The organism is Nocardia sp. NPDC003693 (assembly GCF_053981095.1).
The window spans coordinates 1-57,671 of sequence record NZ_JBSFNO010000029.1; the positions used below are offsets into that span (position 1 = coordinate 1).

The following is a 57,671-nucleotide window of genomic DNA, read 5'->3' on the forward strand; positions in this document are numbered from 1 at the left end:
TGGTCGAGGGCATCAACTGGATGGGTATCCCCACCGATCTCACCTGGCACGAGCGGCCGATGCTGGAGCCGATGACTTCGAAGTCGGAAGAACCCTTACTTACCCGACCACCTCGGCCGAGAAGATCGTGACGGCCTCGGCCGGCACATCCTGGTGCCCGGCCTTGGAACCGGTACGCACGCCCTCGATCGCGTCCACGGCGGCGATACCGTCGACGACCTTGCCGAACACGGTGTAGCCGAAGCCATCCTGGCCCGGGTAGTTCAGGAAGTCGTTGTTGTTGGAGTTGATGAAGAACTGCGCGCTCGCCGAATGCGGATCCATGGTGCGCGCCATGGCGACGGTGTACTTGTCGTTCTTGAGACCGTTGTTAGCCTCGTTCTCCACCTTGTTCGGCGCAGGCTTCTGCTGCATGTCGGCGGTCATGCCGCCGCCCTGGATCATGAAGCCGCGGATCACGCGATGGAACACGGTATCGGTGTAGTGGCCCGCCTTGACGTAGTCGACGAAGTTCGCGACGGTCTTCGGCGCCTTGGCCTCGTCGAGTTCCAGGGTGATATCCCCGGCGGAGGTCTTCAGGAGCACTGTGGTCATGGCCACCATCGTATGGGAGCCCCGAAACACCCGGCCGCCCGGCATCGAAACCTCCACGCCGAACCACGCAAACCGCTGTCCCACAACAGGATCGAACCTTCACCGACTCCGAGGGCGTACCGAACCCGCGACGCTCGGATCCGCAGCGTGCAGGTCCTGCCGACCCTGCCGCGCCCCCTGATCGGGGCGAAAGAGGGTGAGCGACTGTGGTCGTGACGTTGCCGCGCAGGTGAGTTCGGGAAAGAGATATCAGCAGAAAAGATGTTCAGATGCGCATATTTCCATCGTCTGATTTCCACACCGATCCCACCGAGACCCTCAGGCCTCGTAGAGCTCGAGCGGCAGATCGTCCGGATCGAAGAAGAACGCGAACCGCTTGCCCGTGTACTCGTCGACCCGCTCCTCCTCCACCCGCACTCCCCTGTCCGCCAGCTCGGCCAGCGCCTCCCCCACGCTCGGCACCACGAACGCCAGGTGCCGCAGGCCGGCCGCCTCCGGCCGGGACGGCCGCGGCGGCGGATCCGGGAATGAGAACAACTCGATCTGCCCACCGTCCGGCAACTCCAGATCGAGCTTGTACGAACGCCTTTCCGCCCGGTAGTGCTCGGCCAGCACCCGCAACCCCAGCACTCCCACGTAGAAGTCCTTGGACCTCGCGTAATCGGTGGCGATCACCGCCACATGATGGATTCGACGCAGCTCCACACCCCCAAGCTATCCCACCCCTCCCCCCGCTCGACCGCGCCGCGCGCCGGCCCTCTTTGTAAGAGCTGTCTTTTTTCCTTATGGCCACCTCCAGACCGCGACTTTTCCCAACATTCGGCAACACATGCGTAGATGCGCATATTTCCATGTAGGCATCTTAGAGATTCCTGTTTCTCCTGACGCGAAGGACGCTATGCGGTCCGTCGCGAGGCTTCAGACCAGACCCAGATGTCTTGTTACAGAACATAACTGGGGTGGTCCGGGAGGCGACGGACCACCCCGCTCCCCTGCCTCACCCCCGACGAACGGCACACGGACTCATCGGACTCCCCCGACGTTCGGCGTGTCGGATCAGTCCGCGGTCACGGCTATGCGCTCGCGGAGCAGGGTCGCGGTGGCCGCGTCGGCCGGGAAGAAGGCCTCGATCGCCAGTTCGGCGACGGTCACGTTCATAGGGGTGCCGAATACCGTTGTGACACTGATGAAAGCGAGTTCGTGCTCGCCCAGGCGCAGGCGCAGGGGTACGACTGCCTGATCGGGTTCGGGGAGGCCGGGGGCCTCTTCACCGCCCGGGTACGCGCGCAATTCGGCCAGCAGAGCGGTCAATTCGGGTGCGCCGCTGACGTCGATCTGGCGTTGCAGGCGCTCGAAGAGGTGCCCGCGCCATTCGGCGAGGTTGATGATGCGCGGTGCGAGACCGCCGGGGTGCAGGCTCAGGCGCAGGGCGTTGACCGGGCCGGTGAGCAGGCTGGGGTCGACGCCCTCGAGGAACAGGGCGATTCCGGCGTTGGCGTCGACCATGTTCCAGCCGGCGTCCACCGCGAGGGCCGGGTGCGGTTCGTGGCCCGCGAGGATCTGGCGGACGGCGGTGCGTACGGGAGCCATGGCGGGCGCGTCGAGTTCCGGTTCGGTGTAGACCGGGGCGTAGCCGGCCGCGAGGAGCATGCGGTTGCGTTCGCGCAGCGGGATCTCGAGTTCCTCCGACAGGTGCAGGATCATCTGCCGGCTGGGGGTGGAGCGGCCGGTCTCGATGAAGCTCAGGTGCCGGGTGGAGGTCTCCGCGCGCCCGGCGAGCTCGAGCTGGCTGAGCCTGCGGGTGACGCGCCAATGCCGGAGGAGGTCACCGGCGGTGTGAGTACGCATGTCCAGATCGTACGAATTCGTGGTCGCCACAACCATTACCCGCCGGGTAATGGGGAGAGACCGCCACCCGCGCGGGTTACAGGGTCTTGATCACGCGGGCCGGGTTGCCCGCGGCGAAGACCTTCGGCGGGAGGTCGCGGGTGACGACGCTGCCCGCGCCGACGACCGTGTCGGCGCCGATCGTCACGCCGGGGCAGACGATGACTCCCCCGCCGAGCCAGACGTTGTCGCCGATGGTGATGGGTGCGGCGGTCTCCCAGCGTTGACGGCGGAGTTCGTGATCGGTGACGGGGTGCAGGGCGGTCAGGAGCTGGGCCCGGGGGCCGATGGACACGTCGTTGCCGATGGTGACGGGTGCGCAGTCCATGACGATGGCGTCGTAGTTGAGGAAGCTGTTGTCGCCCAGGCGGATCAGGTGTCCGTAGTCGCATTGGAAGCGGGGCATGATCCAGGATCCCTCGCCGATCGCGCCGAGCAGGTCGGTGAGGATGGTGCGGCGCCGGTCGTCCTCCCCCGCGCGGGTGGCGTTGAAGCTGTAGAGCAGTTCTTGGCAACGGCGGCGCTCGGCGACCAGTTCGGGGTCGTTGTCGCGATAGAGCTCGCCGCGCAGCATGCGGTCCTTGTGTTCTCCCACTCCGCCCATAGTGCTCGAGTGCGGGGATGCGGGCACGGGGATGTGGGCTGTGCGACACAGCTTTCCGGCGTGGTGGCCGGTCGGGTCGCCGGCGATCACGAACGCCGGGGCATGTCCCCGGGCGTGCTCGGGGCGCGGTTGTGCGACCGAGACGCTCGGGTTCGGCCGGGCGCGGGCGTCTCGGCGGTACGGTCGAGTTCGGCAGTGCTGTTCCCGACCGATACCGGCGAAGGTGGCAGACATGGCAGTGGCGAGCACCGTTCAGGAGTACATCGCGCAGTTCCCGCCCGAGGTGCGGGAGGTGCTGGAGACGATCCGGGCGACGGTGCACGAGGCGGTGCCGGGCGGGACCGATGCCATCAGCTATCAGATTCCGGCGGTGAAGCTGGACGGCAAGGTCGTGGTGTTCTACGGCGGCTGGGCCGAGCATGTGAGCGTGTACCCGGTTCCCGAAGGGGACGCGGCGTTCGAGGGGGCCATCGCGCCGTATCGGGCGGGTAAGGGGACGTTGAAGTTCCCGCTGAGCGAGCCGATTCCGTACGAGTTGATCGGGCAGGTGGCCGCGCGGCTCGCGGAGCGGCGCGGCACCGCCTGATCGGTCCGGTCAGTTGCGGGCGGACGAGCGGGAGAGGTTCCAGCCCTGCCAGGAATCGTCCTCGAGGTCGGCGCGCACGGCGCGCTCGATCTTGGCGCGGTCCGCGGCGGGCAGGGGTGCGAGGGCGGGCAGGATGTCCGGCGAGAGGTCGGCGAGGTAGTAGTCGTCCAGACGTTTGCCGTGCTCGAGGGCGCGATCGACATTGCGTTCGGCAACCAGCAGTTCCGGGTTGACGACCGCGAGTGCGAGCAGGGTCGCCGCGGCGGCGCCGATCGCGGCGCGCGGCACCCACTGGCGGCGCAGTTTCACCAGTGACGCGAGCACCATCAGGTAGACCAGGCCGATCCAGAGTTCGAACACCTCGACCAGCAGGCGCATGATCGTGAATCCGTAGGCCTCCTGGTACACCCACATGCGGTGCAGGGCCGAGGCGACGATCACCAGGGTCAGCACGCTGACCGCGCCGACGGCCAGGCGCAGCCACAGGCGGTCGGCGGCCGATTCCTGTGCGGCGGTGCGCTGTACGACCGCGATGACCGCGAGGGTGAGCAGGCTGACGATGGACAGCTGCCAGAATCCGCTGCGCGCATATTCGGCGTAGGTGAGTCCGCCGTTGCTCATCACGTAGGAGTCGCCGCCGAACATGGCCGCCAGGCGGGAGACCAGGAAGAGTGCGAAGAGCAGGGTGAGCGCGCCGATGGGCAGGCCCCATTCCATGCGGGTGAAGCGCCGGGGCTGGTGGCCCGGGGCGCGGTGTATGCCGAAGAAGGTCGAGAACGCGCCCTCGGGGGCGTCGGCGGCGACCGGGGGCGGCCCGGCCAGCAGGTAGAGCGCGCCCGCCGCGCAGGCCGCGACGACGAGGAACACGAAGATCCAGCGCACGAGTTCGTCGACCGCCAGCGCGGGCAACAGGTCCTCGACGAAACGGGCGAACACCGCGTCCGCGCCCGCGAGCAGCGGCACGAACACCAGCAGCAGCGCGACGGTCACCAGCAGCGACCACCACATCCGCTGCGAGGAGGAGGCAGTACGCCCGCGCACCGCGCGCATGCCCCGGTACACCCACGGCACCGACCCGACCGCCTGCATGGGCACCGCGCACAGGTCGTACACGGCCCCGTAGATCGAGCGCCGCGACACAACCGCCAACGACGCGGACACCGCGGCTCCGATCAGGCACAGCACGAACAGCCACTCCGCCGCCCGCACCGCACCGACCCCGAGCAACCCGATGGCGAGCGCGACCCACCAGATCCGCCCGAGCGTGACCGATCGCCGCGATCCGGCCGCCCCGAAGATCCGGGTCCACGCGGTGTCCGGCTCGTCGGGCGATTCATGTTGCGCGTCAATGGCATTCGTGGCGTCAGAGATGTCCGGGCCGACCGAAGCGGGTCGATCTCCGGTTCCAAGCTCTGCGGCGGTGGAAGAGTCTTCCTCACTGCCCGGCGCGATTACGGACTCACGAGTGGTCGTCCGGGTGTCCGCTGCGGTCGATTCGGCGGAAGTCTCGGAACCCGCAGAGGTTGCGTCAACGGTTTGCGTTGCAGCGGATTGCGTATCGGTTGTAGGGCCGGAGACTCCGGAACGGGCGGCATCGTGCCCCTCGGTCGCGGAGTCCTCGGTGGCCGACTCCTGGGTGTCCGCGCGGCGGCGGGCGGTCGCGTCCACGGTGTAGACCGCGCCGGCGGTGGCCAGGCCGGCGAGGAGCCAGCCGACGCCGGGGCGGTCGAGGGGGATCAGGACCGCGCCGGCGAGGCCGCTCACGGCGATCGCGGGCAGGGTGCCGCGGGCCATCGGAATCCGGCTGGACTTGGGGGGAACGCGGACCGGCATGGCGGTGTACGCGACGGGGCGCATGGGATCGAGACCGGTCACGGCCCCGTTGCCGGGGGTCAGTGCGAGGTTCGTCATCCAGTGCGGTTGTGCCGGAGCCGCGTTGCCCGTGGCCGGGGGTGCTCCCCAGGCCACGGGCCCGGCGACCGGTGCTCCGGGTTCGGGGCGGGCCCAGGGCTCCGGCACGCGGACGTCGCCGCCTGATCCGGCGGGCGGCACGGACCCCTCGACCGTGCTGCCCGCCAGGTTGGTGACGCTTCCCGCCGCGGACTCCGGCCCGGCCGGGGTGGCGTTCGCGAGAACCGGTGTCGCCACTCCCTCGGGTGCGGAGGAGGCCGGGCTTCCCTGCGCCTGGGCATCGAGCGTGTGCGCCGTTTCGGCGGAGGTAGCGCCCGGGGATTCAGCGAGCAAGGTTCGCGAATCGGCCGGGGTACTCGCGCCCTGAGTCGCGGCCTCGGCCAAAACATTTTGCGCGCCAAGCGAACCGGTCTCGGCGACAAGGGCGGGGGTCGTGGCGCGAGACTCCGGGGACACGGTGGTCTCGGAGTCTCGCGCCTGTTCCGACCGTGCTTCCCTGGTAACTGCCTCCCCCGCGCTCGGCTCGCCGGGCTCGTTCGCCGCGGCCCGAGTCGCGGAAGCAGCTGTCGTACCTGTGGAATCGGCGGGTGGGACGGTGGTGCCCGTGGCGGGGGTACCGCTCAGCGACTCCCCGGCGCTGAGGGTGTCCGGCGTGGGCTCGGGTTTCGAGTGTGGGGGCTCGCCGGGATGGGCGGGGGTGTCGGACATCGGACCTCCTGTGGATGTGTTGGGTGGTCCCGGTATTCGAGGCCGGGTCGGTGGGTGGGTGGTTTGTGGTGGTGGCGTGCAGGTGTGGCGGGGTGGCTCGATGCCCGGGCGGGTGATCGAGGCGGGGACGGGGATCGTCAGTCGGGGAGGGTCAGGCGGATGCGGGAGCCGGGGGCGGCCACGGCGATCGTGCCGCCGTGCAGGTCGACTATCCAGCGGGCGATCGCCAGGCCGAGGCCGGTGCCGCCGCTGGTGGTGCGGCCGCCGCGGGTGAAGCGTTCGAACACGCGGGGGCGTTCGGCGGGCGGGATGCCGGGGCCGTCGTCGGCCACCTCGATCACGGTGTGCCCGCGCAGGGTGTGGGCCTCGAGGCGGACCTCGCCGCGGGCGGGGCCGTGCCGGGTGGCGTTGTCGGCGAGGTTGAGCAGGACCTGGTGCAGGCGGGCGCGGTCGGCGCGGACCAGCAGGCCGGGGGTGGCGGCGATCGTGAAGCGCACGGGGCGGTCCACGGCGGCGGCCATGACCTCGGCTTCGGCCACGACTTCGGTCAGCAGTGGCTCGAGCGGGAACTGTTCGCGGTCCAGGGCGACCGCGCCGGCTTCGATGCTGGACAGCGCGAGGAGCTCGGACACCAGCAGGCTCAGGCGCTCGGTCTGGGCGAGCGCGGTACGCAGGGTCGCCGGGTCGGGTTCGGCGACCCCGTCGACGAGGTTCTCGAGCACGGCGCCCAGGGCGGTGATGGGGGTGCGCAGTTCGTGGGAGACGTTGGCGATGAACTCGCGGCGCTGCTGGTCGGCGGCGGCGAGGTCGGCGGCCATGGAGTTGAACGCGGCGGCGAGTTGACCGACCTCGTCGCGGGAGGTGGCGCGGACCCGGCGTGAATAGTCGCCCTGGGCCATGTGTTTGGCGGCGGCGGTCATCTCGCGCAGCGGCATGGTCATGCCGTGCGCCAGGATCTGCGAGGTGGCCAGGGCGAGCAGGACGGCCGCGGCGGTGGTGCGCGGGGGCAGCCAGCCGATGCGCAGGGCGAAGAAGCCGAACGCGACCGCGCCCGAGCCGACCATGAGGATGGCGAGCTTGGCCTTGATCGAGCGGACCCGGTCCAGCGGGCGCGGCAGTCGCGCGGCGACCTGTCGGGCCGCTTCCCGTAATCGTTCCCCGCGTTCGCTCACGTGTCCCCCCGCCGATAGCGCGCAGGCGTCGGGTGGGCGCACACCCGATGCCGCGCGGAGCTCCCCCTCCGCGCACCCCCTATCGAACCATCCCGGCGTTCGGGGCACTCGTGCAGTGCCGCGGCCACTCTCGCGGCCCACTCCCCCGCGCTCATCGCGCCTCGAGCGCGTAGCCGACCCCGTGGACGGTGCGGATGAGATCGGGGCCGAGTTTGCGGCGCAGGGCCTTGATGTGACTGTCCACCGCGCGGGTGCCCGACGCGTCGGCCCAGCCCCAGACCTCCGAGAGCAGGCGTTCGCGGGCCAGGACCGTGCGCGGTCGCCGGGCCAGGTGCACGAGCAGCTCGAATTCCAGTGGGGTGAGCTGGGTTTCGGTGTCGGCGCGCCAGACTCGACGCTGGTCGAGGTCGATGCGCAGGTCCCCGACGACAATCGCCGCCCCGGGTGCGGCGGTGCGTTCGACGCGGCGCAGCAGCGCGTGGATCCGGGCGGTGAGCACGCGCATGGAGAACGGTTTGGTGAGGTAGTCGTCCGCGCCGACGCCGAGTCCGACGAGCATGTCGGTCTCGTCGGTGCGGGCGGTGAGCATGAGCACCGGCAGCGGGCGGCGCGCCTGGATGCGCCGGCACACCTCGAGTCCGTCGAAGCCGGGCAGCATCACGTCCAGGACCACCAGGTCCGGGTCGAGGGTTTCGGCGGCGGTGACCGCGGCGGGCCCGTCGTGCGCGAGGTCGACGCTGAACCCTTCCGCGCGCAGGCGTGCGGCGATGGATTCGGCGATGGTGGGTTCGTCCTCCACCACCAGAATGCGCCGGGCGGTGCGCTGCTGGGTCGCTTCCATGGTGTGACCCTATGCAGTGGGCGTGGAGATGGTTCGCCCCGCGTGTGGAGATGTTGTGGAGACGCCGGTCACCGCACCTGCGCGCCGGTCAGGGCGGGGTCGGCCCTACTATGGGCGGGTGCGCTCACCGACGGATCACACCGCGCCCCTGCGCGGCGCCGCCGTCGGGGCGACCTCGGGGGCGGTCGCGATCTTCGCGCACGCTCTCGGCGGCGGCGCCTCGATGCCGGCCGGGTCCGCGATGGCGCTGCTGCTGGCGGCCTGCGGGTTGATCGGCGTCGTGGTCGCGGCCGTGCGGCCCGCGCACGTGCTGGCCTCGACCATGGGCATGCTCGCGGTCGGGCAGGCGGTCGGGCATGTCGCGCTGTCGATGTCGCCGGATCATCATCACCACGGCGCGACGCCGCTCATGCTGGCCGCGCACCTGGTGGCCGTTCCGGTGGGCGCGCTGCTCATCGGGGCCGCCGAGGTCGGTGTGCGCCGGGCGGTTACCAGTGTGCGGCGGTTCATGGTCGCCCTGGACGGTGTGCTCGCGCCGGCGGCGCTGCCCGCGCGCGCGTTCGTGGCCGACGAGCGGGCGGTGGTTCGCCGCCTGCTGGTGAGTCCGGGTATCGGGCGGCGCGGGCCGCCGACGGCGGGGTTCTCTCCCTTCGTTCCGGCGTAACCCCACGCTCTCGGCTCGCATCGCGCCCGCGATGGCCGGTTGCACCTCGTTGCACCCTGCTGCGCGCGTCGTCGGTATCGGCTCGGCTTCTCCGCCGTGTTCGCGTTGCCGCGCAGGTTCGGCATCCCGCCGCGCTCCCATTCTCGAGCGTGCGAGCAGGAGGCCGCGCGGGGCGTGTCCGGCGGTCGAAACGTGCTCGCACGCCCGATAATTCGACTCGCACACCAGGTCTCGACCCGCACACCGGGGCACTCTCGCGCCGCGCTGTCCGTGCACCGGTTGTCCCTCGTGCACGGCGGCCCGCTCGCGGCGCCGGCGTCTCGCCCGGAACGAATTCCGCATCCCCCCTCATTCGATCGGAGTTTCTCGTGTCCCACGCACTGCTCGCCCGTACCCCGCGTACCGTCCGCCGTCTCGGCCTGCTCGCGGCGGTGTCCGCGCTGGCGATCTTCCCCGCCGCCTGTTCCAGCGATTCGGCCTCCTCGTCCACCGGCAAGGCCGCCGACGAGATCAGCTACGACGATCAGTGGATCAAGGCCGCCGACAGCGGCATGTCCGCGGCGTTCGGCATTCTCACCAACGCCGGTGACGCCCCGGTCAATCTGGTCGCCGCGTCCAGCCCGGTATCCGCGCGCGTGGAGATCCACGAGGTCGTGGCCGCGGCGGGCGGGGACAAGACCATGCGGCCCAAGGAAGGCGGGATCACCATTCCCGCGCACGGGTCGGTCACCCTCAAGCCCGGCTCGGATCATCTGATGTTCATGGATCTGAAGCAGCCGCTGCGCACCGGGTCCGAAACGCCCATCACGCTGATCTTCGCCGACGGCTCCACCACCACGGTGTCGGCGCAGGTGCGCGATTTCGCGGGCGGCAACGAGAACTACAGCGGCGGCGAGCACGCCGCGCCCGGCGCGCAGAACCCCGCCCACGGTGGCTGAGCCCGCGCTACCGCATCCGAGCCGGGTCACGCGCCGGCGGCTGCTGGGCGGCGGCGCGGCCGTCGCCGGGGCCGCCGGTGCGGCCGGAATAGGCTGGGGCGCTTCGACTCTCACCCATCGTGAGCACGATCGGGATCCGGCCCTGGAGACGATCGAGTTCTACGGCCCGCATCAGGCCGGGATCGCGACCGATCCGCAGGACCAGGTGGCGTTCCTGGGTTTCGACCTGGCCCCGGGCACCGATCGCGAGGACGTGATCGGTGTGCTGAAGATCTGGACCGACGACGCGGCCCGCCTCACCCGGGGCCGGCCCGCGCTCGCGGACACCGAACCCGAACTGGCGGCCCGGCCCGCGAAACTGACGATCACCGTCGGATTCGGGCCGGAACTGTTCACGATCGCCGGGCTGGCGGCCGAGCGCCCGGGCTGGCTGGCCCCGCTGCCCGCGTACGGCATCGACAAACTCGATCCCGCGTACACGGGCGCGCATCTGCTGCTGCAGGTGTGCTCGAACGAGGCGACCACGGTCTCGCACGCGGTGCGGGTGCTGTCCAAACACGTGAAGTCCCTGGTCACCGTGAAATGGGTGCAGCGCGGGTTCCGTAACGCCTCCCGGGGCCAGACCATGCGGAACCTGCTCGGCCAGGTCGACGGCACGGTCAACATCGCGCCCGGGACCCTGGATTTCGACACCCTGGTGTGGGACGACGGGGCGAGCACGCCGTGGCTGGCGGGCGGCACCTCCATGGTGTTGCGCCGCATCGCCATGAACCTGGACAGCTGGGACGAGATGGACGCCGAGGCGCGGGCGATCACCCTGGGCCGGCGTGACTCCGACGGCGCGCCGCTGGGCGGCACCAAGGAATCCGACGACCCGGATTTCGAGGCCGTGGACGAATTCGGGATCACCCTCATCCCGCCGTCCTCGCATATCGCGCGCGCGCACCACACCACCGAGCGGGAGCGGTTCCTGCGCCGGGGCTTCAACTACGACGACACCCCCGCTCCCGGGCAGCTCTCCAACTCCGGATTACTGTTCACCGCTTTCCAGCGCGACATCGGCGCCCAGTACCTACCGGTACAGCAGCGCCTGGCCGACTTCGACGCCCTCAACCGGTGGACCACGCCGGTCGGGTCCGCGGTCTTCGCTATCCCCCCGGGCGTGCCCGAGCCCGGGGGCTACCTGGGGCAAACCCTGTTCGAGGGTCCACGCGGCCTGGGTCGCTGAAACCCGCCCGGCCCTGGCGGATTCGCCGCCGAGGGCCGGGCATCGATCATCCGGGGCCGGACCACACGAGGGGTGGTCCGGCCCCGGTACGTTCACCCCTGGAGTGTGCGATGTCTCGCGTCTCCGGCAGCCGGGCGGGTGCCCGCCTGCGGGGCGGCGGGTACGGCGTTCGACAGCCTGTTCGCGCGCCGCGGGCCTCACGGTGGGGTGCGCCGCCACCGTGGACCCCTCGACTGTCGACAGAACGATTCGTGGGCGTCGTCGCACAGCGGACGGAGGGCGCCGGCATGATGTGGATCCACTCGTTCTGTCCGACGGGCCGGTGGATCGCGCGTCGGCGGGTGGTCGCGGCCGGCATGCGTCCCGCACCTAGGGTGAGCGCATGACCGTCCTGCGCTCCGTGCTGTTGTTCGCGCTGGCCGCCGTCGCCGAGATCGGCGGGGCGTGGCTGATCTGGCAGGGTGTGCGCGAGCATCGCGGGTGGGCGTGGATGGGGGCCGGGGTGGTGGCCCTGGGGATCTACGGATTCGTGGCCACCCTGCAACCGGACGCGAACTTCGGGCGGATCCTGGCCGCCTACGGCGGGGTGTTCGTCGCCGGGTCACTGCTGTGGGCGATGGCCCTGGACGGATTCCGGCCCGACCGCTGGGATGTGACGGGCGCGCTGGTGTGCCTGATCGGGGTCACGATCATCATGTACGCGCCGCGCGGAGCGTGAATACGGCTGCCGCACAACGGGATCGGCGGTCACTCCGGACTCGGTGACAGGGTTCGCACGGAACGGCCGCCTACTCCGCGCGCCGGTCCAGCAGCCCCGCGACGATCTCGCGGGCGGTCGCGATCGCGGTCTCCTCGCCCATGCGGGCGGCGGTGTTGGCCGAGCTGATCAACGCGTCGAGCTGGAACGCCACCGCGTGCGGGGTGCCGCTCGCGGCGAATCCCGCCTCCTGGGCGCGCGTGATCTCGCGTTCGAGGACGGCGAACCATTCCGCGCGGGTGGCCGCCAGGGCGTCGTGCACCGGGCCGGGGCGGCTGTCGAATTCGGCCATGCCCGCGACCTGGAAGCAGCCGCCGGGCAGCACCGGGGTGTCGATGTAGTCGAACCAGCACCGCATGTACGCGCGCAGCCGGTCGATGCCGCGCGGTTCCGCGCGGGCGGGCAGGACCACGTGCTCGATGAAGACCTCCCGAGCCGCGGCCACCGCGGCCAGCTGGAGTTTCTCCTTGGTGCCGAACAGGGTCGCCACCCCGCTCTTGCTGACCCCGAGGTCACCGGCGAGCCTGCCCAGGCTCAGTCCGGTGAGCCCTTCCACCGAGGCGACGTCGGCGGCGTGGCGGGCGATGCCGGCGCGGGCCCGGGCGCCCTTGAGGAGGCGCTGGTCGGAGATCGGGGCGGGGATGTGCTGTTCAGCGGTCTGCACGGGGTCGGCCATCCCTTCATGGTGTCACTTCGACTTGCCAAAGCACACGATCGGTCGTACTTTTCAACAATACGAACGATCGTACGTACAGTTTAGGTTCCCGGACGGCCCCGCGACACCCCGGGACACCGCACACGTCGCGACACCCGCCGCCACCGAGCAACGTCACAGTGACGATGACCCGTATACCCCAGGAGCACACCGACCATGACCACCAACGACATTCGCACCCCACACCCCGCCACCCGCGACATCCACACCGCCGCACTCGATCTCGACGCCCTCGGCCCCCACCCCGCCACCGAGGCCGAGGACCCGCTGCTGCTATCCGACGCCGAAGCCCGAAACCTGTTCGCGGACATACCGTGGCGACGCCTGGCGGTCGTGGGCGACTCGATCGCCGCGGGCATCGGCGACCCCCGCCCCGGCTACGCGAGCGTGCCCTGGGCCGACCGCCTGGCCCGCTGGCTCCTGGCCGCGCACCCCGAATCGGACTACCTCAACACCGGCCGCATGGGCGCCACCCTGCCCGAGATCCGCGCCGAACAGCGTTCCCGCGTCACCGATTTCCGCCCCGACCTGATCCTGGTCACCGGCGGCGGCAACGATCTGTTCCAGCGCGGGGCGCGCATGGACACCGTCGAACGCGACCTCGACGACCTGTGCGCCGAACTCGCCGCCACCGGCGCGCGCCTGTCCCTGTTCACCCTCGCCGACGCCTTCACCGGCAAACTCCGGCCCCTGCGCCCCCTGTTCGCGGACTACGCCGACACGGTCCGCCGGGTCGCGCGCCGGCACGACGCCATCCTCACCGAGTTCTGGGACCATCCGGCCCGCCTGCGCCCGGACTGGCTGAGCGCGGACCACATTCACCTGACCATGGCCGGGCAGGCGGTGGTCGCCGCCGAACTCGCGCGCGCCCTCGCCACCGCGGCAACCCCGGCGCGCGTGCCGGATTCGGGCGCGCAGGGGTCGTGACCCCGCGCGCGGGTCAGTGCCAGAGCGCGGCGACGAAGACGTTCACGATGGCCAGCCCGCCGGCCGCGTGGGTCATCCACACCACCGCCCTACCGCGCTTGGCATCGGCCCGGCCCATCTCGGCGAACGCCGCGACCAGAACGGCCACAACGAGTTTGACCCCGATCTTGGCCATGTCGAGGTCCTTACCCAGCGAGTCGATCGACTCGGCCAGGCCCACCAGCACGATGCCGCTGATCACCTGGGCACGCGCACCCCACACCATGAGCTCGGAGACCCGGGGCTGACCGGCGGCGTATCCGCCGACCACGGCCGCCATACCGAGCAGATGGGACACGACCACCAGGTTGTAGACGAAGTCCATGACCAGACACGGTAGTTGATCTCGCGCGCCTCCGACGGGCGGTAGTAATAAATAGTCGCGAGTCCCGCGCGCCGTGGTGTTTCGCGCCGCGGCCGCTCGGGTAGTCCTCTCCTAATGGCCCTCGGTGTTCCCGCATTGGAGGGCTCTCCCCTTGTGGGGCCGCGACGCCGAGACCGGCGGCGACGCGCGGAAAACGGTGCAGGCAAGGACATTGCGGGCAGTGAACGGCTAGGAGAGATCAGGTGGCGGTTGTACTCGTGCTGCGGGCTCGCGGACTGGGTGATCTGCTCACCGCGGTCCCGGCGCTGCGCGCGCTGCGCCGGGCCAGGCCCCAGGATCACATCGCACTGGCCGCACCGCACCGCCTCAAACCGATCATCGATCTCATCGCCGCGGTCGACGAACTCGTGCCCATCGCGGGCCCCTCGGCCGTGCGCTGGGACGGCGAGGCGCCGGCCCTCGCGGTGAACCTGCACGGCTGCGGCACCGAAGGGCTCGCCGAGCTGCTGCGCACCAACCCCGACCGTGTCCTGACCTATCGCAATCCCTACTTCCCCGAACTCACCGGACCCGACTGGGATCCCGACATGCACGACGTCGACCGCTGGTGCCACCTGCTCGAATCCGAGGGCATCGCCGCGGACCGCCGCAATCTGGGCCTGGTCCCGCCCGTGGCCACCACCAGCCATCGCGACTGCGTCGTGGTGCACGTCGGGGCGGGCGCACCCGCGCGGCGCTGGCCGCCGGACCGCTTCGCCGCGGTCGTGTGCCACCTGCTCGTTCAGGGCCGCGATGTCGTACTCACCGGCGACGAGACCGAACGCGACATCGCCCTCGGGGTCGCCGCGCGCGCCGGGCTGCCCGTGTCCAAGGTGCTGGCCGGGGAACAGAACCTCATCGAACTGGCCGCCACCGTCGCCGAATCCGCCCTGGTGGTCGCCGGGGACACCGGGGTCGCGCACCTGGCGACCGCGTTCGGCACCCGCACGGTGCTGCTGTTCGGGCCGACCCCGCCCAGCCGCAGCGGGCCGCCGCCGCATCTGCTGGGCAGGCACGCGGTGCTGTGGGCCGGGCAGGTCGGCGACCCGGCCGCCCAGACACCCGACCCCGGTCTGCTGAAGATCGACGTGCCCGAGGTGATCAACGCCGTGGACAAGCAGCTGCGCAAGCGGCCGTGGCCGGGCACCGGGCTGGATCGGCGCGGGCAGCAGGCGTACCGCCGGGTCGGCTGAGCCGGACCTGTCCCCCCTCCCGTACGGGCGGGAACCCTCACATATCGGCCAGATCGGCCCGCGCGGAGGACAGCGCGGCCGAGTAGGCGGCGATGGCGCTGGGCCAGAACTGTTCGAGATAGTCACGGCAGTCCGCCAGCCCCCGTGGGTCCAGCGAGTACAGCCTGCGGTTGCCCGCGGGTTGCGACATCACCAGGCGAGCTTCCCGCAACACCTTCAAATGCTGCGATACCGCGGAACTGCTGACGCCGACGGCCGCCGCGAGCTCCCCGACCGACCGCGCTCCGGACGGCAAAGCCTCGAAGATCGCACGGCGCGTGGGGTCCGCGAGAGCGGTCATGACTCGGACTCCGTTAGCGGGCACTTACACAGGTTGCCCGCAGGGCAGGGTCGAGGTCAATACACCCGAAATACCCTTTCACCAATGTCATAACGAAATTACCTCCATGTCGTTATGTAGTCGTGACATTCGAACTGGGATTTTGTACCGATGTGACGGTAGGCACAGCATTTCTGACCCGGTCATAACCTCGGTTACGTTCGATGCATGCCCGTAACCGTTCCGTTATCCAAAGCCCTCAAGGCCGGCAAGTACCGGACGGCCGCAACTCGTGCAGTGGCCGTTACCGCCGTCGTCGGCTCCGCCCTGGGAGTTGTCGCCGCCGCCGACCAGGACACCGCCGTCGCCTCCGCGAGCCAACTCTCCGCTAACGCCTCCACCGTACTGGCCGACTCCGCGCCGGGCCTGGTCTCCGCCGACATCCCCGGCGTGCAGAAGGCCAACTTCACCGCGTTCACCCCGTGGGAAGCGCAGATGCCGCAGAACGTGCCGCCGGAGGTCACCGACTTCCTGAACAACCTCGGTATCCAGCAGCAGCAGGAGCAGAACCGCCCGCGCACCGTGCGCCCGGTCGCCGGCCCGCTCACCTCCGGCTTCGGCCAGCGCTGGGGCGCCGCGCACAACGGCATCGACTTCGGCGACGGTTTCGGCGCCCCGATCAAGGCCGTCACCGACGGCACCGTGATCGAGGCCGGCCCGGCCTCGGGCTTCGGCCTGTGGGTCCGCATCCAGCAGGACGACGGCACCATCGGCGTCTACGGCCACATGCAGGACATCCTGGTCGCCCCCGGCCAGCAGGTCCGCGCCGGTGACGACATCGCCACCGTCGGCAGCCGCGGCTACTCCACCGGCCCGCACCTGCACTACGAGGTGCACAACTCCCCCGGCGCCCCGATCGACCCCATGCCCTGGCTCGCCGCCCGCGGCATCGACGTCGGCGCACCGGTCGACTGAGACCCGCACGGCTCCACCTGAATACGCACGACCGCCGACACCGGCTCGGGAATCGATGAGGGGTTCCCGCGCCGGTGTCGTCGTATGTCCCAGGCGCCGACCATGATTCGGGCACCGCGATCCCCGTCCGGCCATCGTGCGCGGTTCGCACGACCGCCGGTACCCGATGACACCGCGGCCCGGACGGGTCAGCCCCAGGTCGCGGTCCCGGGATCGACGCCGTGCGCGCGGGCGTTGGCGTCGATGATCGCGCGCAGCCAGCTCGCCAGCCCCGGGGCCAGCCCGTCGTAGAAGGCCCGGTAACCGGGCTCCTCCACATAGGTGCGGCCCAGACACACCTGCATCGCGTGCGAGCAGTCGAAATACGCCGCCATCGAGACCCGGTGGCGTTCGGCCAGCGCGTCGGCCTCGGGGCTGCCCGGGACCGTGCCCGCGCGGCAGGCGGCCGCCAGCGCGGCGTGCAGCTCGTCCAGGGCCGCCGCGATCACCCGCCACTGGTCCGGGGTGCGATCGGCCGCGCGTTCGGCGTACTGCGCCCACTGGGCCGTCTCACCCCAGCGCTGCCCGGCCCGCGCGACATGGCCCGGCTCCCACTCGGGGCCGAAGATCTCCCGCTGTTGCGCGTGCGAGAGCAGCAGGCCCGATTCCCGCGCCCGGATCAAGCGGTCCAGGGCCGCGCCCATCGCCTCGAGTTCGGTGACACGTTCGCCGATCTGATCGCGCTGACGGCGCAGCACCTCCAGCGCGCCGGCGCCGGGCGCGTCCAGCATCGGCCCGATATCGGTCAGCGGCACCCCCAGCTCCCGGTAGATCAGTACCCGGTGCGCGCGGGACACATCGGCGGCCGTGTAGAGCCGGTAGCCCGCCGCCGAACGCTCGGACGGGCACACCAGGCCGATGGAGTCCCAGTGGTGCAGCGCCCGCACGGTGACCCCCAGCCGGGCGGCCACCGCGCCGACGGTCAGCTCATCGGGCAGCGGGTACATCGGGCCCGTCGATTCCCATCGCTCGCAGGTGTTCGGCTTCGGCACTGTCGGGATCGTACGGACGCGCCCCGGTCATGATGACGCGGGCGCCCTCGGGTGTGCGGACCTCGAGCTCCACCGAGTTCCACGGCATCGCCCGCGGCCCGCTCACACACCCGGGCACGAGCCCGTCGCACGCGGCCGCGATCTCCTCGAGCTGGCTCAGCACGCACGAGAAGCTGACCGTCATCATCGAGGGCCCCGCCGCACCCGGTACGAGCAGGACGTCCTGGAACGCCCAGCGCCGCAGATGCGTGATCTGCCCGGGCACGGTGAACAGATCGAAGAACCCGAGCCCGCGCACCCAGAAATCGACCGAGGCCGCCAGGTCCACGACCGGGATCGTGACGAACATGGGCATGCCGTACAGACCGCGGAACAGCGCGGGCGGCACCGCGTCCGGGCCGGGGACGGGAACGGGACTGATATCGAAAGCGGGAAAGGTGTCGCTCATAGGGCCAGCCTGCGACCTCACGCCGCGTGAGGGTCAAGCCGGCACTCGCGGCGCCGGGTCCGCGCGGCGGTGTCGCGTACCGGGATTCGAGATAGCAGCCCGACGACTCGAACCGGATCCTCGGGGTCGACCCCTAGGCCCACGGCCCGTAGCGCTCCGATCGCGGTGTCCCCGCATGGTTTTCACGACCGGCGCGAACCCCTACCGCGGTACTACGTGCCGACCCCACCGCCGGGTGAGGTGCGGTGCGGCCCCGCGCTCCTAGCGTCAGCGACATGACCACCGCGCTCGCCCCGGCCGCTCGCCGGTTCCATCGGCCCCTGCTGTTCACCACCGCCGCCATGACCGTGCTGGCCCTGTTCTGCCTGTGCGCCATGGCAATCGACGACCGGCAACTGCTCGGGGAGTCGGTGTGGCTCAAACCGCTCAAGTTCGCGTTCGCGTTCGCGCTCTACACCGGCACCCTGACCTGGCTCCTGGCCTTCGAGCATCGCGGGCAGCGCCTGACCTGGTGGATGGGCACGATCTTCGCCGTGACCGCTGTCGTCGACGTCGGTTTCATCGTCACCCAGGCCGCGCGCGGCACCTTCAGCCATTTCAGCAACGAGGACGACGCCTGGAACAACATCGGGCAGATGGTGTTCGCTTCCGGCGTGCCGGGCCTGTTCGCCGCCAATCTGGTTATCGCGCTCGTGCTTTCGTGGCAGCGGGTCACCGACCGGCCCACCTCGCGGGCGATCCACCTGGGCCTGGCCCTGGCCGTGGCGGGTATGGCGCTGGGCTATCTCATGGGCTTCACCGGTAAACAGCAGGCCACCGACGCCTACGGCAACCCGATCCCCTTGGCCGCCGGGCACACCGTCATCACCGGCGCCGAGCAGCCGGTCCTGCGCGACGGGGTCGACACCATGCCGATCACGCACTGGAGCACCAACGGCGGCGATCTGCGCATCCCGCACTTCATCGGACTGCACGGCATCCAACTGCTGATCGTGCTCGCGGTCGTGCTGGCGAAACTGGCCCCGCGGATCCCGTGGCTGCGCCGCGAACGCGCGCGCGCCGATCTCCTCGGCGTCGTGGCCCTGGGGTACGCCGGTCTGCTGGGTGTGTTGACTTGGCAGGCGCTGCGCGGTCAGCCCCTGCTCGATCCCGATGCCGCGACCGCCACCGCGCTGGGTGTGGTCGCGGCGGTCACCGCGGCGGGTATCGGACTGGTTCATCTCGTACACGGCCGCGCGGCGGCCGATCCGGTCGTGCTCAGCGCAGGCGTTCCGCGTCCCGCGTCAACCGCACCAATGTCTCGGTGAGATCGGCCAGTTCGCGATGATCGGCCCCCTCCTGCACCGCGGTCGCCACGTCCTCCGCGGCACAGCGCGCGGCGAACCAGCGATCGGACAGGTCGGCGACCTCCTGGGCGGAGAGCACCACCGAGTCCTCGGGAATACCGGTGCCCTTCACACTGTTTCGATGCTCGTAGGCACGCTGGCGACAGGATTGCCGGCAATAGCGCCGACGGCGGCCGATCTCCGAATCGGCGATCTCCCTCCCACACCATTGGCAGGGCATGCGGTGGCGCAACATGGTCCGGAACATTAACGGTTCCGGGCCCCGACCGGGCGGTGGGCACGCCGAACGAAAGCAGTACCGCCGGACCGGTAGAATGGACGGGTTCTCTCCACGGGAACCGAAGGTCACGTCGAAGCGTTGAGCGGAGACGAGACACTACGTAGAACGTTGCCGCTAGGCGAGAAGGGACCGCACTCATGGCAGATCGCGTACTCCGGGGCAGTCGACTCGGAGCGGTGAGCTACGAGACCGACCGCGACCACGACCTCGCGCCGCGTCGGATGGCGAAGTACCGGACCGAGAACGGCGAGGAATTCGACGTGCCGTTCGCGGACGACGCCGAGATCCCCCCGACCTGGCTGTGCCGTAACGGCCAGGAGGGCATTCTGCTCGAGGGCACCACGGTCGAGCCCAAGAAGGTCAAGCCGCCGCGCACCCACTGGGACATGCTGCTGGAGCGTCGCAGCAAGGAAGAGCTCGAGGAGCTGCTGCAGGAGCGGATGGATCTGATCAAGAGCCGCCGCCGCGCGTAGCCGAGACAGCTCGGGCGCCGAACGACAGAGCCCCCCAACCCGAATCGGGTGGGGGGCTCTTCGCTGTGTCCGGGCCGGGTGGGCGGCCCGGGCACAGTGGCCGGGAACCGCTCTCAGTGACTGGCGACCTTGCGGTACTGCAGCAGCGACATCGGCACCGCGACCGCGAGGATCGCCAGCGAGCACAGGATCGCGTACTCGACGCAATGGTCGGCCGGCCAGCCGTCGGCGGGCACGAAGGTGGGCGGGGCGCCGTTGTCGAAGAGCTTGCGCCCGGCCGCGGCGACCGCGGTGATGGGATTCCATTCCGCGATCACGCGCAGCGGCCCGGGCAGGCTCTCCCCGGAGATGAACGCCGAGGAGATGAACGTCAGCGGGAACAGCCAGATCAGGCCCGCACTCTGGGCGACCTCCACGCTCGGCGACAGCAGCCCGGTGAGCGCGCCCACCCACGACATGGCGAACGCGAACAGCAGGATCACCCCGAAGGCCAGCACGGCGTCCAGGATGCCGCCGTTGATGCGCCAGCCGACCGCGTACCCGCAGCCCACCATGACCGAGAGCGCCAGGATGTTGACCACCAGGTCCGAGAGCGTGCGGCCCATGAGCACCGCCAGCCGCGACATGGGCAGGGTGCGCATGCGGTCGATGATGCCCTTGTGCAGGTCGTTGGCCAGGCCGACGGTGGTGAAGGCGGCGTTGAAAGCGACCGTCTGGGTGAAGATTCCGGCCAGCAGGAATTCGCGGTACTGCCCGCCGCCCAGCGACGCGCCGAACACGTAGGCGAACAGGAACACGAACATCAGCGGCTGGATGGTGGCGGTCACCAGCAGGGTGGGCACGCGCAGGATGGTCAGCAGATTGCGGTAGGCGACGATGGCGCTGTCGCGAAAGACGCGGGGCAGGGCCATGAATGACTCGGATGCGGTACCGGGGGCGCGGTCCCGCGCGGGCGCGTCCGCGGGGGGCGCGGGGGCGTCGTTCAGGGCGGTCACGACAGGATCTCCTCTTGCACGGTGTCGAGGGAGCGGACGGGTGCTTTGCGTTCGGCGGATTTGCCGGTGAGAGAAAGGAATACGTCGTCCAGGCTGGGACGGTGCACGGCCGCGTCGACGACGCAGATGCCCGCGTCGTCGAGCCGGCGCAGCGCCTCGACCATGGTGCGGGTGCCGTCGCCGACCACGATGGTGACCGCGTCGGCGTCGTAGCCGGGTTCGCCGACCCCGACCCCCGAGAGCACCTTCATCGCCGGTTTGGGGTCCTGCCCGGGTGCGAGGGTGACCGTGAGCCGGTCACCGCCGATGGAGGTCTTGAGCTCGTCGGCCGACCCGCGGGCGATGACCCGCCCGCGGTCGATGACGGTGATGCGGTCGGCGAGCAGGTCGGCTTCCTCCAGGTACTGGGTGGTGAGCAGCACGGTGGTGCCGTCGTCGACGAGGTCGCCGATGACGCGCCACATGTCGAGCCGTCCACGCGGGTCGAGCCCGGTGGTGGGCTCGTCCAGGACCACCACCGGGGGCCGGCGCACCAGGGCGCCGGCCAGATCGAGCCGGCGGGCCATACCGCCGGAGTAGGTGCCCGCCAGCCGCCCGGCCGCGTGGTCGAGGCCGAGGGCGGTGAGCAGTTCGGTGGCGCGGTCCCCGGCCTGTTTCTGGCTCATGCCGTACAGGCGGGCGACCATGCGCAGGTTCTCGAAGCCGGTGAGGTTGGCGTCCACGGCCGCGTACTGCCCGGACAGGCCGAGCCGGGTGCGGGCGCGGGCCGGGTCCTCGAGGACGTCGACCCCGGTGACGCGCACCGACCCCTTGCTGGGGCGGAGCAGCGTGGTGACGATGCGGACCGTGGTGGTCTTGCCCGCCCCGTTGGGGCCGAGCAGGCCCATCACGGTGCCGGACGGGATCTCGAGATCGATGCCGTCCAGCACCCGGACCTTGCCGTAGTACTTGACCAGTCCGTTGACTTCCACTGCCAGGCTCATCGGGCTTCCTCCCGCTCGGTGCGAGAGTGACTCGCCGCCAGGTGTTCTCGCAGCACCGGTCCGATGGCGGCGAGGGCTTCGGGCGTGGTCATGCCCGCGTGCCGGCAGCGCACGAGGTGATCGTGCACGGTGCCGGTGGCGTACGGTTCCCAGCTCGCGGCGTTGCGGGCGGGGTCCGCACGGTTGATCTCGTCGTCGGCGGCGGTGAAGAACAGAACGTCGCCGTCGAAGACGCCGGGCCGGAACGCGTGGGCCAGTTCCGCGCCGTTGGCGTATCCGGTGTAGAGCCGTTCGAGATGATCGACGGTGAGCGCCGCGAACGGGCCCGGCCGGTTGCGCAGCAGTTCCGCCGCTTCGGGCAGGGTCAGGCGCGGGTCGATATCGGTGTCGCCGAGCAGGTCGCTGCCGAATTCGCCGATGATGTCCGCGACGCTGGGAACCGCGTCGGCGAGCCAGCGCTCGGACAGCTGGTAGCTGTCCATCATGCCCAGCAGTGCGACGCGGTCGCCCAGCTCCTGCAGCTGGACGCCGACCTCGTGGGCGAGCAGCCCGCCCAGCGACCAGCCCAGGATGTGGTACGGACCGTACGGCTGCACCGATTTGATCTGCGCCACATAGTATTTCGCGGCTTCCTCGATGCTCGAGTGCTGCAGCCGGGCGTGTTCGGGGTCGCGGGACACGTGCGGGGCCTGCAGACCGTAGACGGGCCGGTCCCCCGGGATGTGCGCGAGCAGTCCGGCGAAGCACCAGGCCAGGCCGATGGCCGGGTGCAGGCAGAACAGCGGCGGCAGCGCCGAATCGGTGATCGGGCGCAGCGGCAGCACCGGGCGCAGGGCCGCGGCCAGCGCCGCCCCGGTGTCACCGTCGGCGTCGGCGAGCCGGCGCGCGATGGCGGCCGGGCTCGATTCGCCGAACATGGCCTGCACCGGCAGCTCGATACCGCCCGCTCGCAGCTGCGCGACCACCTTGGTCGCGAGCAGCGAGTTGCCGCCGAGTTCGAAGAAGCCGTCGTCCGCGCCGACCCGCTCGATCCCGAGCACTTCGGCGAAGGCCGCGCACAGGGCCGCCTCGGTCGGGGTGCTCGGCGCCCGGTAGCCCTCGCCGGCGGTGAACACCGGCTCGGGCAGCGCCTTGCGGTCGAGCTTGCCGACCGGGGACAGCGGGACCCGGTCGAGCAGCATGATCGACTGCGGGACCATGTAGTTGGGTACCAGCTCGGCCACGTGCGCGAGCAGTTCGGCCACCGCGGGCGCGGTGCCCGCGCGCGGCTTGACGTACGCCACCAGCGCGGTGACGCCCGCCGGGGTGCGATGCCCGATCGTGGTGGTGAACTCGACCGCGGGGTGCTTGGCCATGGCCGCGTCGATCTCGCCGAGTTCGATGCGGAAGCCGCGGATCTTGACCTGGTGGTCGGTGCGGCCCACGTACTCCAGATCCCTTGCGCGCCCGGCGTTCTCGGTCCACCGCACCAGGTCGCCGGTGCGGTACATGCGTTCGCCGGGCTTGCCGAACGGGTTGGCGACGAAGCGCTGGGCGGTGAGCCCGGGCCGGTTCAGGTAGCCGCGGGCCAGCGCGGCGCCCGCGAGCTGGAGCTCACCGGTCACCCCGCCCGGCACCGGGTGCAGGCGCCCGTCCAGGACGGTGGCCTGCACGCCGCGGATGGGACCGCCGATGGTGATGGGCCCGCCCGGTGTCATGGGCTGGGAGATCACGGTGACGATGGTGGTCTCGGTGGGCCCGTACACGTTGTAGAGCTTGCGGCCCGGCGCCCAGCGGGTGACCAGGTCCGGGGGCAGCGCCTCGCCGCCGACCAGGACGTGGCGCAGCGCGGTGATGCCGGCCGGGTCGACGGTGCCCAGCGCCGAGGTGGTGATGAAGGCGTGGGTGATGCCCTCCTCGGCGAACACCGCGCCCAGCTCGTCGCCGCCGACCACCCCGGGCGGGGTGATGACCAGGGTCGCGGCTCCGCCGAGCGCGAAGAGCAGATCGAGCATGGCGGCGTCGAAACTCGGTGTGGCGAAGTGCAGTACGCGGCAGCCGGGGCCGACCTCGAAGCGCTGGGCGGTCTCGGCGGCGAAGTTGGACAGGCCGCCGTGGGTGACGACGACGCCCTTGGGCACGCCGGTGGAACCCGAGGTGTAGATGACGTAGGCCGGGTTCTCCATGCGCAGCGGGGTGATGCGTTCGCGGTCCTGGATCGGGGTGTCGGCCGCGGCCAGGACGCGGCGGCGGAAGGACGGGGCGTCCAGCACGGTCCAGTTCGCACCGTCGGGCATGTGCTCGCGATGTTTGGACAGGGTGATGCCGATGCCCGCGCCGGAGTCGGACAGCATGTGGCTGATGCGCTGCGCCGGGTAGGTGGGGTCGACCGGGACGAACGCGGCGCCGGCCTTGGCGATGGCCAGCATGACCGCGACCGATTCGGCCGAGCGCGGAATGCCCATGGCCACCAGGGTTTCCGGGCCGACGCCGTAGCCGATGAGCACCCGGGCGAGCCGGTTGGTCCAGCGGTCCAGGGCGTCGTAGGAGATCTGGGTGCCGCCCGCCCGCACCGCCACGGCCTGGCGGTTGCGGTTCGCGGCGGCCTCGAACACCGCCGGGAAGGTCACGGGCGCACCGGCTTCGGCGCCGCGTACCGGGGCGAGCGCGGTCCATTCGGCCGGGTCCAGGAGTTCGAGATCGCCGACCGCGGTGGCGGGGCCGGCCGCGGCCGCGCCCAGCAGGCGCGCGAAACGGTCGGCCAGGCGCTGGGCGGTGGCGTGCTCGAACAGGTCCGCGGCGTAGTCGACCGAGACGGTGATGCCGTCGGGTTCGCGGGCCGGGGTCCAGGATTCGGTGAGGGTGAACTGCAGATCGAATTTGGCGATGCCGGGATCGGCGTCGGCGGCCTCGATGCGCAGGCCGGGCAGTTCCAGGACCCGGACGGGCTGGTTCTGCACCGAGAGCATGACCTGGAACATGGGGTGGTGCGCCTGCGAGCGCACCGGGTTGAGCACCTCGACGAGCCGCTCGAACGGCACGTCGGCGTGGGCGAAGGCTTCCAGGTCGGTGTCGCGGACCGCGCGCAGCAGGTCGCCGAAGGCGGCGCCGGAGTCGATGCGGGTGCGCAGCACCAGGGTGCCGACGAACATGCCGATCATGCGGTCCAGGGCCGGATGCCCGCGCCCGGCGATGGGTGTGCCGACGGTGATGTCGTCCCCGGCGGTGACCCGGTGCAGCAGGGCGACCAGCGCGGCGTGCAGCACCATGAACATGGTGACGCCGTGCTCGGCGGCCAGGGCCTGCAGTTCGCGGTGGGTGAAGGCGTCCAGGGTGCACTCGACGGTGCCGCCGCGGTAGCTGGGCACCGGCGGGCGCGGCCGGTCGGCCGGGACCGTGAGCAGTTCCGGGATCCCGGCCAGGGCGCCGCGCCAGTAGTCGAGCTGGCGGCTGATGACCGAGTCGGGCTCGGTCTCGGCGCCCAGTACGTCCTGCTGCCACAGCGTGTAATCGGCGTACTGGATGGGCAGTTCGGGCCAGTCGGGTTCGCGGCCGCCCGCGTAGGAGCGGTAGGCGGCGGCGACGTCGGCGGCCAGCGGCTGCAGGGACCAGCCGTCCATGGCGATGTGGTGCACCACCAGGACCAGCACGTGTTCGGCGACGACGCTCTCGGTTCCGGTCAGGCGCAGCAGGGCCGCGCGCACCGGCACCGTGGTGGCCAGCTCGAACCCGGCGGCGGCCACGCGGCGCACCTCGGCGGTCACCTCGCCCGCGGCGACGGTGCGCAGCGGCAGCGCGATGGCCGCGGCGGCCGCGTCCAGCACGTGCTGGCGGGGTTCGCCGTCGAGTTCGGGGAAGACCGTGCGCAGGGTTTCGTGCCTGCGCTGGACCGCGTGCAGCGCCGCGTGCAGGGCCTGCACGTCGAGTTCACCGCTCAGGCGCAGGGCGACCGGGACGTTGTACGCGCCCAGTGCCTGCCCGCTCGCGTTGAACTTCTCGAGGAACCACAGCCGGCGCTGGGCGGCCGAGAGCGGTATCGCCTCGGGCCGCGGCCGCCGTTGCGGTTCGGGCCGCAGTTCGGTGGTGGCCGGTCCGCTGTCCAGGGCGAGGGCGAGTCCGGCCACGGTGGGCGCGGTGAACAGGGCGCGCACCTCGAGCCGGACACCGGTGGCCGCGGCCAGGCGGGCCACCAATTGGGTTGCCAGCAGCGAGTTTCCGCCGACCTCGAAGAAGCTGTCGTCGGCGCCGAGCCGGTCGGCGCCCACCAGTTCGCCCATGATGGCCGCGACCAGGATCTCGGTCTCGGTCTCGGGCTCGCGGGAGAGCGCGGCGACCACGGCCTGCGGTTCGGGCAGGCCGGCGCGGTCGAGCTTGCCGACCGGGGTCAGCGGGATGCGCTCGAGCACGGTGATGGAGCCGGGGACCATGTGGGCGGGCAGGCGTTCGGCGCAGTGCGCGCGCAGCGCGTCGAGTTCGACCGCGGCGCCCGGCTGGGCGGGCAGGACGAACGAGACGATGCGCGCGGTGCCCGCCAGCTCGCGAACCTCGGTGTGCGCGAAGTGGATCGCGGGGTGGGCGGTGAGCACGGCGTCGATCTCGCCGAGTTCGATGCGGAAACCGCGCACTTTGACCTGGTGGTCGCTGCGGCCCAGGTAGAACAGTTCGCCGGCGGCGGTCCAGCGCACGACGTCGCCGGTGCGGTACATGCGCCCGCCCTCGGGACCGTACGGGTCCGCGACGAACCGGGCGGCGGTGAGCCCGAGCCGGTCCAGATAGCCGCGGGCGACGCCCTGGCCGCCGACGTACAGCTCGCCGGGCACCCCGATCGGGACCGGCCGCAGGCGTTCGTCCAGGACCAGGGCTCGCGCGCCGCGCACCACGGTGCCGATGGTGACCGGTTCCCCGGGCCGCATGGGCCCGGCGATGCTGATGACCACGGTGGCCTCGGTGGGCCCGTAGCCGTTGAACATCAGGCGGCCGGGTGCCCAGCGGGACACCAGTTCCGGGCCGCAGGCCTCGCCGCCGACGGCGATGGCGCGCAGGCTCGGCAGCTCCCAGGCGTCGCGGTCGATGGTGGCCAGGGCGGCGGGGGTCAGGAAGGTGTGGCTGATCTCCTCGCGTTCCATGAGGGCGGCGAGTTCGTCGCCGCCGTAGACCTCCGGCGGCACGATGACCATGGTCGCGCCGGCGCCGATGGTGAGCAGCAGGTCGAAGATGGCGGCGTCGAAGCTCGGCGAGGAGAAGTGCATGGTGCGCGATTCGCGCTCGACCCGCATACGGTCGCGGATCTCGTCGCCGAAGTTGGACAGGCCGCCGTGGGTCACGGCCACGCCCTTGGGTTTTCCGGTCGAGCCCGATGTGTAGATGACGTAGGCCAGATCGGCGGTCCACAGGGTGTCGACGCGGTCGGCGTCGGTGATCGGGCCGTCGTCCAGGACCTCGAGTTCGTCCAGGAGTTCGGGGTCGTCGAGCAGCAACCATTCCATGGCGTGCTCGCCGGCGGCGGTGTAGAGCCGGTCGGCGTGTTCGATCATGCTGATGCCGACGGCGCAGCCGGAGTCGGTGAGCATGTGCCGCACCCGGTCCGCCGGGTAGTTGGGATCGACCGGGACGAAGGCCGCGCCGGATTTGGCCACGGCCAGCACCGACAGCACCGATTCCACCGACCGGGTCAGCCCGAGCGCGACCCGGTCCCCCGGGCCGAGCCCGCGCCGGATGAGCGCGCGCGCCAGGCGATTCGAGTACACGTCGGATTCGAGGTAGCTCAGCGCGGTGTCGCCGAACTGCACGAAATCGCGATCGGGGTTCAGGTGCGCGGTGGCGGCGAAGTAGGCCGCCAGGCTGCACTGGGGTTCGGGGGCCGGACCCCAGGCGGGGGTGAACAGTTCGCGTTCGGTGTCGGTGCGGGCGTCGATGTCGCGGATCCGCACGCGCGGGTCGGCCGCGACAGCGGTGAAGATCCGGTTCAGCCGCTCGGCCAGGGTCAGTACCGTCGCCTGGTCGAAAAGCTCGGCGGCGTACAGGAATTCGAAGACACGCTGGTCGGGCTCCGTGCCGGGCAGGACCCGCAGTTCGAGGTCGAACTTGGCCAGTGCGATGTCGAGTTCGTCGGCCTGCAGGGCTAATCCGGGCAGGCGCAGGACCGGGACCGGGGTGTCCTGCACGGTGAGTGCCACCTGCAGGACGGGCCGGACGCCGCCGGTTCCGAGTTCCTCGACGACCCGTTCGAACGGCACCTCGGCGTTGGCCATGGCGGCGAGTTCGGTGTCGCGGTCGGCCTGCAGCAGTTCGGCGAAGCCGCGATCGGGGTCCACGTCCGAGCGCAGGATCAGGGTGTTGACGAACATGCCGACGAGCTCGTCCAGGCGGGTGTCCCCGCGCCCGGCGACCGGGGTGCCGATCACGATGTCGCGACCGCCGGTGACGGTGCGCAGCAGGACCGCGAGGCTGGTGCGCAGCACCATGAACACGCTGACCCCGTGTGCGCGAGCCACGTCGGCGATGCGCCGCTGCAGATCCTGGCCGACCTCGAAGCGCACCGTGCCGGCGCGCTGGGTGGGCGCGGCCGGGCGGGGCCGGTCGTAGGGCAGCGGCATCTCCTCGGGCAGATCCGCGAGGGCGGTGCGCCAGTACGCGAGCTGGATCGCCGCGGCGCTCTCGGGATCGGACTCCTGGCCGAGGCAGGCGCGCTGCCAGAGGCTGAAGTCCGCGTACTGCACCGGCAGTGGCGTCCAGGCCGGGGCGGCCCCGCCGTGCCGCGCGGTGTAGGCGATGGCGAGGTCCTGGGTGAGGGGGCCCAGGGACCAGCCGTCGGCGGCGATGTGGTGCAGCACGATGCCGAGCAGGTGCCGGCGATTGCCGGTGCGCAGCAACGTCATTCGCAGCGGGATCTCGCGGGTCAGGTCGAAGCCGCGGCGGGCCAGCTCGCGCAGGGTGTGCTGGGCGCCGGTCTCGTCGGTTTCGATGGGGTCCAGTGCGGGCAGGCAGTGCGCGGTCTCGAGCAGGCGCTGGAAGGCGCCCTGTTCGTCCTCGGGGAAGATCGTGCGCAGCACCTCGTGCCGCTCCACCAGGTCGGTGAGGGCGGCGCGCAGCGCTTCGACGTTCGGATCGCCGTCGATTCGCAGCACGAACGCGATGTTGTAGGCACTGGATTCGGGGGAAAATCTGTTCAGGAACCACAGTCGCTGCTGCGGCAGGGACAGTGGTACGCGCTCCGGGCGCGGGGTGTGCACCGCCAGCGCCGCTTTCCGCGTCCGGGGCGCTTCCTGCACGCGGGCCGCGACCCCGGCCACGGTGGGGGCCTCGAAGATCGCGCGGACCGGCAGTTCCACCCCGAACTCGTGGTGCAGGGCGGCGGTGAGCCGGGTGGCGAGCAGGGAGTTGCCGCCGATGTCGAAGAAGTTGTCCTCCGCGCCGTGCACCGGTGCGCCCAGGACCGCGCCGAAGACCTGCGCGACCTGCTGCTCGGTGTCGGTGCCGGGGGCGCGCGAGGGCGCGATGGCCGCGAAATCCGGTGCGGGCAGGGCCTTTCGGTCGAGCTTGCCCGACTGGGTGACCGGCACCGTGTCCAGGACGGTGAGCGCCGCGGGCACCATGTAGCCGGGCAGGCGCCCGCGCGCGGTGGCCAGTACGGCCGCCGGATCGAGGTCGCCGTCGGCGGTGAGGTAGGCGACCAGGCGCGGGATGCCGCGCTCGTCGTTGTGAACGACGGTGAGCGCGAACGTGATTCCGGGGTGCGCGCGCAGGACGTGGTCGATCTCGCGCAGTTCGATGCGGAAGCCGCGGATCTTGATCTGGTCGTCGGCGCGGCCCAGGAAGCGCAGCTGCCCGGTGGTGTCGGCGACCACGAGATCGCCGGTGCGGTACATGCGTTCACCGCGCCGGCCGTGCGGGTTGGCCGGGAAGGACTGGGCGGTGAGGCCGTGCCTGCCCAGGTAGCCGCGCGCGAGGCCGGGGCCGGACAGGTACAGCTCGCCCGCGACGCCCGGCGGGACCGGGTGCAGGCGGGGGTCGAGCACGAACAGCCGCATACCGCGCACCGGCAGGCCGATGGGCACCGGTTGCCCGGCGACCATGGGTCCGGTGGCGGTGGCGGCGACCGTGGCCTCGGACGGGCCGTACATGTTGTGCATGCGGCGCTGCGGCAGATCCGCCGGGCGCGCGGCCGGATCGGTCCAGACGCGGACCAGGTCCTCGGGGCAGGCTTCGCCGCCGACGATGACCGCGTCGAGTTCGGGCAGGGTGTCCGCGGGGACGGTGGCCAGGGCGGCGGGGGTGACGAAGGCGTGCGTGATGCGTTCGGCGCGCAGCAGATTCGCGAGTTCGGCGCCGCCGTAGATGCCCGCGGGGGCGACTACGACGGTGGCGCCGGCCGCGAAGCCCAGCAGCAGTTCGAGTACCGAGGCGTCGAAGCTCGGTGAGGAGAAGTGCAGGGTGCGGGCGGTGTCGGTGACCTTGAACAGGTGCATCTGCTCGTGGGCGAGCGAGGCGAGGCCGGCGTTGGTGACGACCACGGCCTTGGGCTTGCCGGTGGTGCCGGAGGTGTAGATCAGGTAGGCCGGGCCCGCGGTGCGCAGCGGGTGGTGCCGGTCGGCGTCGGTGACGGGGGTGATGGGGAACCGGGCGCATTCGGCGGTCAGCTCGTCCGAGCCCAGCAGCAGCCAGTCGACGTAGGTCTTGCGGTGCCGTCCGCGCTTGGCGGGCCAGGTGGGCATGCCGGCGTGGTGGTCGGCGTCGGTGATGCCGAGCATGGCCCCGGAGTCCGACAGCATGTGCGCGATGCGGTCGGCCGGGTAGTCGGGGTCGATGGGCACGTACGCGGCGCCGGTCTTGGCGACCGACCACACCGCGAGGATGCTGTCCAGGCTGCGGGGCAGCGCGATCGCCACCACCACCTCGGGGCCGGCGCCGTGTTCGATGAGCACGCGGGCGAGGCGGTTGGAGCGTTCGTCGAGATCGCGATAGGTGGTGTCGCGGTGCTGGAATCGGACCGCGACGTTGTCGGGCACGCGCTCGGCGGTGTCGGTGAGCAGGCGGGCCAGGGTGGTGCCGGGTTCGCCCGGCGCGCCCACGATGGGGACGAGCTTCGCGGTTTCGCGGGCGTCCAGCAGCGGCAGGTCGCCGACGGGCACGCTGGGGTCGGCGACGGCCGCGGCCAGCACCGCGCCGAAGCGCCGGGCGATGGCCTCCACCGTGGCGTGGTCGAAAACGTCGGCGGCGTAGCCGAATTCGGCGGTGAGCCCGGCGTCCTCGGCGCTCGCGCCCAGGGGTTCGTGCACGGTGAGCTGCAGGTCGAACTTGGCGACGTCGACCTGGATGGGCAGGACGGCGGCGCTGAGCCCGGGCAGGTCGAAGCTCAGTTCCGGGGTGCTGTCGTAGGAGAGCATGACCTGGAACAGCGGGTGGCGGGCCGCGGAGCGTTCGGGGTTGACCACGTCCACGAGCCGTTCGAAGGGCACGTCGGCGTTGGCGAACGCGTTGAGGTCGGTGTCGCGGACCTCGGTGAGCATGCGGTCGAATCCGGCGGCCGGATCGACGCGGGTGCGCAGCACGAGGGTGTTGACGAACATGCCGACGAGTTCGTCCAGCGCCGGGTCGCTGCGGCCCGCGATGGGGGTGCCGATGGCGATGTCGGTGGTGTTGCACAGGCGCGCGAGCACCGTCGCCAGCGCCGCGTGCAGCACCATGAAGGTGCTGACGCCGCGGTCGGCCGCGACCGCGGCCAGCGCCTTGCGGGTGGCGGCGGAAATGGTGAATTCCACGCTGCCGCCGTCGGTGGAGCGCCGGCGCGGGCGCGGGCGGTCCAGCGGCAGGTCCAGCTGATCGGGCAGGTCGGCGAGCGCGGCGCGCCAGTAGGCCAGTTGCTTGGACAGCGCGCTGGCCGGGTCGGCCTCGTCGCCGAGCAGTTCGCGCTGCCAGAGCGCGAAGTCGGCGTACTGCACCGGCAGGGGCGTCCAGTCGGGGGCCGAACCGGCGGTGCGGGCGGCGACCGCGCTCATGATGTCGCGGGTCAGCGGGGCGATGGACCAGCCGTCGCCGCTGATGTGGTGCAGCACCATGAGGAAGACGTGCTTGTCCGGGCCGGTGGCGTAGAGCGCCACCCGCACCGGGGCCTGGCTGCGCAGATCGAAGCCGTAGCCGGCGAATTCACCGGCGAGGCGGACCACGTCGCCGGCGGCGGCGTCGACGGGGTCGAGGGTGAGCGGGATCTCGGCGGCGGGGTGCACGACCTGGCCGGGACCGTCGGGGGTGTCGGGGAAGGTGGTGCGCAGGCTCTCGTGCCGTTCGAGCACGTCGAGCAGGCCGGCGCGCAGGGCCGAGATGTCCAGGGGCCCGGTCAGTTCCACCGCGAGCGGCATGTTGTAGGCGGCGGCGTGCTCGGCGAAGCGGTTGAGGATCCACAGCCGCTGCTGTGCCAGGGACAGCGGAATGTGTTCGGGCCGTTCACCGGCGGCGAGGATGGGTGAGGCGCTCTCGGCCTGCGGGGCGTCCAGGCGCGCGGCCAGGGCGGTGACCGTGGCGTATTCGAACAGATCGCGGATGGTCAGGGCGGTGCCCAGGGCGGCGTTGACCCGGGCGATGGCGCGGGCGGCGCTGAGCGAGTTGCCGCCGAGGTCGAAGAAGCTGTCCTCGACGCCGATGTCCTCGGTGCCCAGGACCTCGGCGAACACGGCCACGAGGCGGCGTTCGGCCTCGGTGCCGGGTTCGGTGGCCACGCGCGCGGGGCGGCGCAGGGTGATCTCCGGGTCGGGCAGGGCCTTGCGGTCGACCTTGCCGTTGGCGCTCAGCGGTAGTTCGTCGAGCACCATGAGCGCGGCGGGCACCATGTAGCCGGGCAGCAGTTTGCGCAGACCGGCGCCGAGTTCGGCGGGGTCGAGCGGGCCCGCGCCGGGGGCGGCGACGGCGTAGGCGGCGAGTTCGTCGCCACCGCGCCCGCGCCGGGCCACGCAGACCGCGCGGGCGACGCGCGGGTCGCTCAGCAGCGCGGTCTCGATCTCCCCCAGTTCGATGCGCAGGCCGCGGATCTTGACCTGGAAGTCGCTGCGGCCCAGGTATTCCAGGACTCCGGTGCGCCCGGCGCGCCAGCGCACGAGGTCGCCGGTGCGGTACATGCGAGTGCCGGGGGTGAAGGGGTTGGCCACGAACCGGTCGGCGGACAGGCCGGGGCGGCCCAGGTATCCGCGCGCCAGCTGCACGCCCGCGAGGTAGAGCTCGCCCACGACGCCGGGCGCGACGGGCTGCAGGCGGGTGTCCAGGACGTAGGTGCGGGTGTTCCACACCGGGGAGCCGATGGGCACGTCGGTGGCGCCGGGGACGCAGTGCCAGGCGGTGACGTCGACGGCGGCTTCGGTGGGGCCGTACAGGTTGTGCAGTTGCGGCGCGTCCGGGCCGGTGCCCAGGGCGGTGTGGAACTCGGCGACGGTGGCGGCGGGCAGGGCTTCGCCGGAGCAGAAGACCCGGGCCAGGCCGGTGCAGCCGGCGACGTCGGTGTCGGTGAGGAAGACCGAGAGCATCGAGGGCACGAAGTGCGCGGTGGTGACGCGCTTCTCGGCGATGATCCGCGCCAGGTAGCCGGGGTCGCGGTGCCCGTCGGGGGCGGCGATGACCAGGCGCGCACCGATCTGCAAGGGCCAGAAGAATTCCCACACCGAGACGTCGAAGGTGGCGGGGGTCTTCTGCAGCACCACGTCGGTGGCGTCGAGGGGGTAGGCGTGCTGCATCCAGCGCAGCCGGTTGACGATGGCGGCGTGGCTGACCCCGACGCCCTTGGGCTTGCCGGTGGATCCGGAGGTGAACAGCACGTACGCCAGGTGATCCGGGCGCAGCGGGGCGGTGCGGTCGGCGTCGGTGACCGGGCGGGGCGAGTGCGCGCTCAGGTCGGCGGCGTCGATGTCGAATCGTGGTGCGCCGGCGGGCAGTTCGAGGGCGTCCCGGGTGGAGGTCAGCACGCACAGCGGGTGCGCCTGGTCGAGTACCTGGGCGACGCGGTCGGCGGGATGGTCGGGGTCCAGGGGCAGGTAGGCCGCGCCGGCCTTGACCACGGCGTACATGCCGACGAGCAGTTCGTGGCTGCGGCGCATGGCGAGCGCGACCACGGTGTCGGGGCCCGCGCCGCGCGAGATGAGTTCGCGCGCCAGGCGATTGGCGCGTTCGTCGAAGGCGGAGTAGGTGAGGATCTCGCCCTCGAAGTCGAGCGCGACCCGGGCCGGACTCAGGGCGGCGCGGTCGGCGAACAGACCGGCCAGGGTGCCTTCCTGGCGCGCGACGCGGGTCGAGTTCCATTCGTGCAGCACGCGTTCGCGTTCGAGGTCGGTGAGGGCGGGCAGGTCGCCGACGATCTGCTCGGGCGCCGCGCGCAGGAACCGCTCGAGGAAGTCCAGGAAGCGGCCGTGGTGCATGGTCAGTTCGGCGTCGCCGTACAGGCGCGGGTTGGCCTCGAAGTCGATGTGGATGCGGTTGCCGACGCCGTTGTAGAGGTTGATCGAGAGGTCTTCGACCGGGCCGGTGGAGAGCACGTTGAGCGAGCCGACCAGGCTGCCGAACTTCAATTCGCTGTGGAACAGCATGAGATTGACCATGGGCCCGAAGAAGCCGCGGGCGTCGCGGGAGTAGCCGCAGTCGCGGCGGATGTCGTCGCTGCGGTAGCGCTGATGCCGCAGGGCGCCGGTGATCTGGAGTTCGACCGCGCGGACCGCGTCGGCGACGGTGGCCGAGCCGTCGAAGTGCACGCGCAGCGGTACGACGTTGGAGACCACGCCCGCCGAGCGGCGCAGCGCCACGGTGGTGCGCGCGGAGACCGGCAGCGACAGCACGACGTCCTGGTTGCCGGTGACGGCGCGAACGTAGCAGGCCAGCGCGGCCACGAACAGCGCGGAGGTGTTGGAGCCGAACGCGGACGCGGCGGCCTGCACGGCGTCGGCCACGTGCTGGCCCAGGACCGCGGTGGCGCAGCGGCGGCTCGCGTCGGATCCGGCCGCGACCGCACCGGACCCGGCCAGGGTGATGGGCTCGCTCACGCCCTCGAGCTGTTCGCGCCAGTAGTCGCCGTCGCTGCGGAAGCGGCTGGTCTCGCGGTAGCGGTTCTCGTCACCGTAGATGGTGGACAGCGGGGTGGCGCGCGAGACCACGGGCTCGGTGTGGTCCTCGAGCGAGGTGTAGATCTCGGCGGTGCGGGTGAGCGCGTTCATGGCGCCGTAGCCGTCGATGACGATGTGATGGCCGCGCGAGTACCAGATGTAGTCCGAATCACCGGTCCGCAGCACCACATTGATGGTGAGCGGATCGTGTTCGATGTCGATGGGCGAGCTGGCGTGATCGTTCATCCAGGCCAGGGCCGCGCCGCGCGGGTCCGGTTCCTCGCGCAGATCGATGCGCGCCCAGCCCGGACGCCAGGTGGGGTCGACCGCCTGGTGCGGAACCCCGTCGATCTCCCACATCCGCACATGACCGACCTCGGTCTCCGCGCCGAACCGCTCGACGGCGTACAGCAGCCGGCCGACATCCAGATCGCCGTGGATCTCCACGTACTGGGCGATGGTGAGCGGAATGTCGGGCCGAATCCGCTGGGCGAACCAGAGAGCCGATTGCGCGGGAGAGAGCGCGAATGGTTGAAGCGAGATTTCACCGGAAGCACATTGGTCGACACGATCGGTGGCCAATGAACTCATCAATCACTCCTTCTGCCGCTGTTGACGCAACTCCCCGAACCCCCGTGCCCCGAACCCTTACGGCTTTCGCGCACGCGCGAGCCTTAGGACGTGATCCACGCCCTATGATTCGGAGCATCACGCCGACCGGATCGGTGGTGATCTCGAGTTGCCCGGCAACGAACGGCGTTGGCGGAGCGATATTTAAGACAGCTACTTCAAAGCAAACCTCGCGATTTTCCCGTAATTCGCATAGGGCACCGGATTGAATTCAGACATATCAACCGAAGTAACTGGGCTCTGGCAAAATTTCAGCGAATAGTCTGTTCGCTGGGCGGGACGGCCCTCGTCATACGTGCCCGCAGCTATCGCGCCGGATGGGTACCGGCCTCATGGGGGTCGGACGGACCCGCGTGGGTGTGCGCGCGCCGTCGCAGTGCTGCCGCCACGGCGGCAACCGCGGCCAGAATACACAGGATTCGTTCCGGCGCGGGCCCTATCCGCGTCGCGAGTGTCGAGTCCGTGCGCAGCGGCACCGAGGCCACCAGCGCCGCCGGCACGAACTGCTCGGTCCGCTGCTGGATGACGCCGTCGGCGGTGATGATCGCGCTGACACCCGTCGTCACCGAAACCACCACGGCGCGACCGTGCTCCACCGCGCGCACCCGCGACATGGCCAGCTGCTGATAGGTCATCTCGCTGTCGCCGAAGGTGGCGTTGTTCGACGGCACGGTCAGCAGTTGCGCGCCCGCGCGCATGGCGTCCTGGAAGGCGCGATCGAAGGCGACCTCGTAACAGGTGGCCACGCCGATGGCGACCGGCGCGCCGCCGCCCGCCGGATCCACGTGCACCACGCCGTCCCCGTTGCCGGGCACGAAATATCCGGCGCGGTCGGCGTATTCGGAGAAGAGCCGGAAGAACGAGCGCATCGGCAGGTACTCGCCGAAGGGCTGGATGATCTTCTTGTCGTGCCGCTCCGCGGGACCGTCCGCGGTCCACACCATGACCGAATTCGTGGTCGTGCGATCGTCGTTCACGAGAACGGCGCCAACCAGGATGGGCGCCTTGATATCCCGGGACGCCTGCCGGATGAGAGCGCCGGCGTCGGCGTTGCGCAGCGGGTCGATGTCGGAGGAATTCTCCGGCCAGACAACCACATCCGGCTGCGGGGCCTGCCCGGCCGCGACGGCCCTGGCGAGTTCCTCGGTACGCTTGACGTGATTGTCGAGAACCGCGCGGCGCTGGGCGTTGAAGTCCAGGCCCAGCCGCGGCACGCTGCCCTGGATCGCGGCGACCGTGATCGGCCGGTTGCCGTCCTCCGGGCTGGGCAGCGCGGTCCGGAGGATCACTCCGGTGATCGGAACTATAGCCACAAGCATTGCCGCGGCAACAATCCGGTTCCACGATATGGGACGCGAACCCGCCGTCCCGGGAGGATTCGGACCTACCGGATCGCCGGATGTGCTACGCGCCTCCAGCAACCACACGGCGCACGCGGCCAGCCCGGCGCCGGTCAGGGCCACCGCGAAGCTCACGACCGGCGCGCCGCCGATCATGGCGTAGGGCAGGTACCACCCGTCGGCCTGACCGAAAGCGAGCCTGCCCCAAGGAAACCCGCCGAACGGGAAGCTCGAGCGCCCCCACTCGGTGAACGACCACATGAGCGCGACCCACAGCGGCCACCCCGGTAGTCGCCCGACCAGGCGCACCAGCAGGCCGAACAGCCCCACGTACACCGCGAGCGCGGTCGACAATCCGATCCAGGGCACCGGTCCGACGTAAATTCCGGTCCACGGCAGCAAAGGCAGAAAGAACGCCAGCCCCGCCAGCATTCCGTATCCGAATCCCCCACGCAGGCGCCCGTTCCCGCGCACCGTGAGTGTGAGAATCGCAATACCGACCGGTGCGAGAAACCACAAAGTCCGCGGCGGGAAACTCGCGAACAACAACAATCCCGCCAGCACGGCGCACAGCATTCGCGTGAGCACCGGATACGCCCGCGCCGTCCGCGACACCCACGGGATCACCCCGCTGCGCCCGGTATCGGCGCCCGATGGCACGGCCCCGTCGGCGTCCACGCTGTTTCCCTCGGATCGGTCGGCCTGTGGGGAACCGGACGGCGCGGACCGAATGGTCTCCGCGGCCTCCGGCGCGGTTCCTCGGTCATCCCTTCCCGCGGTGGTGTGCCCGCCGGGCAGCCGCTCGGTCCGGTGAGCGCTCTGGATCGCGTCGGCCTCGGGGGTGGCCGACCCCGCGGGCGCCGTCGGCGAATCCGTGGCGGTGCGATGGGTCCGCGGCTCGCGCGGCGAAGCGGCTGGTTCGCCGGAGCCGGAAGGAGTTGCGGGCGGAGTGGTTTCGGGAGCCGGATCAGTTGCCATGGATCGTGACCCCGCGGTGCACGGTGCGCAGGCAGCGGGGCAGCTCGGCGCCGGGGGTCAGGGGCGGCAGGCCGGGGACGCGCGAGCGCGGGTCGGTGGACCAGCGCTGGACCTTGTCCGAGGCGGCGGCCACGACCAGGTCCGCGGCCTCCCAGACCGCGTAGGAGGCGGGCGCGCCGGGGACCAGGGTGCCCGCGAGACCGTCGCGGACCCCGCCCGCGCGCCAGGCGCCGCGGGTCGCGGCGGCGAAGGCCGCACGCGGGGAGATCTGATGACCGGGGGTGCGGTGGTGGGCGGCGGCGCGGATCGCGGCCCACGGATTCAGCGCGGTGACCGGGGAATCCGAGCCGATGGCCAGGGAGATGCCCGCGGCGGCCATGGCGGCGAAGGGGTTCAGGCCCGCGGCGCGCTCGGCGCCCAGGCGGGTGGCGTACATGCCGTCGGGTCCGCCCCAGGCGGCGTCGAAAGCCGGTTGCACGCTGGCGATCACGCCCCAGGCGGCGAGTTTGCCGATCTGCTCGGGGTCGATCATCTCCGCGTGTTCCACGCGATGCCCGCGGGTGGCGACCGCCGGGCCGCCGAGACGGTCCACGACCTGTTCGAAGCCGGCGACGACCGCGTCCATGGCGGCGTCGCCGATCACGTGGAATCCGGCCTGGATTCCGGCCTCGGTGCACGCCAGGACATGGGCGGCAATGGTTTCCGCATCCAGGTAGGCGGTGCCGCGGGTGTCGAGATCGGCGTAGGGGGCGCGCAGCAGGGCGGTGTGCGAGCCGAGCGAGCCGTCCACGAACAGGTCACCGCCCAGGGCGTGCACCCCGAGTTCCTTGGTCAGGGTGCGGGCCTCGTCGGCGGTGCGCACGGCCTGCCCCCAGTAGGCGCGGACCTCGACCCCGTGCGAAAAGGCCAGCAGCTCACGCACATCGGGCTCGCCGGAAATGTCCGGTCCCGCGCATTCGTGCACCGCGGCGATCCCCTGCGCGGCGGCGGCGTCGAGCGCGGCGCGGCGGGCGCGATCGCGCTGGGCCGGATCCAGGGCGCCCAGTGCCGCGCGACGGACGCGATGGTGGGCGTCCGCGCGCAGCGGCTCGCCGCGGGTGAAGCCGGTCGCCTCGGTCACCCCCGGGACGGCGTCCAGCAGCGGAGTGGAGACCACGGCCGAATGCGCGTCCACGCGAGCCAGATACACCAGGCGGCCGGGCGCGGCGGCGTCGATCTCGGCGAGCGCGGGGGCGCGACCGCCGGGCCAGGTCGTCTCGTCCCAGCCGTCGCCCAGGATCGGCCCGGCAGGCTGCGCGGCGGCGTGCGCGCGCAGCAGTTCCAGGCAGTGCTCGAGGGAATTCGCCTGTGCCAGATCGAGTCCGGTGAGTTTGAGGCCCAGCGCGGTGACGTGCACGTGCGGGTCTGCGAAGGCGGGTGCGACGAAAGCGCCGTCCAGGTCGACGACCTCGGCGTCCGGGTGCAGCGCGCGCCCGGTGCGGTCCGCTCCGATCCACGTCACCTGGTCGTCGGTGACCGCCATGGCCGTGGCATCGGGGTTGGTCGAACTGTAGATTCGGCCGCCGACAAGCAACTGGGTACTCACGGGTTTCCAGTCTGCCGCACGCGGCTCGCCCGCCCGCAACCGCACTACCGCACAGCGGACGACTCGGATACGCGGGCGGATCCGAATACGGCGCGAGGGCCGAGCGTCACACGCTCGGCCCTCGCGGAAGCCGGGTTTCGGATCAGTGCCCGGGCTTGGTGAAGTCGGTCGACCCGTCGATGATCATGCGCCGGGCCGGGCCCTGGCCGTCGTCGTAGTACTCCCCGACCACGGTCGCGTCGATGACCTCCCCGTCCGGGTCGATCACCACGTTGCGGTACCCGTACGGCCCGACGGCCGTGGCGACCCGCGAGAGTTTGCGGGCCGCGAACGCCGCGACCAGCGGGCGCAGCAGGAAACGCGTCACCGGGGTCAGGGCCAGCAGGCCCAGCAGCGAGGTGAGCAGACCCGGCACGAACATCAGCACCGCGCCGACGGTCACCAGCGCACCGTCCGCGACCGCGGTACCGGGGTCGAGTTCACCGCGCGAGGCGCGCCGGAAGCCCTCGAACACGCGCCGGCCCTGCGAGCGGACCAGGATCAGACCGGCCGCCGAACCCAGCACGAGCAACAGGATCGTCGGGAAGACGCCGATGAGGTGACCGAAGAGCACCAGGGTGGCGATCTCGGCGACGAAGTAGGCCAGGAACAGCAGTGCAGGCATGTGGGGCGCTCCTTTCGAGCGATCTACTTCGTCAACGGCCGGCGGCGCGATTTTTCTCCCGATGCGGTGGTTCTCACATCCCCTCGGGACTGTAGCGTCGCTCTACCAGGCGGCGATGCATCAGGCACGCAACCGCATCAGCACAGGTAGATCATGGTCCAGCCCGATTCGGCCCCCGAGTCCCGCCCGCGCACGCGCCGGCAGGCATGGGAGCACGCCACCAACATTCCGATGCTCGCGCTGGCCGTGGCGTTCGTCGGCGTCTACGCCTGGCAGGTACTGGACACCGGCGCCTCCCCGCGCCTGGACACCTGGCTGACCGTCACCGACATCGCCATCTGGGCGGTGTTCGCCACCGATTTCGGCATCCGGGTGTGGCTCTCGACCGATCGGTGGCGGTTCGTGCGCCGCCGCCCGATCGAGGTGCTGATCGTGCTGCTGCCGCCCTTCCGACCGCTGCGGCTCATGCGCGCGGCCCTGCTGATGCTGGACAGCCTCAACCGCAGTCGTGTCACCCGCGCCCGGCTCGCCATCTTCGTCGGCACGAGTTCGCTGCTCATCATGTTCCTGTGCTCGCTGGCGTTCTTCGACGCCGAGTACGGCGCGCCCGAGTCCAAGATCCTGAATTTCGGTGACGCCCTGTGGTGGTCGATGGTGTCGGTGACCACGGTCGGCTACGGCGACGTGTACCCGGTGACCACCGAGGGCCGGTTCATCGCCCTGATCCTGATGACCCTGGGCATCGGCCTGATCAGCTTCGCGATCGGCACCGCGACCAGCTGGGTGCTCGACCAGCTCAAGGCCGTGGAGGTCTCGACCGAGCGGGCCGATCAGGAGATCGGCCTGCTGGTCGCGGAGGTGCGGGCGTTGCGCGCGGAGGTCGCGGCGCTGCGCGGGACCGGCGCGCCGGACGGCGGGCAGGCTCAGGCGTTGCCCGGGCGCACCAGCCCGGTTTCGTAGGCGAGCACCACCGCCTGCACGCGGTCGCGCAGGCCGAGTTTGGTCAGCACCCGGCCGACGTGGGTCTTCACCGTCGCCTCGGACAGGAACAGCACGCCGGCGATCTCCGCGTTGGAGCGCCCGACCGCGATGTGTTCGAGCACCTCGCGTTCGCGGGCGGTGAGCACCTCGAGTACGCCCGGGTCGCGGCCCGCGGCGGGATCGTCGGCGATGAGGCGGTCCAGCAGGCGTTTGGTGACCTTCGGGGAGACCACGGCGTCACCGGCGGCGACGCTGCGGATGGCGGAGATCAGGTCCTCGGGCGGGGTGTCCTTGAGCAGGAACCCGCTCGCGCCCGCCCGCAGCGCGCCCAGCGCGTGTTCGTCCAGGTCGAAGGTGGTCATGACCAATACACGGCTGCCGCAACCGGATTCGATGATGCGCGCGGTGGCGGTGACCCCGTCGGTGACGGGCATACGCACGTCCATCAGGACCACGTCGGGGCACAGCTCGGTGGCGCGGGTGATGGCGGTGGCGCCGTTGTCGGCCTCCCCCACCACCTCGAGATCGGGGTGGGCGCCGAGCACCATGCGCAATCCCGCGCGCATGAGCTCCTGATCGTCGACTACTAGAACGGTGATCGGCACCCGTTCAATCTATCGGTCGGGCTCGGGGTCGCCCCACCCGTCGGGCTCGGGGTCCCCGGCCGCCGCCCGATCCAGCGGGATCGTCGCGCGAACGGTCCAGCCGCCGTTGCCGTTTCGCCCGGTGTCCAGGGTGCCGCCCAGCACCGCGATGCGTTCGCGCATGCCGAGCAGGCCCAATCCGCTGCCGGGGATGCGGGTGACCGCGGGTTCGCCGCGCCCGGAGTCGCTGATCTCCACCAGGACGTCGCGCTCGCGGCGCGCCACGATCACCTCCGCGCGCGGGGCCGGGCCGGCGTGGCGCAGGGTGTTGGTGAGCGATTCCTGCACGATGCGGTGGATGCCGAGGCTGACCTCCGGGCTGACGGTGTCGAGCTCACCGGTCATCTCCAGGCCCACGCCCAGGCCCGTGTCGCGCATCATGTGCACGACCTTGGCGATGCCGGCGGTGCCGTGCTGCGGCAGCCCTTCGGGCGCGTGTTCGCTGCGCAGCAGTTCGACCGTGCGGCGCAGTTCGCGCAGGGCGTCGCGGCCGGTGCCGGCGATGATGGTGACGGCCTTCTCCGCGGCGTCGGGGTCCCGGCGCAGGGTGTAGCGGGCGCCGTCGGCCTGCACGATCATGACGCTGACCGCGTGCGCGACCACGTCGTGCAGTTCGCGGGCGATGCGGGTGCGTTCGGCGGCGACGGCGTCGTGTGCGCGGCGTTCGCGGTCGTAGTCGGCCACGGCCAGGCGGGCGGCGACCTCGTTGTCGTAGGCGTGCCGGGCGCCGACGAATTCGGCCAGGGTCCAGCACAGGGCGTAGTAGAGCGCGGTGAAGGCGGTGTCGGTGAAGCTCTCGGGGGTGTCGAGCAGCAGCGCGGACAGGGTGCCGTCGACCAGCAGCACCCCGAGGTACCACAGGCCCTCGCGCCGGCCGACGTAGGCGACGAGCGTGTAGAGCATGATGCCCAGGCCCAGCAGGGCCGGGTGCAGCGCGTTGCCCTGGGCCAGGCCCCAGTGTACGAGCGTCAAACAGATCGAGAGTGCCACCAGCACAACGGCACTGGCGCGCGGGTAGGTGCGCCGGAACACCATCGGCAGTACCAGCAGCACGCCGAGCACCACGTAGACGACGCGATGTCGGCTCTCCCCGATGGCGAGCATGTCGATGATCAGCAGACCCAGTGCCAGCATGGAGTCCGAGATCAGCGGCCTGTCCCGCAGCCACAAACTGAACCGGCGCATGCGTCCACCCTAGGTGCAGCGCCCGAGCCCCACCCCGAGCCGGATCGCCGCGTCGCCGGGACGCGGCGGTGAGTGGTGGGCGGCGTGGTTGGTTTGCCCGGAGTTGGCGCGGTCTGCTTGGCTCGGGCGGTGACGGGTGTGGACTGGGCGGTCTTGCTGAGTGCGGCGTTGGCGGCGGGGTGGGTCGACGCGGTGGTGGGCGGGGGCGGGTTGATCGTGCTGCCGACGCTGTTCGTGGTGATGCCCGGGCTGGCGCCGCAGACGGCGCTGGGCACCAACAAGCTCGCGGCCTTCTCCGGCACGACCGCGGCGGTGATCACCTTCGCGCGCAAGGTGCCGATGCAGTGGAAGCGCCTGCTGCCGGCGGCGGCGCTGGCGGGTGTGGCGGCGGCGGCCGGTTCGGCGGCGGTCGCGCTGATCGACCGCGACCTGTTCATTCCGATCGTCATGGTGGTGCTGATCGGCGTCGCGATCGTGGTGACCGTGCGCCCGTCCATCGGCGTCACCCTGGCCACCGACCCGCCCACCCGCCGCAAGACGATCCTGGTCATCGCGTTGGCGGCCGGCCTGATCGGCTTCTACGACGGCATCCTGGGCCCCGGCACCGGCACGTTCCTGATCATCACGTTCGCGACCCTGCTGGGCACCGAGTTCGTCCGCGCCGCCGCGATGGCCAAGGTCATCAACTGCGGTTCGAACCTCGGCTCCCTGGTGTTCCTGGCGAGCACCGGCCACGTCCTGTGGGCGCTGGGCCTGTCGATGGCGGCGGCGAACGTCGCGGGTTCGGTGGTCGGCTCCCGCATGGCCCTGGCCCGCGGCGCCGGTTTCGTCCGCGTGGTCCTGCTGGTGGTGGTCGTCGCGATGGTGATCCGCCTCGGCTGGCAACAGTTCGCCTGACTTTCGTCACACGACACCGCCCGAGCCGAATACACCTCGGCCGGGCCACCACGGTTCGCGGTGGCCCGGCCGGGTAACCGAATGCTCCGGATCAGGCGCCGGTGTCCCCCGGACCCGAACAGCTCCCGTCGACACCCGAAATCACCGTCGCGGAACCGGATTCGACCGCGGCACCCACGGCCCCGGCCTCATCCTCCCCTGACGCCACAGGCGCCTGCCGCCGCAACACCGCGGCTCCCAGATGCCGGACCGGAACCGCAAGCCGCGGCCGCGAATTCGCGTCCCAGTAGGGAACCGCCCCGCCCTCGGGGACGGTCGGCGCGGCCTCGGTCGCGAAATCCCTTGCGCTCGAATAGGACCGCGGGCCTCCGGACACGGTCTCCCCAACCTCGCTCTCGGACTGGAGGCTGTCGTCCACCTCGCCGCCGATAGCCCGAGTCGAACCTTCACCGACTCGTGCGGCGGCATCGAGGCGGCTCACCGGGACCGACTCGTCGGCCGCGCCGGTTTCCCGCACCGCCGACTCCGGATCCGCCGTGCCGTCCCGGTCCGGGCGACCGCCACCGGTTACCTCGATATCCGAGGTGCTCACCGGTTCCCGGCGAACGAACGCCCCCGACGCGGCGTCCCGCGCGGTGTGCGAGTCGGTGGCGTAGTCCCACGCCGTGGTCACCTGGACCGTACGACCTCGTTGCCCGGCCGGCATGGGCACATCGCTTGCCGCGGGTCCGATCGAATCGTCCGTGTCGGAGTCTCGGGTGACACCGAACCCGGGGCGCACGCTCGGTTCCGGCAAGCGCCCGAGGTCGGCGGTGAAGGGACTCGCCGCTTCCGGCTGGAACCCAACGCGCGCAGCCGGTTCAGCGCCGGGCGCATCGCCGGTGGCGGATTCCGCCGTGGGCCCGAGGACTGCGCTTATCTCTCGGTCCGCGTCGACGATCGGCTGCGCATCCGCTGCCGGTTCGACCGTGGACGGGGTTTCACCGGTGACGGCGACGGACACCGCACGTTCGAACTCGTGGCGTGCGACCGGTCCGATGACGGGCAGGGCACCCGAGCCGGACTCGGCGCGACCTTCCGGGCGCGACGGTCGGGCGGCATCCACGGCATGGTCCGAGCGCGCACCCGATTCGGCCGAGTCCGCTGCCTCGGGGGCGACCGTGTGCGGGGTGGATACCGAGGGGACCTGCCGCGCAGCGGATTCCGTGAGTGCCTGACCGTTCAGCTCAGTGCTTGTCGCGGCCGCCGGCTGGGGCGGGGTGGGACGGGGGCGGTCGGAGACCGGCGCCGGGCGCGGATCGGCGGGTGCCGATTCCGAGGGGTTCGCCGCCGCGGACAGTTCGGCCGCGGACAGTCCGATGTGGGTCAGGCCCGAGGTCGCGTCGGTGCGGGTGGCGTAGGAGTCGTCCGGCTCCGGGGTTGGCGGGGTGCGGGATTCGGGGGTGCCGGTCGAGCTCCAGGTGTCGGACTGGCGGACCGTCGCGCCGAAGACGCGCACCGCGCGGGACACCTCGGCGGGGGTCGTGATCGCGCAGGCCTCGGCATCGAAACTGCCGCGTACCTGGACCGTCACCGGGGCGGGGCGCGCGGGCGCGTCGAGCGCGGCGGACGGGCCGGAGGCGGTGTGCGCCTGCGGGATCGGGCCCACCAGGGTGTCGCGCGAGGGGGGCTCGGCGGGGGCGAAGATCCGGCTGGCCTGGGACGCCTTGGCGGCGGCCGAGGTGCCGCGCGCCGGAGCCATGGGTGCGGCGCGGCGCGGATCACCGGAATGCGGGCCCGTGGCGTCGCGCCGAATCTCGGGTGCGCGCAACGCACCCGGCTCCCGGCGCACCTGGGGCGCGCGGACCGGGGCCCCGCCCGAACCCGGGGCGGGCTGTGCCGCACCGGTTCCGGGCCGGGGCGCGGTGAGCCACGGCGCGAGCACCGTGGACGTGGTGTCCTGGATGCGGCGCTGGAGCTCGGCCGGATCACCGGCGGCCCCACTCTGGAACAGCGCGGTGAGCGCACCGGACACCGCGCCGATCACGGCGCCCACCAGGGCGGCCGCGCCGACCTCGTCCAGTTCCTCCGGGAACGCCGCGCGCAGTTGCTGTGCGATTTCCTGCTGGGCCGAGAGCTGTGCGTAGGCGGCCCGGCCACTGACCGCGGGGATGTGACGGGACACCTGCGCGCGAATCACCGCGATGCGGGCCGAGAGTTTGTCTCCCGCTTGCGCTCCCGGATCGTCGCCGGCCGCGCGCAACGCCCGCAGCAGCACCTCGACCGGTCGTTCCTCGGGCGTGCGGGCGGCGATGGCGCGCGCCGCCGAACTCACCCGATCGTCAGGTTCGGGGAACAGCAGTTCCTCTTTACTGGCGAAGTAGTTGAAGAAGGTCCGGGTGCCCACTTCGGCGGCGGCGGCGATGTCGGCGACGGTGGTCGCCTCGTAGCCTCTGGCTTCGAACAGTTCGGCGGCGGCCTCGTACAGGGCGCGGCGGGTGCGTTCTCGTTTGCGATCGCGTAGTGCGGATGGCGGCACGCGGGCAGACGCTACGGCATCCGAACAGCAAAACCTCGCATGTGCAGGGCTTGTCGCGTGCGTTTCCCTGTGTGCTACTTCGCACCCCGTGCGTTCTTGCAGCGTGTGCACCTTTGCAGCCTGTGAAGGCGAATGGGTGTGCGCGTGCTGTTGAACGACCGCCGGGGCACCCTCTAGCGTGGTGCGGGTGAGCATCGCAACCAAGGTCGTGGACGAGGAGTTCCGCGCACTCCCCCTGGCGGAGCTGGCCGAGGCCGCCCTGTCGGCGGCGACTGCGGCGGGCGCGCAGTACGCGGATCTGCGCGTGCACCGACTCCTGCAGCAGTCCATCAGATTGCGGGACGGGCGCGTCGAATCGGTGCGCGACAGTACCGATCTCGGCTTCGCGGTCCGGGTCATCGTCGACGGCACATGGGGTTTCGCCTCGCACGCCGACCTCACCGCGAACTCCGCCGCCGAGGTCGCGCGCCGCGCGGTGACGGTAGCCACAACGTTGCGGGCCTTGAATCGCGAACGGGTGGAACTCGCTCCGGAGCCGCGCTACGCCGACGCGGAGTACGTCTCCGCCTACGACATCGACCCCTTCTCCGTCCCCACCCCCGACAAAGTGGCACTGCTGCTGGACTATTCGGAACGGCTCGCCGCCGCGGACGGCGTCGATCACGTGACCGCCTCGGTGCTGCAGGTCAAGGAGCAGACCTTCTACGCCGACACCCTCGGCTCCCGCATCACCCAGCAGCGGGTGCGCCTGCACCCCCAATTCGAGGCCATCACCGTCGATCCCGCGGCGGGCGTGTTCGAAACCATGCGCACCCTGGCCGCTCCGGCCGGGCGCGGCTGGGAGTACGTGACCGGCGCGGACGGAATCTGGGACTGGGACGGCGAACTCGGCCGCATCCCGGGCTGGCTGGCCGAGAAGGTCAAGGCGCCCACCGTGGTCGCGGGCCCCACCGATCTGGTGATCGATCCCACCAATCTGTGGCTGACCATTCACGAGTCGATCGGGCACGCCACCGAATACGATCGCGCCATCGGCTACGAATCCGCCTACGCCGGAACCTCCTTCGCCACCCCCGACCTGCTGGGCACCCTGCGCTACGGCACCCCGATCATGCACGTGACCGGCGACCGCACCCAGGAGCACGGCCTGGCCACGGTCGGCTGGGACGACGAGGGCGTGGCCGGGCAGCGCTGGGATCTGGTGCGCGAGGGCACCCTGGTCGGCTATCAGCTCGACCGCTCGTTCGCCCCGCGCCTGGGCCTCGAGCGCTCGAACGGCTGCTCCTACGCCGATTCCGCGCATCACGTCCCGATCCAGCGCATGGCGAACGTGTCCCTGCAACCCGATCCCGAGCGCGACACCACGACCGCCGAACTGATCTCCCGGGTCGAGGACGGGCTGTACATCGTCGGCGACAAGTCGTGGTCGATCGACATGCAGCGCTACAACTTCCAGTTCACCGGTCAGCGGTTCTTCCGGATCCGGAACGGCGAACTGGCCGGGCAGGTGCGCGATGTCGCGTATCAGGCCACCACCACCGACTTCTGGGGCGCGATGGAAGCGGTCGGCGGTCCGTCCACCTGGCAGCTGGGCGGTGCGTTCAATTGCGGTAAGGCGCAGCCCGGTCAGGTCGCGGCGGTCTCGCACGGCTGCCCGTCGGTCCTGGTGCGCGGCATCAACGTTCTCAACACCCGCGCCGAGGCCGGGCAGTGACCCGGGCATCGGGGAAAGGATCGATACGGTGAGTGTGCTTCCCGCACCCGAGGTCGTCGAACGGGCGCTGCGTCTCTCGCGCGCCGACGAGGCGATGGTGATCGTCACCGACGCGCACGAGGCGTCCCTGCGCTGGGCCGGAAACTCCATGACCACCAACGGTTCCTCGGTCGCCCGCGACTGGGCGGTGGTCTCGATCCTGCGGGACGGGGCGAGCGCGCGCGTGGGCAGCGTGAGTTCCACGAGTGTGGATCCGGCCGATATCGAGGCCGTGGTCCGCGCCAGCGAGGCGGCCGCGCGGGCGGCCGAACCGGCCAAGGACGCGATGCCGCTGCTGGATCCCGGCGCGGTCGACGCCGACACCCTGGATCGGATGCTCGACTGGGAGGGTACGCCCGCGACCACCGACATCGGGGTGTTCGGGGAGCTGGCGCGTGATCTCGCGCCCGGGTTCGACGGCGCGGACAAGCTGTACGGCTTCGCGCATCACCAGGTGCATTCCACCTGGCTGGGCACCTCGGCCGGGATGCGCCGGCGCTGGGTGCAGCCGACCGGGTCGGTGGAGATCAACGGAAAGCGCGGCGCCGGAGCGGATCTGGCCAGCGCGTGGGTCGGCGCGGGCACCACCGATTTCCAGGATGTGGACGTGCCGGGGCTGCTGGCCGAGCTCGCGCGCCGCCTGGATTGGAGCAAGCGGCGGGTCGAGCTGCCCGCCGGGCGCTACGAGACGCTGCTGCCGCCCTCGGCGGTCGCCGATCTCATGATCTACATGGCCTGGTCCATGGAGGGCCGCGGTGCGCACGAGGGTCATACCGCGTTCGCGCGCGCAGGTGGTACGCGAATCGGGGAGCGGCTCACCGATATTCCGCTCACCCTGTTCTCGGATCCGTCGGCGGCGGGGCTGGAGTACCGACCGTTCGTGGCGACCCCGGCGTCCTCGGAGTCGCTGTCGGTGTTCGACAACGGGCTCAGCGCCCAGCGCGCGGACTGGGTGCGCGAAGGCGTGGTGGAATCGCTGGTGTACCCACGAGCCACGGCCGCCGAGTTCGACGCACCCGTCACCCTGCCCGGGGAGAACCTGCTCATGACGGGCGGTTCGGACGCCTCGCTGGCGGACATGATCGCCCGCACCGAGCGCGGGCTGCTGCTCACCTGCCTGTGGTACATCCGCGAGGTGGATCCGGCGACGCTGCTGCTGACCGGTCTGACCCGGGACGGGGTGTACCTGGTGGAGGACGGCGAGGTGGTCGGGGCGGCGAACAACTTCCGCTTCAACGAGTCGCCGCTGGATCTGCTGCGCCGGGTGTCCGAGGCGGGCCGCACCGAGATCGCACTGCCCCGGGAGTGGAAGGACTGGTTCACCCGGACGGCCATGCCGCCGTTGCGCATTCCCGATTTCCACATGTCCTCGGTGAGTCAGGCCACCTAGTCCCCCCCCCGGTCCGCCGGGACCGGCTCGACCACGAAGGAGTCGGTCCCGATGGGTGCCACCCGCGTCGGCCTGGGCGGCAGGTCCGGCTGGTCCGCGCTGGTCGCGGGCCTGTCCGTACTGGGCGCACTGGAGGCGGTGGTCCCTGACCCTGAGCGTCACCGACCCCGACGCCCTCCGCGCGGCGGCAGGGCACTGAACCGCCGGTTGCGCCGCGAGCGAACAGCATGCCGGGCGCCCGGCGCGCGGGCATCCTGGAATGACTCACCCGTAATCATGTAATCGGATGGTGGTCACCGTGTCCGACGAACCCGCCCTCTCCCCCGCCGACGAATTCGAGTCCGCCGACCCCGCCGTGCCGCCTGCGGACGCCGAATTGTTCGGTCTGCCCGGCACTTCCGACCCGGCATCTGATCTCCCTACAGTGGACGACACGACCCTCGGCTCGGCGCGGCCGGGGGCGGACGTCCCGGTGCTGGACGCGTACTCGCGGGCCGTCATCGCGGTGGCGCGGGCGGTCACGCCGCACGTGGCCAGTGTGCAGACGCGGCGCGGGACCGGGTCGGCGGTCGTGTTCACCGACGACGGGTATCTGCTGACCAACGCGCACGTCGTGGGGAGCGTGGGCAACGGGGTCGTCGTGTTCGCGGACGGGGCCGAATCGCGATTCGAGGTGGTGGGGGTGGACCCGCTCTCGGATCTGGCGGTGCTGCGGGCGCGGGGCGGGGCGCCCGCGGCCGCCACGCTCGGCGACGCGGACGCACTGGTGGTGGGCCAGTTGGTGGTCGCGGTCGGCAGCCCGCTCGGGTTGGCCGGATCGGTGACCGCGGGCGTGGTGAGCGCGCTGGGCCGGTCGGTGCCGGTGGGCAACCGGCGCACCGCGCGGGTGATCGAGGACGTGATCCAGACCGACGCCGCGCTGAACCCGGGCAATTCCGGTGGCGCACTGGCCGATTCACTGGGCCGGGTGGTCGGGATCAACACCGCGGTGGCGGGCATCGGGCTGGGCCTGGCGGTTCCGATCAACCGGACCACGCGCCGCATCATCACCACGCTGCGCCACGACGGCCGGGTACGGCGCGCCTACCTCGGAGTGGTCGGGGTGCCCGCTCCCTTGCCCGCGGACGTCGCCGAACGCACCGGCCAGAACGCCGGGCTGCGGATCATGGAGGTGGTGCGCGGTGGTCCCGCCGAACGCGCGGGCCTGCGCCGGGGCGACCTGGTGCTGAGCGTGGCCCGCCGGGAAGTGCGTGACGCCCAGGGCATTCAGAGTCAACTCTTCGACGAGGCCATCGGCCGCGCGCTCCCGGTGACGGTGCTGCGCAACGGCGCGATGGTCGACGTGATCGCCGTGCCGAGCGAACTTCCGGCCGACTGAGGCGGCAGCGGCGGTCGCGACCAACCACCGGCGGGGGAACGCCCGCGCGTCAGGACGCCGAGCGCGTGGCCTCCGCAGTGGGATTCCAGTTCTCGGCGAGCTCTTCGAGCGGGATGTCCAGGGTGCGGCTCAGGGCCACCACCGTGCCGAACGCCGGCGTCGGCAACCGGCCGGATTCGATCTTGCGCAGGGTCTCGGGCGAGATGCCCGCCGCGGCGGCGACCTCGACGAGCTCGCGCTCACCGCGGGCGGTGCGCAGCGCGCGGCCCAGGCGGCGGCCGGCCTCGAGCTGCGCCGGGGTCAGTGGAAGCCGAACCATGAAACCTCACCTGTCTGCCGGTATGCCGCCCGGCGGCCCGGGCGGGTGCGGCCGTTCGCCGCGATTGGGATAAAAATACCACGGGCGGCTATGGTCGGTATTAAAATACCGATCACGGAGGTTGTCATGGTGGAACTCAAGACCGCGGCGGAGATCGCCCGCATGCGGGTCACGGGCCGATTCGTCGCCGAGGTACTGGCCGAACTGCGCGAGCGCGCCGCGGTGGGGGTGAACCTCCTCGAGCTCGAAGCCCATGTGCGCGAGCGCATTAGGCAGCGCGGCGCGGTCTCCTGCTACTGGGACTACTCCCCCTCGTTCGGGCGCGGCCCCTTCCGCAACACGGTGTGCCTGTCGGTCAACGACGCCGTACTGCACGGCCTGCCCTTCGACTACGACCTGCGCGACGGCGACGTGCTCACCATGGATCTGGCGGTGAGCATCGACGGCTGGGTGGCCGACGCGGCCACGACCGTCACCGTGGGCACCGCCGCCCCCGAGGACACCCGCCTCATCCGCGCCACCGAACTGGCCCTGGACGCCGCGATCGCCGCCGCCCAGCCCGGCAATCGCCTCGGCGACGTCTCCGCGGCCATCGCCGCTGTCGCCGCCGCGCACGGCTACCCGGTGAACACCGAATTCGGCGGCCACGGCCTGGGCCGCACCATGCACGAGGATCCGCACGTGGCCAACGACGGCCGCCCCGGCCGCGGCTACCGCCTGCGCCCGGGCCTGACCATCGCCATCGAGCCGTGGTTCGCCCGCACCACCGACCGCGTCTACACCGACCCGGACGGCTGGACCATCCGCTCGGCCGACGGCTCGCGCACCGCCCATTCCGAACACACCGTGGCCATCACCGCCGACGGACCGCAGGTGCTCACTCTCGTCGCCTGACCACCGCGATCGACCGCGAACGAGCCGCGATCAGGCGGCGGCCCACTGGATGATCCACGCCCGGCCGCGCGCGCGAAAACCTCTCTGCACGATAATGATTCGATGAACATCGACGACGTACCGCAGGGCGCCGGGATCGACCGGCCGCAGGCCCCGGGCAACGGGCATCCGCCCGGGACCGAAACCGGCCTGGATCCCGGCAATGCCGCGCTGGCCACGGCGTTGGCGCAGCTCGAGGGCGGTCGCCGCTTCCCCGACGGGCAGCGCCGCATCTTCCTCGCGGCCATCGACGCCTTCTCCGAGCGCGGTTTCCACGCCACCACCACCCGTGACATCGCCGCCCGCGCGGGCCTCAGCCCGGCCGGGCTGTACGTGCATTTCCGCTCCAAAGAGGAAGTTCTGCACCGTATCTCGCTCTCGGCGCTGCGCCTGACCCAGCAGGTGGCCGAGGCCGCGGCGGCCGGCCCCGGCACCGCCACCGAGCGCCTGGCCCGCACCGTGCGCGAGCTGACCGTCTGGCATGCCCGCTACAGCGGGTCGGTCCGCGTCGTGCTCTACCACCTGACCGATCTCACCCCCGACCACCGCGCCGAGGTGACCGAGGTCCAGCACGGCCTGCACCGCCTGATCCGCGATCTGACCGCGGACGGCGCGCGCACCGGCGAATTCGACATCACCGATCCGAGCGCGACCGCCCTGGCCCTGCTGGGCCTGAGCGTGGACACCTCGCGCTGGTATCGCCCCGGCTACCGCAGCACCCCGGAGACCCTCGGCGACGAATACGCCACGCTCGCACTGCGTATGGTCGGCGCCCGCACCCGGTGACCGCGCCCGGACGTCCCGCGCATCCGGCGCCGCACGCCCGGCCGCACCCGTTCCACCCACCCGGCGCGCACCCGCCGCCCGACACCGGACGCCGCGGGCCGGTAACGCACCGGCCCGGCCGCGTCAGGCCTGTTCGGCCAGCCAGTCCCGCAGCGCCGCTACCGCTTTGAGCTCGTCGTCCACCACCGCGCGATCATCGTCGGAGAGCGCGAGGGTGTCGATCTGCGCGATCAACTGGGCCACCCGGCCGGCATCCTCCGCGGCGGCCGCGATCTCGGCGAGCATGGCCAGCGCGCGGGCCCGCTCGACCGGGCTGGCCTTGATGGCGTGCCGGCGCAGGCCGGTCTCGATGACGCGGGCGGCGGCCACGTCGTCGTTCTTGGAGTCCCGCAGGATTCGGGCGTGGTCCAGCACCCGGGCCAGCCCCTCGAGCGCCGCGGACCCGCCGTATTCGGGGTCCGGTTCATCGCGCTGAATGTAGATGACGGTGTTGCCGACCGGGTCCACGACGGTGAAACGCGTTTGCCCGGGCCGGAATCGGGTGATGCGCGGCGTCCCGCGGGCGGGGATGCGCCCGTACTTGGCGCGCAGCGCGGCGGTGAACTCCACGTGCCAGGGTTCGACCTCGTCGACCACCACCAGGCACCCGATGTGCGCCCGCTGGGCGTCGAGTTCCTTGGGCGTCGGACCGAAGTGCAGTTCGAATCCGTTGCGCCGCACCGCCCCGTAGCTGTACGGGCGATGCTGCTCGTACGTGACGACGTAGCCCAGCGTCTTGTAGAAATCGAGAGTCTCCGGCAGATTGCCGCCCCAGAGCATGGGAACCGAAGTCGCCACCATTACTGCCTCCTCGCACTGTTCTCCTCCGCGAATCAGCCTACAAAGCCCACTGGACACGCGCCTATGACTTGTTGCGGGAAGATGGCCGGGAGCTCGCGCCCGGCGGCGATGCCGGGCCGCCCGCCCGCGCACCGGCTAGGCTGCGATCGTGGACAACCCCTTCGGCCCGGCCGGGACCGCCCAATACGTCATGCTGACCACGTTCAAGAAGGACGGCACCCCCGTCGGCACGCCCCTGTGGGCCGCCCTCGACAACGGCCGCCTGTACATCTGGACGGTGACCGACAGCTGGAAGGTCAAGCGCATCCGCCGCAACCCCGAGGTCACCATCCAGCCCTGCGACGTGCGCGGCAAGACCCGCGGCGACATCGTCAAGGGCACCGCGATCATCCAGGACGACGCCGGCAGCGACCGCACCCGCTCGCTCATCAAGAAGCGCTACGGCATCCAGGGCTTCCTGATCGTCACCGGCAGTGTGCTGCGGCGTGGTAAGTCGGGCACCATCGGCATCGAAGTGACCGCCACCCCCTGATCACCCGGATTCGAATCCGTTATCGCCGTAGCGGATTCGGGTTACGGCCCCGTCAGGGGCACCACTTCCGGAGACCCGCCGCACCGGGTCCGGACATGGCAGGACCGCCGGAGCGGTTGCGTTGCCCGGCGGTCCGGTGCCCGCGGGCCGGAGCCCGCACGCACGTCCGGTGTCACCTCACGGTTGCTGCCCGCCGATGATCGCGCCGATCAATCCGCCGACCCCGCAACCGATGATGGCGCCGATCCCGAAGAACCAGATGCCGATGACGATGCCGACCAGGCACCCGATGACCGCCCCCGCGACGATCGTCCCGGCGTTGGCCACCTGCTGCAGTGCCACGGACTCCGCGGTCGGGACGACCACGTCGGCGGCGTTGGCCGGGCGGACCGTCAATGTCGTTCCGGCGGCGTCGATCTCGGGTAGGACGCTCACCGTCCGGTCCGCGACCTGGTAGGTGAGCGGCAGCGCGGCGATGGTCTCACCGGCGGGGCCGATCACATTGACCGCGCCCGCGACCGGTTCGAAGCGGCCCGCGGCCAGGGTGGTGGTGACGGCCGAGCGGTCGGGCGCCAGGCTGGTGGTGTACTCGACCCCTCGATCGACACCACTGATACCCGGATTCGCCACCCCGGGTTCACCGTGCGCGGTAGCGGTCGCGACGCAGAGCGTGGCGATCGAGAAAAGGGCTGTCGCGGCGATTTTGGCGATTTTCATCATGCGTTCCTGCCGGTGAAAGGCCGATTCGCCGGTGCGCACACCGGGCGTGCACGGAATGCGACGCCGAAGAACACGATCGAATTGCGCGTGCATCGTGCACGCCGCGAATCGGGAATCAACATCCAATTATCGATCCCAATAATGGGATTGGAGTTCCCGCCGCCTCCCCGAGACGCCGGGACGATTCTTATGGTCCCCTCAGACTCGGCCCGCGGATAGGACAGGTGCCGGGGTTGTCCGCTGATGTCCTCAACGTCCGAGGCCCCGGCACCACCGTCATCGCCCGCCGCCGCGCCGCGCGCGGCGGAATTCGCCTACTCCAGTTCGCCTTCGGTTTCGAGATACACCTGACGCAGCCGTTCCAGCGTCTCGGATTCGGGCGCCTCCCACAGTTTCCGCTCCGCCGCTTCCAGCAAACGCTCCGCGATACCGTGCAGCGCCCAGGGATTCGACTGCTCCATGAACTTGCGATTCACGTCGTCGAAAACGTAGCTCTCGGCGAGCTTTTCGTACATCCAATCGGCGACGACATTGGTTGTCGCGTCATATCCGAAGAGATAGTCGACGGTGGCGGCCATTTCGAACGCGCCCTTGTACCCGTGCCGGCGCATGGCTTCGAGCCAGCGCGGATTGATCACGCGCGCACGGAACACGCGGGTGGTCTCCTCGGACAGCGTGCGGGTGCGCACGGCGTCCGGGCGGGTGCTGTCGCCGATATAGGCCTCGGGGTTCTTTCCGGTCAGCGCGCGCACGGTGGCCACCATGCCGCCGTGATACTGGAAATAGTCGTCCGAGTCGGCGATATCGTGCTCGCGGGTGTCGGTGTTCTTGGCCGCCACCGCGATTCGCCGATACGCGGTGCGCATGTCGTCGGCCGCGGGCACGCCGTCGAGCTCGCGGCCGTAGGCGAATCCGCCCCACGCGGTGTACACCTGCGCGAGATCGTCATCGGTGCGCCAGCTCTTGGAATCGATGAGCTGCAGCAGACCCGCGCCGTAGGTGCCGGGCTTGGAGCCGAAGATGCGCGTGGTGGCGCGCCGCTCGTCGCCGTGCTCGGCCAGATCGGCCTGCGCGTGCGCGCGCACGTAGTTCGATTCCGCGGGCTCGTCCAGATCCGCGACCAGGCGCACCGCGTCGTCGAGCAGCGCCAGCACGTGCGGGAACGCGTCCCGGAAGAACCCGCTGATGCGCACGGTCACGTCCACGCGCGGACGGCCCAGCTCCTCGAGCCCGATGGCCTCGAGCTCGGTGACGCGCCTGCTCGCCTCGTCCCACACCGGGCGCACACCCAGCAACGCGAACACCTCGGCGATATCGTCGCCGGAGGTGCGCATGGCCGAGGTGCCCCAGATCGAGATCCCGACCGAGCGCGGGTACTCCCCGTGATCGGCCAGGTACCGCGCCAGCAGCGAATCCGCCATGGCCTGACCGGTTTCCCACGCCAGGCGCGAGGGCACGGCCTTGGGATCGACCGAGTAGAAGTTGCGCCCGGTGGGCAGCACGTTGATCAGGCCGCGCAGCGGCGAACCACTGGGCCCGGCCGGAATGAACCCGCCGTCGAGCGCGTGCAGGATGCGCGCGACCTCGACCCCGGTCTGGCGCAGGCGCGGCACCACCTCGGTGGCCGCGAAGCCCAGCACCCGGCGCACCGCGGACAGCCTCGACTCGGGTTCGGCGCCCGCGATGGCGACGGCGTCCCCGTCCTGGACGAGCTGTTCGGTGATGGCGTCGATCGCCTGCACGTCCCAGTCGACCGCCTGCATGGCCGAGACCAGTTCGCGCGCAACCCCTTCGAAGGTGTCGACGCGTTCGCGGGATTCGTCCCCGGCCTCGCTCAGGCCCAGCGCCTCGCGCAGGCCCGGCACGTTGACCTCACCGCCCCAGAGCTGGCGGGCGCGCAGCATCGCCAGCACCAGGTCGACCTCGGCCTCCCCGGCCGGCGCCTGCCCCAGGATGTGCAGGCCGTCGCGGATCTGCACGTCCTTGATCTCACACAGCCAGCCGTCGACGTGCAGCAGCATGTCGTCGAAGACGTCTTCCTCGGGCCGCTCGGCCAAGCCCAGATCGTGGTCCATCTTGGCCGCGCGCATGAGCGTCCAGATCTGCTGGCGGATGGCGGGCAGCTTGGCCGGATCCAGTGTGGAGATGTTGGAGTGCTCGTCGAGGAGCTGCTCGAGCCGCGAGATGTCGCCGTAGGTTTCCGCGCGCGCCATCGGCGGGATGAGGTGATCGACCAGGGTGGCGTGGGCGCGGCGCTTGGCCTGGGTGCCCTCGCCCGGATCGTTCACCAGGAACGGGTAGATCAGCGGCAGATCCCCGAGCGCGGCGTCGGTGCCGCAGGAGGCCGACATGCCCAGGGTCTTGCCCGGCAGCCATTCCAGGTTGCCGTGCTTGCCCAGGTGCACCATGGCGTCGGCGGCGAAACCGTCCGGCGCGGCGATCCAGCGGTAGGCGGCCAGGTAGTGATGGCTCGGCGGCAGATCCGGGTCGTGATAGATCGCAACCGGGTTCTCGCCGAATCCGCGCGGGGGCTGCACGATGATCACCACGTTGCCGAATCGCATG

Annotated in this window: 44 protein-coding genes (1 of these 44 running past the window's edge); 18 read left to right on the forward strand and 26 right to left on the reverse strand. The window is 71.1% G+C overall.

The window, feature by feature from the left end:
* Window positions 1-99: 99 nt before the first annotated feature.
* From ACWDOP_RS27220 to ACWDOP_RS27235, 4 genes are all read right to left on the reverse strand, one after another.
* Window positions 100-594, reverse strand: a complete 495-nt coding sequence (locus tag ACWDOP_RS27220; protein WP_454206273.1) for a peptidylprolyl isomerase — start codon at window positions 592-594, stop codon at window positions 100-102.
* A gap of 318 nt (window positions 595-912) precedes the next feature.
* Window positions 913-1,299: an SMU1112c/YaeR family gloxylase I-like metalloprotein gene (gene gloA2, locus ACWDOP_RS27225; RefSeq protein ID WP_456347314.1), complete on the reverse strand. Its 387-nt coding sequence runs from the start codon at window positions 1,297-1,299 to the stop codon at window positions 913-915.
* 351 nt (window positions 1,300-1,650) lie between these two features.
* Window positions 1,651-2,442 (reverse strand): helix-turn-helix domain-containing protein, encoded by a 792-nt coding sequence (locus tag ACWDOP_RS27230; RefSeq protein WP_456347315.1) that lies wholly within the window; start codon window positions 2,440-2,442, stop codon window positions 1,651-1,653.
* A gap of 76 nt (window positions 2,443-2,518) precedes the next feature.
* Window positions 2,519-3,085, reverse strand: a complete 567-nt coding sequence (locus ACWDOP_RS27235) for a sugar O-acetyltransferase (protein WP_456347316.1) — start codon at window positions 3,083-3,085, stop codon at window positions 2,519-2,521.
* A 232-nt stretch (window positions 3,086-3,317) separates the two neighbouring features.
* On the opposite strand from ACWDOP_RS27235, the gene ACWDOP_RS27240 reads away from it, so the two are divergent.
* A complete protein-coding gene (locus ACWDOP_RS27240; protein WP_456347317.1) occupies window positions 3,318-3,671 on the forward strand; it encodes an iron chaperone in 354 nt (117 codons plus the stop codon).
* 9 nt (window positions 3,672-3,680) lie between these two features.
* Here the strand turns inward: ACWDOP_RS27240 and ACWDOP_RS27245 are convergent, their stop codons facing one another.
* The 3 genes from ACWDOP_RS27245 to ACWDOP_RS27255 all read right to left on the reverse strand — a co-directional run bounded on the left by ACWDOP_RS27245 (window position 3,681) and on the right by ACWDOP_RS27255 (window position 8,303).
* Complete coding sequence (locus ACWDOP_RS27245; protein ID WP_456347318.1) at window positions 3,681-5,819, reverse strand: DUF4153 domain-containing protein; 2,139 nt, start codon at window positions 5,817-5,819, stop codon at window positions 3,681-3,683.
* Window positions 5,820-6,427: 608 nt separating this feature from the next.
* On the reverse strand, window positions 6,428-7,462 hold the full coding sequence (locus ACWDOP_RS27250) for an ATP-binding protein (protein ID WP_456347319.1): 1,035 nt from the start codon (window positions 7,460-7,462) through the stop codon (window positions 6,428-6,430).
* A gap of 151 nt (window positions 7,463-7,613) precedes the next feature.
* Entirely contained in the window at window positions 7,614-8,303 is a 690-nt protein-coding gene (locus ACWDOP_RS27255; protein ID WP_456347320.1) for a response regulator, read from the reverse strand.
* Window positions 8,304-8,421: 118 nt separating this feature from the next.
* Between ACWDOP_RS27255 and ACWDOP_RS27260 the strand changes: the two genes are divergently transcribed.
* The 4 genes from ACWDOP_RS27260 (at window position 8,422) to ACWDOP_RS27275 (ending at window position 11,851) form a co-directional block, all read left to right on the forward strand.
* Complete coding sequence (locus ACWDOP_RS27260; protein ID WP_456347321.1) at window positions 8,422-8,967, forward strand: hypothetical protein; 546 nt, start codon at window positions 8,422-8,424, stop codon at window positions 8,965-8,967.
* 368 nt (window positions 8,968-9,335) lie between these two features.
* The gene (locus ACWDOP_RS27265) at window positions 9,336-9,905 is read left to right on the forward strand and encodes a copper chaperone PCu(A)C (protein ID WP_454206257.1); all 570 of its coding nucleotides are present in this window, start codon (window positions 9,336-9,338) and stop codon (window positions 9,903-9,905) included.
* Window positions 9,898-11,133: a Dyp-type peroxidase gene (locus tag ACWDOP_RS27270; RefSeq protein ID WP_456347322.1), complete on the forward strand. Its 1,236-nt coding sequence runs from the start codon at window positions 9,898-9,900 to the stop codon at window positions 11,131-11,133. The genes ACWDOP_RS27265 and ACWDOP_RS27270 overlap by 8 nt, the downstream gene beginning before the upstream one ends.
* 382 nt (window positions 11,134-11,515) lie before the next feature.
* Window positions 11,516-11,851: a YnfA family protein gene (locus ACWDOP_RS27275; protein ID WP_456347323.1), complete on the forward strand. Its 336-nt coding sequence runs from the start codon at window positions 11,516-11,518 to the stop codon at window positions 11,849-11,851.
* Window positions 11,852-11,921: 70 nt separating this feature from the next.
* Here ACWDOP_RS27275 and ACWDOP_RS27280 read toward each other — a convergent pair whose 3' ends face one another.
* Complete coding sequence (locus ACWDOP_RS27280) at window positions 11,922-12,566, reverse strand: TetR/AcrR family transcriptional regulator (RefSeq protein ID WP_456347324.1); 645 nt, start codon at window positions 12,564-12,566, stop codon at window positions 11,922-11,924.
* A gap of 195 nt (window positions 12,567-12,761) precedes the next feature.
* Between ACWDOP_RS27280 and ACWDOP_RS27285 the strand changes: the two genes are divergently transcribed.
* Window positions 12,762-13,532, forward strand: coding sequence for an SGNH/GDSL hydrolase family protein (locus ACWDOP_RS27285; protein ID WP_456347325.1), 771 nt, complete (start codon window positions 12,762-12,764; stop codon window positions 13,530-13,532).
* 13 nt (window positions 13,533-13,545) lie between these two features.
* Here the strand turns inward: ACWDOP_RS27285 and ACWDOP_RS27290 are convergent, their stop codons facing one another.
* Window positions 13,546-13,896, reverse strand: coding sequence for a hypothetical protein (locus ACWDOP_RS27290; protein WP_456347326.1), 351 nt, complete (start codon window positions 13,894-13,896; stop codon window positions 13,546-13,548).
* Window positions 13,897-14,138: 242 nt separating this feature from the next.
* Here ACWDOP_RS27290 and ACWDOP_RS27295 point away from each other — a divergent pair, with 242 nt between their 5' ends.
* Complete coding sequence (locus ACWDOP_RS27295) at window positions 14,139-15,128, forward strand: glycosyltransferase family 9 protein (protein WP_454206245.1); 990 nt, start codon at window positions 14,139-14,141, stop codon at window positions 15,126-15,128.
* A gap of 37 nt (window positions 15,129-15,165) precedes the next feature.
* On the opposite strand, the gene ACWDOP_RS27300 is transcribed toward ACWDOP_RS27295, so the two are convergent.
* Window positions 15,166-15,468: an ArsR/SmtB family transcription factor gene (locus ACWDOP_RS27300; protein WP_354988737.1), complete on the reverse strand. Its 303-nt coding sequence runs from the start codon at window positions 15,466-15,468 to the stop codon at window positions 15,166-15,168.
* Between the two features lie 207 nt (window positions 15,469-15,675).
* Between ACWDOP_RS27300 and ACWDOP_RS27305 the strand changes: the two genes are divergently transcribed.
* Entirely contained in the window at window positions 15,676-16,422 is a 747-nt protein-coding gene (locus ACWDOP_RS27305; protein ID WP_456347327.1) for a M23 family metallopeptidase, read from the forward strand.
* A 188-nt stretch (window positions 16,423-16,610) separates the two neighbouring features.
* On the opposite strand, the gene ACWDOP_RS27310 is transcribed toward ACWDOP_RS27305, so the two are convergent.
* Window positions 16,611-17,453, reverse strand: a complete 843-nt coding sequence (locus ACWDOP_RS27310) for a MerR family transcriptional regulator (RefSeq protein ID WP_456347328.1) — start codon at window positions 17,451-17,453, stop codon at window positions 16,611-16,613.
* The gene (locus tag ACWDOP_RS27315; RefSeq protein WP_456347329.1) at window positions 17,389-17,901 is read right to left on the reverse strand and encodes a VOC family protein; all 513 of its coding nucleotides are present in this window, start codon (window positions 17,899-17,901) and stop codon (window positions 17,389-17,391) included. The genes ACWDOP_RS27310 and ACWDOP_RS27315 overlap by 65 nt, the downstream gene beginning before the upstream one ends.
* A gap of 275 nt (window positions 17,902-18,176) precedes the next feature.
* Between ACWDOP_RS27315 and ACWDOP_RS27320 the strand changes: the two genes are divergently transcribed.
* On the forward strand, window positions 18,177-19,208 hold the full coding sequence (locus tag ACWDOP_RS27320; RefSeq protein WP_456347330.1) for a hypothetical protein: 1,032 nt from the start codon (window positions 18,177-18,179) through the stop codon (window positions 19,206-19,208).
* Here ACWDOP_RS27320 and ACWDOP_RS27325 read toward each other — a convergent pair.
* Entirely contained in the window at window positions 19,159-19,482 is a 324-nt protein-coding gene (locus ACWDOP_RS27325; RefSeq protein ID WP_354988742.1) for a hypothetical protein, read from the reverse strand. The two genes, ACWDOP_RS27320 and ACWDOP_RS27325, sit on opposite strands and share 50 nt — an antisense overlap.
* 182 nt (window positions 19,483-19,664) lie before the next feature.
* On the opposite strand from ACWDOP_RS27325, the gene ACWDOP_RS27330 reads away from it, so the two are divergent.
* A complete protein-coding gene (locus tag ACWDOP_RS27330; RefSeq protein WP_354988743.1) occupies window positions 19,665-20,000 on the forward strand; it encodes an RNA polymerase-binding protein RbpA in 336 nt (111 codons plus the stop codon).
* A gap of 113 nt (window positions 20,001-20,113) precedes the next feature.
* Here the strand turns inward: ACWDOP_RS27330 and ACWDOP_RS27335 are convergent, their stop codons facing one another.
* From ACWDOP_RS27335 to ACWDOP_RS27360, 6 genes are all read right to left on the reverse strand, one after another.
* Complete coding sequence (locus ACWDOP_RS27335; RefSeq protein ID WP_454206309.1) at window positions 20,114-20,911, reverse strand: ABC transporter permease; 798 nt, start codon at window positions 20,909-20,911, stop codon at window positions 20,114-20,116.
* Between the two features lie 80 nt (window positions 20,912-20,991).
* Entirely contained in the window at window positions 20,992-21,978 is a 987-nt protein-coding gene (locus ACWDOP_RS27340) for an ATP-binding cassette domain-containing protein (RefSeq protein ID WP_454206235.1), read from the reverse strand.
* The gene (locus ACWDOP_RS27345) at window positions 21,975-35,624 is read right to left on the reverse strand and encodes a non-ribosomal peptide synthase/polyketide synthase (RefSeq protein WP_456347331.1); all 13,650 of its coding nucleotides are present in this window, start codon (window positions 35,622-35,624) and stop codon (window positions 21,975-21,977) included. The genes ACWDOP_RS27340 and ACWDOP_RS27345 overlap by 4 nt, the downstream gene beginning before the upstream one ends.
* Window positions 35,625-35,968: 344 nt before the next feature.
* Entirely contained in the window at window positions 35,969-37,579 is a 1,611-nt protein-coding gene (gene lnt / locus ACWDOP_RS27350; RefSeq protein ID WP_456347384.1) for an apolipoprotein N-acyltransferase, read from the reverse strand.
* Window positions 37,580-37,970: 391 nt separating this feature from the next.
* A complete protein-coding gene (locus tag ACWDOP_RS27355; protein ID WP_456347332.1) occupies window positions 37,971-39,566 on the reverse strand; it encodes an amidohydrolase in 1,596 nt (531 codons plus the stop codon).
* 142 nt (window positions 39,567-39,708) lie between these two features.
* Window positions 39,709-40,230, reverse strand: a complete 522-nt coding sequence (locus tag ACWDOP_RS27360) for an FxsA family protein (protein ID WP_454206229.1) — start codon at window positions 40,228-40,230, stop codon at window positions 39,709-39,711.
* A 153-nt stretch (window positions 40,231-40,383) separates the two neighbouring features.
* Here ACWDOP_RS27360 and ACWDOP_RS27365 point away from each other — a divergent pair, with 153 nt between their 5' ends.
* Window positions 40,384-41,190: a potassium channel family protein gene (locus ACWDOP_RS27365; RefSeq protein WP_456347333.1), complete on the forward strand. Its 807-nt coding sequence runs from the start codon at window positions 40,384-40,386 to the stop codon at window positions 41,188-41,190.
* Here ACWDOP_RS27365 and ACWDOP_RS27370 read toward each other — a convergent pair.
* A complete protein-coding gene (locus tag ACWDOP_RS27370) occupies window positions 41,154-41,816 on the reverse strand; it encodes a response regulator (protein WP_454206225.1) in 663 nt (220 codons plus the stop codon). The two genes, ACWDOP_RS27365 and ACWDOP_RS27370, sit on opposite strands and share 37 nt — an antisense overlap.
* A 9-nt stretch (window positions 41,817-41,825) precedes the next feature.
* A complete protein-coding gene (locus ACWDOP_RS27375) occupies window positions 41,826-43,040 on the reverse strand; it encodes a sensor histidine kinase (protein WP_456347334.1) in 1,215 nt (404 codons plus the stop codon).
* A gap of 129 nt (window positions 43,041-43,169) precedes the next feature.
* Here ACWDOP_RS27375 and ACWDOP_RS27380 point away from each other — a divergent pair, with 129 nt between their 5' ends.
* Window positions 43,170-43,937, forward strand: a complete 768-nt coding sequence (locus ACWDOP_RS27380; RefSeq protein WP_456347335.1) for a TSUP family transporter — start codon at window positions 43,170-43,172, stop codon at window positions 43,935-43,937.
* Between the two features lie 91 nt (window positions 43,938-44,028).
* Here the strand turns inward: ACWDOP_RS27380 and ACWDOP_RS27385 are convergent, their stop codons facing one another.
* Window positions 44,029-46,455, reverse strand: a complete 2,427-nt coding sequence (locus ACWDOP_RS27385) for a TetR family transcriptional regulator (RefSeq protein ID WP_456347336.1) — start codon at window positions 46,453-46,455, stop codon at window positions 44,029-44,031.
* Window positions 46,456-46,642: 187 nt separating this feature from the next.
* Between ACWDOP_RS27385 and ACWDOP_RS27390 the strand changes: the two genes are divergently transcribed.
* From ACWDOP_RS27390 to ACWDOP_RS27400, 3 genes are all read left to right on the forward strand, one after another.
* Complete coding sequence (locus tag ACWDOP_RS27390; protein ID WP_456347337.1) at window positions 46,643-48,169, forward strand: TldD/PmbA family protein; 1,527 nt, start codon at window positions 46,643-46,645, stop codon at window positions 48,167-48,169.
* Window positions 48,170-48,203: 34 nt separating this feature from the next.
* Entirely contained in the window at window positions 48,204-49,598 is a 1,395-nt protein-coding gene (locus tag ACWDOP_RS27395) for a metallopeptidase TldD-related protein (protein WP_456347385.1), read from the forward strand.
* A gap of 286 nt (window positions 49,599-49,884) precedes the next feature.
* Window positions 49,885-50,976: a S1C family serine protease gene (locus tag ACWDOP_RS27400; protein WP_456347338.1), complete on the forward strand. Its 1,092-nt coding sequence runs from the start codon at window positions 49,885-49,887 to the stop codon at window positions 50,974-50,976.
* A 49-nt stretch (window positions 50,977-51,025) separates the two neighbouring features.
* On the opposite strand, the gene ACWDOP_RS27405 is transcribed toward ACWDOP_RS27400, so the two are convergent.
* Window positions 51,026-51,295 carry a helix-turn-helix transcriptional regulator gene (locus ACWDOP_RS27405; protein WP_456347339.1) on the reverse strand — a complete coding sequence of 90 codons (270 nt, stop codon included), beginning with the start codon at window positions 51,293-51,295 and terminating at the stop codon, window positions 51,026-51,028.
* A gap of 126 nt (window positions 51,296-51,421) precedes the next feature.
* Between ACWDOP_RS27405 and map the strand changes: the two genes are divergently transcribed.
* Together map and ACWDOP_RS27415 are read left to right on the forward strand one after the other, a co-directional pair.
* Entirely contained in the window at window positions 51,422-52,189 is a 768-nt protein-coding gene (map, locus tag ACWDOP_RS27410; protein WP_454206211.1) for a type I methionyl aminopeptidase, read from the forward strand.
* 102 nt (window positions 52,190-52,291) lie between these two features.
* Window positions 52,292-53,014, forward strand: a complete 723-nt coding sequence (locus ACWDOP_RS27415) for a TetR family transcriptional regulator (protein WP_456347340.1) — start codon at window positions 52,292-52,294, stop codon at window positions 53,012-53,014.
* 123 nt (window positions 53,015-53,137) lie between these two features.
* Here ACWDOP_RS27415 and ACWDOP_RS27420 read toward each other — a convergent pair whose 3' ends face one another.
* Window positions 53,138-53,854, reverse strand: coding sequence for a glyoxalase (locus ACWDOP_RS27420; RefSeq protein WP_454206207.1), 717 nt, complete (start codon window positions 53,852-53,854; stop codon window positions 53,138-53,140).
* A gap of 148 nt (window positions 53,855-54,002) precedes the next feature.
* Here ACWDOP_RS27420 and ACWDOP_RS27425 point away from each other — a divergent pair, with 148 nt between their 5' ends.
* Window positions 54,003-54,386: a PPOX class F420-dependent oxidoreductase gene (locus ACWDOP_RS27425; protein WP_454206205.1), complete on the forward strand. Its 384-nt coding sequence runs from the start codon at window positions 54,003-54,005 to the stop codon at window positions 54,384-54,386.
* Between the two features lie 177 nt (window positions 54,387-54,563).
* Here ACWDOP_RS27425 and ACWDOP_RS27430 read toward each other — a convergent pair whose 3' ends face one another.
* On the reverse strand, window positions 54,564-55,103 hold the full coding sequence (locus ACWDOP_RS27430) for a hypothetical protein (RefSeq protein ID WP_456347341.1): 540 nt from the start codon (window positions 55,101-55,103) through the stop codon (window positions 54,564-54,566).
* Between the two features lie 317 nt (window positions 55,104-55,420).
* Window positions 55,421-57,671, reverse strand: the 3' portion of a protein-coding gene (gene cobN, locus ACWDOP_RS27435) for a cobaltochelatase subunit CobN (RefSeq protein WP_456347342.1). 1,385 nt of this gene lie beyond the right edge of the window; only the last 2,251 of its 3,636 coding nucleotides appear in the window; its start codon lies beyond the right edge, outside the window; its stop codon occupies window positions 55,421-55,423.

Bases quoted from the DNA above. Each gene is read 5' to 3' on its own strand.
- ACWDOP_RS27220 (WP_454206273.1), bottom strand. From the start codon at position 594: ATGACCACAGTGCTCCTGAAGACCTCCGCCGGGGATATCACCCTGGAA.
- ACWDOP_RS27230 (WP_456347315.1), bottom strand. From the start codon at position 2,442: ATGCGTACTCACACCGCCGGTGACCTCCTCCGGCATTGGCGCGTCACC.
- ACWDOP_RS27235 (WP_456347316.1), bottom strand. From the start codon at position 3,085: ATGGGCGGAGTGGGAGAACACAAGGACCGCATGCTGCGCGGCGAGCTC.
- ACWDOP_RS27240 (WP_456347317.1), top strand. From the start codon at position 3,318: ATGGCAGTGGCGAGCACCGTTCAGGAGTACATCGCGCAGTTCCCGCCC.
- ACWDOP_RS27255 (WP_456347320.1), bottom strand. From the start codon at position 8,303: ATGGAAGCGACCCAGCAGCGCACCGCCCGGCGCATTCTGGTGGTGGAG.
- ACWDOP_RS27275 (WP_456347323.1), top strand. From the start codon at position 11,516: ATGACCGTCCTGCGCTCCGTGCTGTTGTTCGCGCTGGCCGCCGTCGCC.
- ACWDOP_RS27280 (WP_456347324.1), bottom strand. From the start codon at position 12,566: ATGGCCGACCCCGTGCAGACCGCTGAACAGCACATCCCCGCCCCGATC.
- ACWDOP_RS27285 (WP_456347325.1), top strand. From the start codon at position 12,762: ATGACCACCAACGACATTCGCACCCCACACCCCGCCACCCGCGACATC.
- ACWDOP_RS27290 (WP_456347326.1), bottom strand. From the start codon at position 13,896: ATGGACTTCGTCTACAACCTGGTGGTCGTGTCCCATCTGCTCGGTATG.
- ACWDOP_RS27300 (WP_354988737.1), bottom strand. From the start codon at position 15,468: ATGACCGCTCTCGCGGACCCCACGCGCCGTGCGATCTTCGAGGCTTTG.
- ACWDOP_RS27305 (WP_456347327.1), top strand. From the start codon at position 15,676: ATGCCCGTAACCGTTCCGTTATCCAAAGCCCTCAAGGCCGGCAAGTAC.
- ACWDOP_RS27315 (WP_456347329.1), bottom strand. From the start codon at position 17,901: ATGAGCGACACCTTTCCCGCTTTCGATATCAGTCCCGTTCCCGTCCCC.
- ACWDOP_RS27320 (WP_456347330.1), top strand. From the start codon at position 18,177: ATGACCACCGCGCTCGCCCCGGCCGCTCGCCGGTTCCATCGGCCCCTG.
- ACWDOP_RS27325 (WP_354988742.1), bottom strand. From the start codon at position 19,482: ATGTTGCGCCACCGCATGCCCTGCCAATGGTGTGGGAGGGAGATCGCC.
- ACWDOP_RS27330 (WP_354988743.1), top strand. From the start codon at position 19,665: ATGGCAGATCGCGTACTCCGGGGCAGTCGACTCGGAGCGGTGAGCTAC.
- ACWDOP_RS27335 (WP_454206309.1), bottom strand. From the start codon at position 20,911: ATGGCCCTGCCCCGCGTCTTTCGCGACAGCGCCATCGTCGCCTACCGC.
- ACWDOP_RS27340 (WP_454206235.1), bottom strand. From the start codon at position 21,978: ATGAGCCTGGCAGTGGAAGTCAACGGACTGGTCAAGTACTACGGCAAG.
- ACWDOP_RS27345 (WP_456347331.1), bottom strand. From the start codon at position 35,624: ATGAGTTCATTGGCCACCGATCGTGTCGACCAATGTGCTTCCGGTGAA.
- lnt (WP_456347384.1), bottom strand. From the start codon at position 37,579: ATGCTGTGCGCCGTGCTGGCGGGATTGTTGTTGTTCGCGAGTTTCCCG.
- ACWDOP_RS27360 (WP_454206229.1), bottom strand. From the start codon at position 40,230: ATGCCTGCACTGCTGTTCCTGGCCTACTTCGTCGCCGAGATCGCCACC.
- ACWDOP_RS27365 (WP_456347333.1), top strand. From the start codon at position 40,384: ATGGTCCAGCCCGATTCGGCCCCCGAGTCCCGCCCGCGCACGCGCCGG.
- ACWDOP_RS27375 (WP_456347334.1), bottom strand. From the start codon at position 43,040: ATGCGCCGGTTCAGTTTGTGGCTGCGGGACAGGCCGCTGATCTCGGAC.
- ACWDOP_RS27400 (WP_456347338.1), top strand. From the start codon at position 49,885: ATGGTGGTCACCGTGTCCGACGAACCCGCCCTCTCCCCCGCCGACGAA.
- ACWDOP_RS27405 (WP_456347339.1), bottom strand. From the start codon at position 51,295: ATGGTTCGGCTTCCACTGACCCCGGCGCAGCTCGAGGCCGGCCGCCGC.
- map (WP_454206211.1), top strand. From the start codon at position 51,422: ATGGTGGAACTCAAGACCGCGGCGGAGATCGCCCGCATGCGGGTCACG.
- ACWDOP_RS27415 (WP_456347340.1), top strand. From the start codon at position 52,292: ATGAACATCGACGACGTACCGCAGGGCGCCGGGATCGACCGGCCGCAG.
- ACWDOP_RS27420 (WP_454206207.1), bottom strand. From the start codon at position 53,854: ATGGTGGCGACTTCGGTTCCCATGCTCTGGGGCGGCAATCTGCCGGAG.
- ACWDOP_RS27430 (WP_456347341.1), bottom strand. From the start codon at position 55,103: ATGAAAATCGCCAAAATCGCCGCGACAGCCCTTTTCTCGATCGCCACG.